Source organism: Microbacterium sp. Root553, from assembly GCF_001426995.1.
GTDB lineage: Bacteria > Actinomycetota > Actinomycetes > Actinomycetales > Microbacteriaceae > Microbacterium.
In genome coordinates, this window is sequence record NZ_LMFY01000001.1 from 627,821 (window position 1) to 685,491 (window position 57,671).

34 protein-coding genes (2 of these 34 running past the window's edge) are annotated in these 57,671 nt (G+C 70.7%); 3 read left to right on the plus strand and 31 right to left on the minus strand.

Features of this window, described 5'->3' with window-relative positions; all coding sequences use genetic code 11:
* The 23 genes from ASD43_RS02865 to ASD43_RS02975 all read right to left on the minus strand — a co-directional run.
* Positions 1-621 carry the 5' portion of a hypothetical protein gene (locus ASD43_RS02865; protein ID WP_149423970.1) on the minus strand. The gene continues 123 nt to the left of window position 1, outside the view, so the window shows 621 of its 744 coding nt (coding positions 1-621); the start codon lies at positions 619-621; the stop codon falls past the left edge of the window.
* Positions 622-719: 98 nt separating this feature from the next.
* Positions 720-2,009, minus strand: coding sequence for a S8 family serine peptidase (locus ASD43_RS02870; RefSeq protein WP_056413307.1), 1,290 nt, complete (start codon positions 2,007-2,009; stop codon positions 720-722).
* On the minus strand, positions 2,009-3,325 hold the full coding sequence (eccB, locus tag ASD43_RS02875) for a type VII secretion protein EccB (RefSeq protein WP_056413310.1): 1,317 nt from the start codon (positions 3,323-3,325) through the stop codon (positions 2,009-2,011). The genes ASD43_RS02870 and eccB overlap by 1 nt, the downstream gene beginning before the upstream one ends.
* Positions 3,326-3,328: 3 nt before the next feature.
* Positions 3,329-4,681, minus strand: coding sequence for a type VII secretion integral membrane protein EccD (gene eccD, locus ASD43_RS02880; protein ID WP_056413312.1), 1,353 nt, complete (start codon positions 4,679-4,681; stop codon positions 3,329-3,331).
* Between the two features lie 76 nt (positions 4,682-4,757).
* Positions 4,758-5,474: a hypothetical protein gene (locus ASD43_RS02885; RefSeq protein WP_045255008.1), complete on the minus strand. Its 717-nt coding sequence runs from the start codon at positions 5,472-5,474 to the stop codon at positions 4,758-4,760.
* Positions 5,471-7,207, minus strand: coding sequence for a serine/threonine-protein kinase (locus ASD43_RS02890; protein ID WP_056413315.1), 1,737 nt, complete (start codon positions 7,205-7,207; stop codon positions 5,471-5,473). The genes ASD43_RS02885 and ASD43_RS02890 overlap by 4 nt, the downstream gene beginning before the upstream one ends.
* Positions 7,204-8,838, minus strand: coding sequence for an FHA domain-containing protein (locus ASD43_RS16890; RefSeq protein ID WP_056413319.1), 1,635 nt, complete (start codon positions 8,836-8,838; stop codon positions 7,204-7,206). Before ASD43_RS16890 ends, ASD43_RS02890 begins: the two co-directional genes overlap by 4 nt.
* Before the next feature lies 1 nt (position 8,839).
* Positions 8,840-9,652: a PP2C family protein-serine/threonine phosphatase gene (locus tag ASD43_RS02900; RefSeq protein WP_056413321.1), complete on the minus strand. Its 813-nt coding sequence runs from the start codon at positions 9,650-9,652 to the stop codon at positions 8,840-8,842.
* Positions 9,649-11,139, minus strand: a complete 1,491-nt coding sequence (locus ASD43_RS02905) for an RDD family protein (protein ID WP_056413324.1) — start codon at positions 11,137-11,139, stop codon at positions 9,649-9,651. Before ASD43_RS02905 ends, ASD43_RS02900 begins: the two co-directional genes overlap by 4 nt.
* Entirely contained in the window at positions 11,136-13,529 is a 2,394-nt protein-coding gene (locus ASD43_RS02910) for a transglutaminase domain-containing protein (protein ID WP_056413326.1), read from the minus strand. The genes ASD43_RS02905 and ASD43_RS02910 overlap by 4 nt, the downstream gene beginning before the upstream one ends.
* Complete coding sequence (locus ASD43_RS02915) at positions 13,526-14,788, minus strand: DUF58 domain-containing protein (protein ID WP_056413329.1); 1,263 nt, start codon at positions 14,786-14,788, stop codon at positions 13,526-13,528. The genes ASD43_RS02910 and ASD43_RS02915 overlap by 4 nt, the downstream gene beginning before the upstream one ends.
* Positions 14,789-14,798: 10 nt before the next feature.
* The gene (locus ASD43_RS02920; RefSeq protein ID WP_056413332.1) at positions 14,799-15,761 is read right to left on the minus strand and encodes an AAA family ATPase; all 963 of its coding nucleotides are present in this window, start codon (positions 15,759-15,761) and stop codon (positions 14,799-14,801) included.
* Positions 15,762-15,812: 51 nt separating this feature from the next.
* Entirely contained in the window at positions 15,813-21,884 is a 6,072-nt protein-coding gene (locus tag ASD43_RS02925) for an Ig-like domain-containing protein (RefSeq protein ID WP_056413335.1), read from the minus strand.
* 151 nt (positions 21,885-22,035) lie between these two features.
* Positions 22,036-22,764: a hypothetical protein gene (locus ASD43_RS02930; protein ID WP_157550744.1), complete on the minus strand. Its 729-nt coding sequence runs from the start codon at positions 22,762-22,764 to the stop codon at positions 22,036-22,038.
* A 37-nt stretch (positions 22,765-22,801) separates the two neighbouring features.
* Positions 22,802-23,632, minus strand: coding sequence for a PP2C family protein-serine/threonine phosphatase (locus tag ASD43_RS02935; RefSeq protein ID WP_056413341.1), 831 nt, complete (start codon positions 23,630-23,632; stop codon positions 22,802-22,804).
* On the minus strand, positions 23,629-25,584 hold the full coding sequence (locus tag ASD43_RS02940) for a DUF5684 domain-containing protein (RefSeq protein WP_056413344.1): 1,956 nt from the start codon (positions 25,582-25,584) through the stop codon (positions 23,629-23,631). The genes ASD43_RS02935 and ASD43_RS02940 overlap by 4 nt, the downstream gene beginning before the upstream one ends.
* Complete coding sequence (locus ASD43_RS02945; protein ID WP_056413347.1) at positions 25,581-28,130, minus strand: transglutaminase domain-containing protein; 2,550 nt, start codon at positions 28,128-28,130, stop codon at positions 25,581-25,583. The genes ASD43_RS02940 and ASD43_RS02945 overlap by 4 nt, the downstream gene beginning before the upstream one ends.
* On the minus strand, positions 28,127-29,497 hold the full coding sequence (locus ASD43_RS02950; protein ID WP_056413350.1) for a DUF58 domain-containing protein: 1,371 nt from the start codon (positions 29,495-29,497) through the stop codon (positions 28,127-28,129). The genes ASD43_RS02945 and ASD43_RS02950 overlap by 4 nt, the downstream gene beginning before the upstream one ends.
* A complete protein-coding gene (locus ASD43_RS02955; protein ID WP_056413353.1) occupies positions 29,494-30,459 on the minus strand; it encodes an AAA family ATPase in 966 nt (321 codons plus the stop codon). Before ASD43_RS02955 ends, ASD43_RS02950 begins: the two co-directional genes overlap by 4 nt.
* Positions 30,460-30,576: 117 nt before the next feature.
* Complete coding sequence (locus ASD43_RS17135) at positions 30,577-36,492, minus strand: Ig-like domain-containing protein (protein WP_056413358.1); 5,916 nt, start codon at positions 36,490-36,492, stop codon at positions 30,577-30,579.
* The gene (locus ASD43_RS02965) at positions 36,492-37,619 is read right to left on the minus strand and encodes a serine/threonine-protein kinase (RefSeq protein WP_056413361.1); all 1,128 of its coding nucleotides are present in this window, start codon (positions 37,617-37,619) and stop codon (positions 36,492-36,494) included. Before ASD43_RS02965 ends, ASD43_RS17135 begins: the two co-directional genes overlap by 1 nt.
* Positions 37,620-37,764: 145 nt before the next feature.
* A complete protein-coding gene (locus tag ASD43_RS02970) occupies positions 37,765-38,334 on the minus strand; it encodes a DNA-3-methyladenine glycosylase I (RefSeq protein WP_056413364.1) in 570 nt (189 codons plus the stop codon).
* 180 nt (positions 38,335-38,514) lie between these two features.
* Positions 38,515-39,561: an NAD(P)-dependent alcohol dehydrogenase gene (locus ASD43_RS02975; RefSeq protein ID WP_045255011.1), complete on the minus strand. Its 1,047-nt coding sequence runs from the start codon at positions 39,559-39,561 to the stop codon at positions 38,515-38,517.
* A gap of 113 nt (positions 39,562-39,674) precedes the next feature.
* Between ASD43_RS02975 and ASD43_RS02980 the strand changes: the two genes are divergently transcribed.
* Positions 39,675-40,577, plus strand: a complete 903-nt coding sequence (locus ASD43_RS02980; protein WP_056413368.1) for a hypothetical protein — start codon at positions 39,675-39,677, stop codon at positions 40,575-40,577.
* 160 nt (positions 40,578-40,737) lie between these two features.
* On the opposite strand, the gene ASD43_RS02985 is transcribed toward ASD43_RS02980, so the two are convergent.
* The 7 genes from ASD43_RS02985 to ASD43_RS03015 form a co-directional block, all read right to left on the minus strand.
* Positions 40,738-42,807 (minus strand): acyl-CoA dehydrogenase family protein, encoded by a 2,070-nt coding sequence (locus ASD43_RS02985; protein ID WP_056413372.1) that lies wholly within the window; start codon positions 42,805-42,807, stop codon positions 40,738-40,740.
* A 120-nt stretch (positions 42,808-42,927) separates the two neighbouring features.
* Entirely contained in the window at positions 42,928-44,196 is a 1,269-nt protein-coding gene (locus tag ASD43_RS02990; protein WP_056413376.1) for an HTTM domain-containing protein, read from the minus strand.
* On the minus strand, positions 44,193-45,005 hold the full coding sequence (locus tag ASD43_RS02995) for a DUF5819 family protein (protein ID WP_082539219.1): 813 nt from the start codon (positions 45,003-45,005) through the stop codon (positions 44,193-44,195). The genes ASD43_RS02990 and ASD43_RS02995 overlap by 4 nt, the downstream gene beginning before the upstream one ends.
* Positions 45,006-45,088: 83 nt before the next feature.
* On the minus strand, positions 45,089-45,877 hold the full coding sequence (locus tag ASD43_RS17290) for a hypothetical protein (protein WP_056413379.1): 789 nt from the start codon (positions 45,875-45,877) through the stop codon (positions 45,089-45,091).
* A 205-nt stretch (positions 45,878-46,082) separates the two neighbouring features.
* Complete coding sequence (locus ASD43_RS03005; protein ID WP_157550747.1) at positions 46,083-50,426, minus strand: choice-of-anchor G family protein; 4,344 nt, start codon at positions 50,424-50,426, stop codon at positions 46,083-46,085.
* Positions 50,427-50,759: 333 nt separating this feature from the next.
* Complete coding sequence (locus ASD43_RS03010) at positions 50,760-52,520, minus strand: glycoside hydrolase family 3 protein (RefSeq protein ID WP_200946599.1); 1,761 nt, start codon at positions 52,518-52,520, stop codon at positions 50,760-50,762.
* Positions 52,521-52,522: 2 nt separating this feature from the next.
* On the minus strand, positions 52,523-53,821 hold the full coding sequence (locus ASD43_RS03015) for an MFS transporter (protein WP_056413389.1): 1,299 nt from the start codon (positions 53,819-53,821) through the stop codon (positions 52,523-52,525).
* Between the two features lie 135 nt (positions 53,822-53,956).
* Between ASD43_RS03015 and ASD43_RS03020 the strand changes: the two genes are divergently transcribed.
* Entirely contained in the window at positions 53,957-55,246 is a 1,290-nt protein-coding gene (locus ASD43_RS03020; RefSeq protein WP_056413392.1) for a TetR/AcrR family transcriptional regulator, read from the plus strand.
* Between the two features lie 56 nt (positions 55,247-55,302).
* Here the strand turns inward: ASD43_RS03020 and recQ are convergent, their stop codons facing one another.
* On the minus strand, positions 55,303-57,366 hold the full coding sequence (recQ, locus tag ASD43_RS03025) for a DNA helicase RecQ (protein WP_056413396.1): 2,064 nt from the start codon (positions 57,364-57,366) through the stop codon (positions 55,303-55,305).
* 92 nt (positions 57,367-57,458) lie between these two features.
* On the opposite strand from recQ, the gene ASD43_RS03030 reads away from it, so the two are divergent.
* Positions 57,459-57,671, plus strand: the 5' portion of a protein-coding gene (locus ASD43_RS03030; RefSeq protein WP_045254946.1) for a GNAT family N-acetyltransferase. 105 nt of this gene lie beyond the right edge of the window; the window shows 213 of its 318 coding nt (coding positions 1-213); the start codon lies at positions 57,459-57,461; the stop codon falls past the right edge of the window.

Below are 57,671 nucleotides of genomic sequence, written 5' to 3' on the forward strand. Positions count from 1 at the left end.
GTTGTTCAGCGCGCGCACGACCTCTTTCTCGATCACCTCGTCGTTCGTGTTGCGCACCCAGCGCTCGTCGACCTTGACCGCGGTGATGGTGTCTCCCTCGCGGGTGACCATGATCGTCTTCGCGGCGTTGACGCCGTCTCGCTCCTGACGCGCGCGCTGTGCACGATGGGCCAGGAAGTCCTGCTGCTGCGCGTCGGCCGCGGCGTACATGTCGCGTAGCTGCTCCCGCGCATCGATGCCCCATGACACGCTCGGGTCGCCGAGCTGCACCGGGGCGGGTTCCGGCAGCGGAGCAGCCTCACCCTGATCGGCGGTCTCGGAATAGGCCTTCATCCACTGACCCGCCCGCTGTCCGATCGCGTCCTGGTAGCACGTGCTGATGACGAGTCCGAGTGCCTCCTCGCCGATGGTGTCGCGCCAGTCCTCATCGAGTGCGAGGGACTGCACCGCGCCGTTCGCCGCGAGTGTGAGTGTGACGGCGCCGGCATCATCCTTGACGGTGACCGGGGCCAGCTGCTCCGACGCCGACGCGAGCGAGCGCAGCTCGTGCTGCAGTTCACCCGCCGTCTGGCGCAGTTCCGCCATGAGGCGATTGGCATCCGCCATATCCATGCTGACCATGCGCTCCTCTTCCGTAGACCTTTGACCTTGACCTCATACTACGAAGCGAGGCGTCGCGACCATAGGGGGAGAAGTCCCCATAGCGTCGCGCTCGGCGCTCACATCGCGGTGCTGCGGGCCCGTCCTCGCGCCAGCAGAAGCATGATCGCCGAGATCGTCGCGGCCCCGCCGAGCGCCCATCCGACGATCGCCCGGGCGGGGTCGAGCGGATCGGCATCCGGCTCGATCGAGATCGTCCTGGTGACCTCGGGTTCCGGCTCCCCCGCCGGATGCGCCGGGGACGGCGGGCCGGGCAGCGTGCCGTCGTCGACCAGGGCCAGCGCCTCGGCCGGGCGCACCTCGCCCCACCCGACCGTGTCGGTGGGCTCGGTCGGCGCGACGCGCATCGCCGACTGCAGCAGACGGAACGCCCACTGATCGGGGGTCTCGTCGGGGTAGCGCGCGGCGACGAGAGCCGCAGCGCCCGAGATCACGGCCGTCGCGTAGCTCGACGATGCGGAGTCGCCGTTGAACACGCAGTCGCCGCCCGAGATGTACGCCGAGGGCATCGACTGCCCGGGAGCGGCGATGTCGACGTGGGAGCCGGAGTACGACGAGTCCGGATCCCACGTGCCGTCCTTCAGCACCGCCGAGACGGCGAGCGCTCCGGTCAGCTCCCCCGGGTAGAAGTGCTCCGGATCGGGACGGTTCGCGTTCGCGGTGTTGCGGTTTCCCGCGCTCGCGATCACCAGGGCCCCGCGCGCATGGGCGTAGGAGACGGCGCCCGCGTAGAGATCGGCGGATTGGTCGTCGGAGAGCGACACGTTGATGATCTGCGCACCGTGATCGGCGGCCCAGCGGATGCCGGCCGTCACGGACGCCGCCGACGGCCCGGCGATGTCCCGGGAAGACTGCCCGTCCTCCGGCGCGGCCTCGAACGCCCGGACGGGCATGATCCGCGCCTCGGGCGCGATGCCGACCACCCCCGATCCCTCCACCCGCCGCGCGGCGATGAGGCCGGCGATCGCCGTGCCGTGCCCGAACAGATCGTCATCGGCGGGAGCGGTGCCGTCGCCGAACGTGCTCGCGCCCGGCACGAGGGCTCCCGCGAGGTGTGCGTTGCCCCCCTCGACACCGGAGTCGACGACGGCGACCGTGACGCCCGCGCCGCGACTCAGCGTCCACGCGGCCTCGAGGCCCAGCCGGTCGACGAGATAGCTCGTTCCCGAGACGAGCACGCGGTCACCCGGGGTGCACTGCTCACCCGCATCGATCGACGGCGTCGAGGTCGATGCTGCGGCCGTCGGCATCGATGCCACGGCCGCACCGGGGGCAGCCAGCATCCCCGAGCCCAGCACTGCGGCCACGCCGAGCGCCGCCGCTGCCCTCCGCACGGTGCGCAGACCCATCAGCCGCCCTGCCCCGACGTCCTCTGCGCGATCGTACGGCTGAGGGTGGGGCCCTGCTCGAGCAGCTGCGTCCAGGCGGCGGGAACGGTGAGCGAGCTCTCGGTCGAATACCCGAGCAGAGCGAGATCCTCAGCGGTCTCCACGGGGAAGTACACGCCGGACTCGGCGACGAAGCCGTACGTGGCTCCCTCGCCGCTCGATCGCGCCGTGATCGCCGCACCCGCACCGGGGGTCACGCTCGTTCCGAGCTCGGCGTCGTCGGGAGTGGCCGTCACCGACACCACGGGGCCGTCGGCGCTCGGCGTCATCTGCAGGCAGGCCGTCTCTCCGCCGTCTGCCGACGACGACGAGACGGTCCGCGGCCAATCGGCCGGGATCGCGTCGGAGTTCACGTCGGCGAGGTCGGTCGCCTCGGCGACCGTCATCACGACCGGCTCCATGCCCACATAGGCGGTGAGGAGCTGCCGGGCGAACGGCGTCGCCGGAACGAGGCGACCGTCGCCGTCGGCGATGTACTCGTTGACGACGTCGCCGTCGGACTGCGTCTGCACGGCCTGGCCGACGACGAGACCGGCAGCGCCGGCATTCTCTCCGAGCTCCGCGCCGAGGTTCACCTCGAGCGGCGACCCCGGGGTGACCAGATTCAGCCACAGGGCCGAGACCGTCGGAACGGAGTCGACATCGTCGATCCCGAGGAACACGCTCGCCACGACCGCGACGTTGTCGTCGCTGACCGCATAGCGCTTATCCCCCTCGACGAACCAGTAGTCGTCGTCGTCGTCCTTCACGAGGGCCGCCTGGTCGGCCGCACCGACCGGATCGTCGAGCAGTCGCGTCGAGATCTCCAGCGGGCTGTCGCTCGCGACGCAGCTGAGCCACGCGCCCTCGTACTGACGGTCGGGAGCGGGCAGATAGTCGGGCGCCCCGTCGATGCCCACCGGCGAGGGGTCGCGGCTGATGCCGTCGAGCTTGTTAGCCGGCACCGAGGTGATCTTCGCCGAGCCCACGAGCAGTCGGGCGCTCGCCAGGTTCTTCACCGGGTAGAGCGTGCCGTCGAGAGCCACATAGCGAGATCCCTCGCCCTGCACGACGATGATCGCGCCCTTCTCCCAGTCCTTCGGCAGGCTTCCGGTGAAGGTGCCGATCAGCAGCGAGACGATGATGGTCAGGATTCCGAGGGCGACGCTGACCACGACACCGCGAAGCGGCTTGCCCGGGGCGAGCTCACGCCCGCCGGGCGCGCCGCTGACGAACGCGCGCTGGAGACGACGGCGATTGAAGGCCTGCGCCTGCAGCAGCTCTGACTTGGATGCCATGGATCAGAACCAGCCCCCGGTGATGATGGCGAGCGGGAGCAGCAGCGCGATCGTCCCCCACTCGGCGAAGTCCGCGAACCGGGTGAGGCGGATGCGCGTCTTCGGATTCAGCAGCACGACGACGATGATGCAGACGGCGATCGCGGCCAGCCCGATGACCAGGCCGCCGATCCAGTCGGGGTGACTGAGGATCGCCGTGGTCACGCCGAGCGCGACACCCGCGAGCACACCGGAGGACACCGCGACGATGTCGAAGCGCGAATAGACCTGGCGCGTGCCGAGGAACATCCCGATGAAGGTGACCGCGCACAGCAGGAGACCCCAGAAGCCCGAGGCGACGACGGGAGCGGTCGCGACGAGCACGATCACGCACAGCGAGATGCGCAACGAGACCTGGTAGCGATGGGCGCGGGCGTACAGCCGCGCGACCTCTTCCGGCGAGATGTGCGACGGGGCGTCATAGACCTCGGCCTCGTCTCGCGCCGACGCGACGCGCAGCGGCACGGAGGCGAGAGCCACCCACGGAGCGCCGAGTCCCGCGATGCCGGCGACCGCCATGGCCGCGGCGAGCGTGGCGGCGACCGGGGCGGCGAACCAGGAGATGACGGCGCCGATGACGAGCAGCATGCCCCCCACCGCGACCGGGATGAGGCTGTACTCGCGCTGACGCTTCAGCGCGAGCAGCGCGACGGCACCGAACGCCAGCATCGCGCCGCCGCCGATCACGAGCGCGAGACCCCAGCCGTCGGCGTCGGGAAGCAGGGTGTATCCGGCGGCGCCCGCGTAGACCGACGAGACGAGCGCGAGCGACATGGTCGCCTGCTGCGGGGCTGCGGTGCGATCCATCACGAGCGCGCAGATCAAAAGCACGATCGCGGCGGCGCCCGCTCCGGCCGCGGTGACGATCGTGCCGGAGTCGACCCAGGCCCAGACGGCGGGCACCAGGCCGAGCAGCAGCAGCACGGAGGCGACGACGGTGGCCGTGGTCACCGAGTTCTGCGTCGACCACGACGGCGCGTTGGTCTCGACGGCATCCGCGACGGCCTCGACGAGGTCGTCGTAGCGTTTGGCGAGCGCGGCCGCCGTGCCCTGCTCGAGCACGAGGAAGTCGCCGTCCTGAACCCCCTGGGCCGCCAGCGTGCGGTCGGCCTCCAGCGGCGTGCCGTCGGCGTGGACGAGACGGAACCCCGCGGACGCAGATGCGCCGTCGAGCATGCGCAGACGGCGGGTCAGCGAGGGGAGCACCTCGGCGACCGGGACTCCGCCCGGCACACCGACGTCGATCCGCTCGGACTCCCACTGCACCGAGAGGCGCACGAGCTGCGAGGAAGCGACAGCCGTCGACTGGGGCGACATCAGATCCTGCTTTCGTCAGACACGCGGATTCACACTATCGTGCGTGTGGTCGGCTTGCGGAGGCGGCGCGACCCGCTCACGACTCCTCGTCGTCCTCGAGGTCGTCGATCGGGGCATCGAGCTGCGCCAGGTCGTCGCGGGTGACGAGACGGCTCGAGACCGCGTACTCGACCAAACGCGCCTTGCGGTTCATCGCGAGCTTGCCCTGCCCGCCCCGCATGCCCTGCAGGCCGATGCGGTCGAACTTGTCGCACACGTTGTCGAGTTTGCGGTTGAACTGCGTGCTCGTCCATCCCAGACGCGCGGCGGCCTGTGCCGAACTGGGGATCTCGCTCGCCCCGGTGCCGTCGCGCTTCAGCGCGGGCTCGGCGAGCGCGAGGATCAGCAGTCGCTGTCGCGCGGTCAGCGGCACGTGCCCGATCGTCGACTGCCCGTCCTCCGCATTCTCGCGGGGGTCGAGGTGGAACGTGGGGCCCTTGGAGTGGATCGTGAGCTCGTAGGTCACCGGTCCTGCGGTGAAGACGACGGTGGTCTGCTCGAACACCACGGGGAGTCGGGCACCGGGGGCGAGCCAGGCGTTGACCCCGCCCGACGAGTCCGTCACCGTCGCGGTCAGACGGGACCCGACGTTCGACAGCCACCACAGGCCGTCCTTGTCGGCGATCTCGAGGAAGTGACGATGAAGGAAGAGATTGTCGTCGAGTTCGAGATCACCCTGTCGGCCGACGTAGAACGGCTCTCCCGGTGTCAACTCGAAATACTCTCCGGCGAATTCGACAGTGATCTCCATCAGCCCACACACCCCCTGATCGGCTCGGGCGAAGATCGCCCGTCAGCCCGTTTGATGAGCACCTCGATGCAGGTGCGCCCCGAACGATCCCCCTCCAGAGTGACGTCGGTCTGTTCAACGATATGCGCTTCCTGCGGTCCGTCCAGCGTCACCTCGTACCAGATGTACGCATCGTCGGGCTGCGGGTCGGGATTCGTCCAGGTGAACGAGACGACTCCGGCGGTGTTCGTCCCCGTGAGATCCTCTGCCTCGGGCACCGGGCCGGAGACGAGCGGATCCTGCGGCTCCGGCGCCTGCGCCGTCTGCTCGGGAGCAGGCATCAGGGAGCCGGCGAGACTGCTCACGAGCACGATGCCCCCCACCACCGTCGCCGCGGCGACGACTCCGAGGAGCCAGACCCACCAGGGCATTCCGGAGCGGCGTGCCGTCGAGGCGTCCTCCGCCGTCGACGGCGCCGCAGGAGCGAACTGCGGCGCGCCCAACTGCGGCGCGCCCGGATGCGGGGCGCCGAGCGACGGCGGGGCGCCGGCCGGCGCGGTCTGCGGTTGAGACGACCACGGCACGTCAGGGGTGACGACGGTCGGGCCGCGCACGGCCGTGACGTCGTCGTCGAACGACGGCGGGTGCGGCGCGGCGGGCGGAGGGGCGGCCGACGAGGCCGACGTCGCCGGCGTGCGGTGCTGGGTCTCGGCGAGCGCGTCCGACGCGGGCGGCCGCTCGAACCTCGGCACATCGACGGCACCCACCGGATGCTTGCGCTGCGTCGTCGCCGACGGACGGGTGGCGGTCGGGCTCTCGGGGCTGATCGAGTGCACGTCGCGGACCCGCGTGAGTCCGTCTCCGTCGTCGCCCGGCGTCTCATCGAGCGGATGCTCGTCGACGATGTCGATGGTCGTCACCGAGTGCGAGAGCTCGATCTGCACCTTCTGGAGTGCGCGGGCGAACGCGACGGCACTGGGATACCGGTCATCCGGATTCTTCGCCATCGCCCGTTCGAGGACTCGCTGCAGGCTCTCCGGCGAATCCGGTCTGCCGAGCTGCGGCACGGCCGCCCGCTCGATCCGTTCGATGAGATCGGCTCCGGTGTTCCGCTCGCCCGGGCGCTCGAACGGCGAGCGTCCGGCGAGCAGGGTGAAGAGCGTCGCGCCCAGCGCCCAGACATCGGTGCGCGGGCCGCTCTGCGGCGGGTCGGCGAACGACTCGGGCGGCGACCAGGGAATCGACATCCCCGACGACTCGGTGGCCGCGGCCGTGGTCGACGCGATGCCGAAGTCGGTGAGAGCGGGCCGGTTGTATTCGGTGACGAGGATGTTGGCGGGCTTGATGTCGCGGTGCAGAACACCGGCCCGGTGCGCGGTCTCGACGGCACCGGCGACCTGGATGCCCACCCGCAGCGTCTCCGCGACCGAGAACTGCTCGCGTCTGGCACGCACCTGCAGATTCGGTCGGGGGCAGAACTCCATGACCAGGTACGGTCTGCCGTCGGCGGCGACCCCCGCCTGGTAGATCGTCACGATCGCCGGATGGGTCGACAGCATCGCCATGACGTTCGCCTCGTCGGTGAACTCCTGCGCTGCACCGGTCTCGAGGCGGTCGGCCAGCAGGACCTTCACCGCCACGCGGCGGCGGGGCATCTGCTGTTCGTAGAGGAACACGTCGGCGAAGCCACCGGTTCCGAGGTGCTCGAGGTAGCGGAATCCGGGAAGCTGCGGCGGCGGAGACGGCCGGCGGCTCACGGGATGTCCTCGAAGAGGACCGTCACCCCGTCTCCCAGGTCGACCACATCGCCCGACAGCACGAGGGTCTGCTCACCCGGGTGCAGGCGCATCGGCTCGGCTCCCGGCCGCACGAGGGTGGAGCCGTTCGTCGTGCGCAGGTCGATGACGACGACCGTGCCGGCGTCGGGTCGGATCTCCAGATGGTTGCGCGAGATGTCCTGCTGCGGGCTGTCGACCGCGACGAGGTGCGGCAGGTCGTGTCCGCTCGCCCTGGTCGATCGCGGTCGGCGTCCGATGATGACGGTGCGGTCGAGCTCGACGACCTGACCCGAGGACACCCGGATGCGTCCGTGACCGGCGGGCACCGCGTCGAGGACCTGCGTGGCGACGTCGTCGGAGACGGACTGGCGTCGACGGAGGTCATCGAGCTCGGCCGAGGTGATCGTGGCGCCGTCGTGGTCTCCCAGAGCGGGTGCCGGTGCCACCGTCGAGGCGGGCGGCACCTCGGAGCCCTCGGGCCCGTCCGATCCGCCCTGCAGAGTCTCATCGAAGAGCTGCTCGATCTCGTCGAGGTCGTTCTGCGGGGCGGAGCTGCGCTGCGGCGGCTCCCAGGTGTGTTCGTCGAGGCCGTTCTCGCCCGCGATCGTCTCGTCGGCGCGTGCGTCGTCGGGAAGCGGGGGCAGGAGGGGTGCGCCCGGAAGATCGGGGATCGCGGGCGGCGGGGGAATGGCGCCTACCGCGGCCACAGGCGCGGCCGGTGCCGAGACGATGGTCTCCTCGGGAAGATCGAAGGCCTCGTCAGCCGCGGCCTCGTCACCGGCGGGCTCGTCACCGGCGGGCTCGTCAGCCGCGGGCTCGTCAGCCGCGGGCTCGGCCGTCTCGGTCGGTTCGTCCGGCTCGACCGGCGCGAGCTCCTCGACGGCCGGCTCCTCGACGGCCGGCTCCTCGACGGCCGGCTCCTCCGGTCCGGTCGGCTCCTCCGGCTCGGTCTGTTCTTCCGCCACCGGCTCCGCCGGCTCCGCCACTGCTGCAGATGTCGCCGCGCCGGGGAGATCGGGGGTTCCGTCGACACTCGGCGACGACGGACCGCCGAAGAGCGCCAGCGCAGGCGCCGCACCTCCGGCGAGAGCCGCGGCGGAGGCACCCGACTCGACCGGGTCGATCCGGGGGGTCGACCCGAGCGCAGCGGCGATCGGCGCGGCGTCGTCGACCTCGAGCTCGGCGCTCGCGGCGGCCGCACGCACGATGCCGCTCTGCACCGGCAGCACGGCCGCGGCATCCGTCTCCTCCACGGTGATCTCGATGCGCGTGGCATCACCCACGAAGTGCTCGCTCCAGGTCGTCACCTCGGCGCCGGACAGCTCGTACGCCGCACCGGTCTCGGAGCTGACGCGGGCCACGACTCCGCCGCGCAGAGCGATGCGCACCGCCGAACCCTCGACGACCGCCGCGGCGAACGGCGGCAGGGCGACGAAGGATCCGCCCGCGGCCGTCGTGAGCACGTCCATGACGCTCGCGAGCGTCTTCTCGACGGGGAGGCGCTCCCACAGCCGCGAGACCAGGTCGTTGTGTACGTCGGGCGGCAGTGCGACGAGAGCACCCGGAATCACGATGAGGTACCACTGCCCCGGTCGGTAGATCGTCTGCATGTCAGCGAACCCCTCCTGCTGCGCGTGGCAGCGTGTCGACATCGATGTCGAACTCGTCGGACTCGAGTCCCGCACCCGGCCGGGAGGAGACTCGGACCGCGTCGACGATCACGACCGTGATGTTATCGTGCCCGCCCGACTGCAGGGCTTCGGCGATCAGGGCATTGGCGGCGAGCTGCGGATCCGAGACGTGGGAGAGGATCTCGCCGATCCGCTGATCCGGGAGCTCGGAGGTGATGCCGTCGGAGCACACGAGGATGCGATCCCCCTCTTCGGCGGGGAACAGCCAGTAATCGGCATCCCCGGTGCTGCTCCCCCCGATCGCACGGGTGATGATGTTGCGCCGCCGGTCGGTCGCGGCTTCGGCGGGAGTGAGCTCTCCCGACTCGACGAGCTCCTGCACCACGGAGTGGTCGACACTGATCTGCTCGAGCTCGCCGCCGGCGAGCCGATAGGTGCGCGAGTCGCCGATGTTGACCGCCAGCCAGTACCCCGTGCCGTCGACGGAGGCCACCATGACGCCGCTCAGTGTCGTACCGGCTCTGCCGTTGCCACCCGTCGAGAGATCCTCCACCCCGGCCCTCGCGCGGTCGAGCGCGCCGCGGACCTCGCCGAGCGTCAGCGAACTGCGCCCGATGAACGGGGAGAACTCCTCGATGACCCTGGCGCTGGCGTGCTCTCCGGCCTCATGACCGCCCATCCCGTCGGCGACGATGAAGACGGGCGCCTCGGCGAGGAGGGAGTCCTCGTTGAGCGCACGCCGCAGCCCGATGTGCGTCGCGGATCCCGATGTGACCACCAGAGCGGACCTCATACGTACCCGCCGATCGTGAGGATCCGGTCGCCGATCTCGATCGCATCGCCCAGGCGCACGGGCACCCGCTGCCCGGGCGGGCAGTCGATGCGCTCGCCGTCGCGCACGATGGTCATGCCGTTGGTCGAGTGCCGGTCGAGCACCCAGCCGCCGGAGACCTCCGCCGCGGCCTCGAAATGGGTCTTCGAGAGCGACAGCGTCTCGTCACGCACGGTCACCCGCTCCGTGCCGTCCTCATGCGCGGGGTTGCGCCCGAAGAGCGTCCGGCGCGAGACGGTCACGCGCGTGCCGTCGTCCCAGGTGAACAGCAGACGATGACCCGGGATGCTGATGCGCGTCGACTCGAGCTCGTCCTCGAGCTGCTCCGGCGTCGATCGCGGCTGCACGATCGTCTCCTCGAAGAGCTCGACGGCGACCGGCCCCGAGTCGACGGAGTCGTGCGCCGCCGACGCACCGGGCACGGAACCCGCGGGGTCGATGACGGGGATCACCGGTGCCGCGGGTGCCGCGGATGCCGCCGGCGTGACACCGGGGACGAAAGCGATCAGCGCGTCGCCTCCGGGCGCGGGAGCGACGGGCTGACCGGAGGGGGACGCGGGAGCGACGGGCGGACCGGAGGGGGACGCATCGGGGTGCGCCGGCTCGGGGGCGGACGACCTCGGCGGCAGCGACGGCACCGCGAACGGAGTGCCGCCGGACGGCACGGAGAACGCCGGCGCGGCGCCCGGCGTCGACGGCGCCGGCGCCGGCGCATCACCGATGAAGGGCGGCGAGGACACCGCGGGAGGAGCGGACACTGCAGGAGGAGCGGAGAACGCGGGGTCGGCGGCCGGAACCGACGCTGCCGAGGCCGGGTATCCGGGAGGAGCGGAGACCGTCGCGGCGTATCCGCCGGCCAGCGGAGCCGGAGGGAGAAGCGGCACGGGGGGCGGGCCGACGGTCGTCGGCTGCGCAGGCACGCCGATGCCCCTGCCGGGCGTGGCGGTGCTCTGCGGGGCCCCGACGCTCGCCTGCGCACGACCGGACGGCGCTGCCGACGTGCGCGCGTCGAGGACGACCGCCTTGGACACCTTGTCGTGCCATCCCTGGAAGCGACCGGATCCGTCGAACAGCGGTGTGAAGTACCCGACGACGATGCCGGCCGCCGCCCCGAACACCACATTGCGCAGCAGTGCCCGGCCGAAGCCGAGCGGCGTCCCGTCGGCGGCGGACGCGAGCCGCACGCCCTGCGCGCGCATGCCGATCGAGCCGCCGCGCGTCTGCATGAGCGTGTAGACGACGAACCACGCCAGCAGCACCAGCAGCACCGCGCCGTAGGCGAGGGGCGCCACGAGGAGGAGCTCTTCGACGGGCCTCGGTGCGAACGTGATCAGGGCGGCGATCACGACGCCCACCGTGCCGATGGCTCCGGCGATGAGGGCGTCGATCAGGTAGGCGATGGCGCGCCTCGAGACCGGCGCGCTGCTGTCGATCGCGGGCTGGGTCATGATCTCTCGCTCTCGAGTGGGGAGGTGGACGGCTGTCGAGTGCGGCGTCCGATCGTCTCAGGTCGGCTGCCGCGGCGCGCGATCGCAGCGTCCCGCCACTCCGCGAGGCGGGCGCCGACGGCGGTCCCGCCGAGCAGCGAGCGCAGGCTCAGCCGCGCCCGGAGCCGCCGGAAGAACCCGGCGTCCGCGCCGAGTCCGCCGACGATGACGTCGACCTCGGCCCAGAACGCCTCGACGTCTTCGGGGGTGGGATCGTCGGGGCCGAAGATCACGGCGTCCGCGCGTTCGGCGAGGCGCGCCGCCCGTGGCAGCTCGAGCGTCGCCGCGAGCGTCGCCCCCTCTTCGATCCGCGTGCCGCCCGTGTCGAGCCGCGCGCCGTAGTCGACGGCGCGGTCGGTGACCTCGTCCCAGCCGCCGCTGATGCGATCCGTGGGTTCGGCCGCGTTCCGGCGGGCTCGGCGCGTGGCCGCCTTCCAGGCGCCGACGACGATGAAGGGCGCGGCGACGAGCAGCAGAATCCCGAGCACGATGCCACCGACGGCGAGGATGATCCCGATGAGGCCCAGAACGTCGAAGGTCTCCTCCTCGCCCTTGCGGTCGTCCGGAAGGGTCGGCGGCAGATCGACCGGCTCCTGCGGAGGCGGAGGCGGCTGCAGCACCTGAGGCTTGGGATCGGCCTTGGGCTTGGTGTTCTGATCGTTGGGGACCTTGTCCTCGGGCGGCGTCGGGTCGAAGCTCATCCAGCCGATGCCGGCGAAGTTGACCTCGACCCACGCGTGCACGTCGTCGCCGGTGGCGTCGAACGTGGCGTCGCCCGCCCTCTCCTCGTCGGGGTAGTACCCCATGACGACGCGAGCGGGGATGTCGACCTCTCGGGCGAGCAGGGCCATCGCGACCGCGTACTGCTCGTCGTCGCCGATCATCTGGTCGCCGCCGACGAGCGTCGAGATGCGCTCGGCCGTGTGGCCGGCCCGGGAGAGCACCTCGCCCTCGAGACCGTGGCTGAAGAATCCGCCCTCCGCCAGGAACGTCTCGAGAGCGCGCACCTGCTCGATCGGCGTCTCGGCCCCCGACACGGTCTCGGCCGCGAGCGAGGTGAGCTCCTCCGGCACGTTGCTCTGCGTCGGCAGCGGCACCTTGCCGAAGTCGACGTCTGCGAGCTGCCGGTCCTCGACCGACGCGGGCATGATCGTGTCGACCGTGTAGGTGTCGCCCGTGGCGAGCTTCGAGGTGACCACAGCGGTTCCCGTCGCGGGGTTGTAGAACGCCGACCGGCGCAGCTCGTCCGCGCGATCACCGGTGAACACGATGTCCGACACCGCACCGACATCCGGCAGCCAGACACCGGAGTACTCGCCGATCTCGACCTTGAGCGTCACCGGCAGGCCCTTCGCATCCGGCGACATGTTCGAGCGCAGCGGAGTGAAGGCGCTCGACGAATCGGGGCCGCCGTCGGTGACGTTGTAGACCATGCCGTCGAACTGATCCATGACCCCGATGCGGATCCGCGCGCCCTTGGGCAGCCCCTGCACCGTGAACAGCGTCTTCGCGGACTGATCGCGCACGTTCTTGCGGAACGACTGCAGCGGGCTCGGGTAGTCCCGCACATCGAACGGCGGGATCACCACGTCACGGAACACATGACGGGGCTGCACCGGCTGCGCGACCGCACTCGTCGCGACTCCGGCACCGGCGGCGATCGCGAGCACCGCCGCTCCGGCGAGCAGCCGACGCATCCTCATGCGGGCCGCACGTGCGGGGTTGATCTCACTCACCGACACGGCGGCGTTGTGCGGATCCCAGAGCTGACGCAGGGCGAGCCAGGCGATCGCGAGCACCGCGAAGACGAGACCCTGGGCGAGCGGGAACGCCGGCTCCGGCGTTCCGAGGAGGATCGCGAGCATCAGCATCACCCCGGCGGGCAGCAGGGCCCAGGCCACGTTCCGCAGACGCAGGGCGAGGGATGCCGTGAGCACGGTTCCGAAAAGACCGACCAGGAAGGGCACGAGCAGGTGACCGTCCGACGCGGACACCGGCGCGACCGTCGTGAGCATCTGCTTCCACGACGTCACCGTGCCCAGTGCGAGGCGCTGCCACGTGTCGAGCGTCGGGATCACCCCGAACAGTGCGGTGTGCGGCAGCGCGAGCGCACCCCCGAGCAGGAAGTACACCGCGACCGTGACTCCGGCCGTGATGAGCATGCCCCAGCCGCGCCAGGCGCACACGGCCGCGATCGCGAGTCCGAGCACGATGCCGCCGATCGCCGCGGGCAGGTAGCTGCCGCCGGCGAACGTCGGCCACATCCCGGCGAGCGCGACGCCGCCGAGCACGGCGGTCGCCGCGAGGTCGAGGATCCATCGCCGCAGTGGCAGCACGACGGCGGCGCTCATGCGAGCACCCGCTGCAGGGCGAGCGGCACCTGCTCGAGCGCGCCGACGGTGACGACGTCGGCATCGCCGATGCGCCGCAGCGAGGGGGCGGTCGCCGCACGATCGGCGACGACGGCGAGAACACGCGCTCCGAACGGCAGCCGCGCGCATGCCGAGCGCAGATCCTCTCCGCGCACCTTCGATCCGCAGACGAGCACCACGATGCTGGCGAGCGGCATGTTGCGGGCGATGACCGCCGAGAGCGCGTCCAGGCCGCCGTATCGGGGGCGGGAGTGCGTCACCGCCGCGAGGGAGTCGAGAAGCTGCTTGCCGGATCCTGCGGCGAGATCCCGACCCTGGACCCGCACCTCCACCCGCTGCGAATCGCGGATGGCCCGCAGCCCGATCGAGCCCGCGGCGGAGATCGCCAGCTCGAACTCCTCGTCGTCGGCGTAGTCGGACGCGGCCCGAGAGAGGGCGATGACGAAGTGCGAGCGCCGCGTCTCCTCGTACTGCCGCATCATCAGCGTGCCGGTGCGCGCGGTCGAGCGCCAGTGCACGTGACGCAGGTCATCGCCCGGCTGATACTCGACGAGGGCGTGGAACGAGACGTCGTCGCGCGAGAGGTCCGCCGCAGGCATCCCCTCGAGGTCGCGCAGGAATCCGAGCGACTGCCCTTCGAACGCGATGGTCCGGGGGTGCACGTACAGGTCGACGGGGTCGTCTCGGCGATGCGCGCGCTCGAACAGGCCGAGGGGATCGCCGCGGACCACGCTCACCGGTCCGACCTTCACGACGCCGCGGCGCTGCGTGGGGATGGCGAACAGCTCTTCGGCCTCCTCACCCGGGGCGAGCCGCTGGATGCCGAACTCGCCGCGACCCGCGCCCACCGGCAGCACGACGCGGGAGGGCAGGATCGCCCGGGGCCCGTTGTTGGCGAGGGTGAGGCCGCCGATCGCCCGCTCACCCACGACCACCCGCGTGCGCGCGAGATCGAGCGCGACGTCGTAGGCGGTGCGACCGATGAGGAACAGCGCGCACAGCGCGACGGTGAGGGCGATGACGGCGGCGGCGATCGCGAACTCCGCCCACCCGGCGGATTGTCCGAGAATCCACAGTCCGACCGCCAGCGCCATGAGCACCCACGCGAGCGGACGGATCGCGTCGGTGACCCTCCGCAGGCGTGCGAGCAGGCGCGCGCCGACGACCGCCACGACGTCACGCCATCGCGCGTCGGCCGTGGGCGGTGCGGGCACCTGATCGGGAGCCTGGGTGGTCATTCCCGCTGTCCTATCGGGCCTGCGGTGCGGCGATGCGGTCGAGCACGCGGGCGATCACCGTCTCACCGCTCGTGCCCGAGAACTCCGCCTCGGCATCGAGCAGCAGCCGGTGCAGCCAGACGGGGCGTGCGAGCGTCTTGACGTCGTCGGGCAGCACGTAGTGACGTCCCTGCGAAGAAGCCCACACCTTGGCGATGCGCACCATGGCGAGAGCGCCGCGCACGGAGACTCCGAGTCGGGTCGCCGGATCCGTTCTCGTCGCCTCGGCGAGCTCGGCGATGTAGCGGAGCACGGCGGGCTCGACGTGCACGGTCGAGGCCAGGTCGGCCATGTCCGCGACGGCGCCGGTGGTGATGACGGGGGTGAGGGCCGCCGACGGGTTGCGCTGGGCGGCGCCGGCGAGGATGCTCTCGGTCACCGCCAGGTCGGGGTAGCCGATCGACGACTTGATGAGGAACCGGTCGAGCTGCGCCTCGGGCAGCTTGTACGTGCCCGCCTGCTCGATCGGGTTCTGCGTCGCGATCACGAGGAACGGTCGACCGGTCTCGTGAGCGGCGCCGTCGACGGTGACACGGGACTCCTCCATCACCTCGAGCAGCGCGGACTGCGTCTTCGGCGAGGCGCGGTTGATCTCGTCGGCGAGCACGATCGACGCGAAGATCGGGCCCCGATGGAACTCGAACCTGTGGTTCTGCTGGTCGTAGATCGTCACACCGGTCACGTCGGACGGCAGCAGATCGGGCGTGAACTGGATGCGCGAGCTCGTGCCCTGCACGGTGGCGGCCAGTGCCTTGGCGAGGCTGGTCTTGCCGGTGCCCGGGGCGTCTTCGAGCAGCACGTGCCCTTCGGCGAGCATCGCTGCCAGCACGAGCGAGACGATCTCGCGCTTGCCCTGCACGGCCCGGTCGACGTTGTCGACCAGGCGGGTGAAGGTGCCGTGGAACCACGCGGCCTGTTCGGAGGTCATTGTCATGCGATGGGGCTTCCTGTGTCTCGTCGGTGCAGGGCTGCGGGCGGAGCGGGGTCAGTACCAGGTCAAGGCGCTCGCGTGTCTGTCGAGCTCCTTGATGTAGACACGGATGGAGCTGCCCGGGTATCCGTAGTAGCAGTTGAGATCGACACTGCCGTTCTCGGGGACGTACAGCTTGGAGCTGCCGCCGTACTTGTTGCCGTCGTCGCACTGCAGCGAGTAGTTGCCGGGGCTGCGGAAGTTCTCGACCGTGAGGCGCACCTTCGCGCACGACGAGGTGTTGCAGTCGGGCCAGGAGCCCGATGCTCCCTTCTCGGTGCGCAGCATCTCGGCGGGAGGATCGCTCGTGCGCGCCGCATCGGATGCCTCGGGTGACCACTGACCGGCGGTGTCCTGCGCCCTCACCTTGATGTCGTGGTTCTGCTGGTATCCGTCGCCGACCGTGCGGGAACCCGAGATGCCGACGTTCTGCCAGCCGCCACTGTCGACGCTGATCTGCACGACCGCGATGTCGCGCCCGTTGGGCGAGCGCGTCGCATCCCAGGTGAGCTCCACCTGCGTGCCGAGGTTCCTGGCCGTGGCGCGGGGCGCCGACGGCACACCGAACGGCACCGCGGATGCCGCGTTCGACACCGCTCCCGCGTAGGTGGATCCGTCGACCGACGCGACCGCACGCACCTCGACGCTGTAGTTCGTGCCGTTGGAGAGGCCCGAGAGACGGGTTCCGGGGAGCCCCTGCCATCCGCCGCCGTTGAGACGGAACTCGTACGAGATCTCGTCGGCCCTGGCGCCGTTGCGGGAGCCTGCCGTGTACGCGATGTCGATGAAGCCGTCGCCGGGGGCCGCCGTGAGACCGCTCGGGGCGCCGGGTGCGGTGACACCGCGACGCGGCGGGGAGGACGCGCTGAACTCGCCCCAGCCCGCCTTGTTGTGCGCGCGGATGCGGTACGTGTACGCCGTCTCCGAGGTCGGCACCGTCACGGCCTGACTGGTCGCGGCGGCACCGGGGGTGATCGTGCGCACGAGCGTCGCACCCTCGTACACCTCGAGCTGGTAGCTGTCGATCGCGTCGCCGTTGTTGTTCGGCGTCGCCCAGTTCACCTGCATCTGCGCCTGGTTGCCGACCGGCGCGAGCTCCTGCGTGGTCGGGGCCGCTGCTGCTAGCGGCGGGCCCGCCGGGATCTCGGATGCCGACCAGGTGCTCCAGCTCGACGGCTCGGGCGCCTTGTTGTGGGCCTGGACGCGCACCTGGTAGTTCGAGCCGTTCTCGAGACCGTCCCAGACGATCGAGTTGCCCGTGACCTCCTTCTGCGAGATGCCGGACGGCGGGGCGGGCGAGATCTCGAGCGTGTAGCGCTCGACCGGCGACCCCGGGGTCGTCGGGGTGGTCCAGGCGACGGCGAGCGACTTGTCGCCGAACTTCAGCGTCGGGGGGTTCGGTGTGTCGGGCCTGGCGTCGGGACGGGCGACCTGCGAGGCCCCCGACTTCTCGCCTTCGCCGACGCGGTTGGTCGCCGTGACCTGGAAGGTGTACTCGACGTTGTTGGTGAGCCCGTCGAGGGTGCACGTCGTCGACTGGCATTCCTTGCGGTACGCGCTGCCCTGCACCGATGTGACCGTGTACTTCGTGATCTCGGCGCCGTTGTTCGACGGAGCGCCGTACGAGATCACGACCTTGCGGTCCTGCACGCTCGTGACGGTCGGCGTCCCCGGTGCCGCGGGCACGCCCTGCACCGTCACGACGACCTGACCGTTGACCTCGCGATCCGCGTCCTCCGTAGCGTCCTGGATGCGGTAGCGCACCACCAGGGATCCGACGTAGTCCGCGGCCGGGGTGACCACGAGCCGGTCGCCGTCGAGAGCCACGTCGCCGCCGCCGGACTCGACCACCTGGGAGACGATCTTGAGCGGCGTCTCCGGGAACGGGTTGAAGTCGTTCGCGAGCACGGGCACCGTGACAGGCTTGCCCTGATCGGCCTGCGGAACCGTGTCGGTGTTGGCCACCGGCATGGCCCTCGTCGAGGCGGAGACCACCACCGAGACGGTGCCCTCGACGGGTTCCGTCTCACCGTCGCTCACCCGCAGCTGCAGGGTGAGCGCTGTGCCCTTCTTCGCGTTCGACGACGCCTCGACGAACAGCGTGCTGCCCTCGGTGCGCGCGCTCACGCCGTTGCCCGTGCCGCCGAGGAGCGTGTACGTATGCTCGTCCTCGGGGTCGGGGTCGGTGGTGAGCGCCGCGAGGTCGAGCGTGCTCGCGTCCTCCCCCGGTGCCACCTGCACCTCGCCGGTGACGAACGTCGGCTGCTGGTTGTCGGGCGGCAGCACGGTGATCGGGATCGTGAGGGTCGCCTTGCGCCCCTCGGGATCGTCGGGTGCCGTGCCGTCGGTGACTTCGAAGGTCAGCGCGTCCTCCCCGAAGTAGCCGGGTGCGGAGGTGTAGGCGAGGGTCGTCTCATCCGTCACGAGGTCGGCGCCGTCCGCATGGATCGCGCTGACCTTCGCGTGCTCGGTGATGCGGGCGGTGCCGCCGCCCGCGACCATGACGTAGTCCGACAGCGGCAGCGAGATCGTCTCACCGCTCATGACCTCGACAGGCTTGGTGCCGTCCTTCAGCGCCGGACGGAGGCCGGCGACGGCGGGGACGAAGATGAACGCCGAGGCCTCGAGGCCGTCGATGTCGGTGAGCGTGTAGCGGATGAGCTGCTGCTCCTCGCCGACGGTGACCCGCACCTTGCCGCCCTCGACCGCCTCGGCGCCGTCGCCGAGCACGACCTCGAGGGACTCCCTCGTGCCGTCCGGGTCCTCGTCGTTCTTGAGGATGTCGATGTCGGCCGTGAGCTCGCCGTCGTTCAGATCTTCGGGGCGCACCCTGTCGTCGCGCGCCACGGGAGCCTGCAGCGGGACGTTCTCGTCGACGGTGATCGCCAGCACGGCGGATGCGGTCGCACCTCGCGAATCGCGGATCGTGTACTGCAGTGAGGTCTCGAGCGCACGGTCCGGCGCCTCCACGAGCACGCGATCGCCCGAGACGCGGGCGGAGAGGCCGTCGACGTCGGGCACTTCGAGTCCGTCGTTCTTCTCGCTGACGAGGATGATGTCCTCGCCCTCGGGGTCGGAGTCGTTGTCGAGCACCGGCACGGCGATCTCACGCCCCGGACGCACCACGACGGCATCCTTCACCGCATACGGCGCCTGGTTGACCTGCTCCGGGGGTGCGATCCCGACCCGGATCGTGGCCTCTCCCTCAGTTCCGAGGCGGTCGCGCACGCGGTATTTGAACGTGTCGACGCCTGCCGAGCCTTCGAAGGCCTCGTAGCGGAAGTAGTTCGCTCCCGTCTCGGTGATCCGCCCCTTGGTGGGGTTGGACGCGATGTCGAGCAGCTCGACCGAATCCCCGTCGGAGTCGATCCCGTCGAGCGGCACGGGGATGCTGACGGTCGTGCCGGCGAGCGCTCGCGAGACGATGTCCTGCGGGCGCGGCGCCGCATTCGTCTCCGGGTCGGCCGGCATGATCTGGATGGTGACGAAGCCCGCGGACTTCTGCTGGTGCTCGTCGACGGCCTCGTAGGTGAGGTAGACCGTCTTCGCCTCCGGCCCGGCCCTGAAGCGCACCGTGTCCTGCGAGACGAACGCCTCACCGTCATCCGGGTCGACGAAGGGCTCGATGAGCTCGGGGGCGACGTGCAGCACGTCATCGTTCGGGTGGGTGTCGTTGTCGAGCACCGGGATCGTCACCACGTCTCCCGCCCGCACGTAGGCGGTGTCGGGGCTGGCGGCCGGTTGCAGGATCTCCTCGGGCGCGGGGATCGGGATGATCACCACCTCGCCCTGTGCCGACTTGGTGCCGTTGGAGATCGTGTACGTCGCCCGCACCGGCTCGGTGAGCGCACCCTGATCGGTGATGCGCAGCGTCTCATGGTTGATCACCGAGACGGAGACCCCGGAGCTCGGCTCGAGGGAGACGGACTGCACGACCAGAATGCCGCCGCCCGGATCCGAGTCGTTCGCGAGGACACCCACGAGCACGTCGCCGCCGGAGCGGAGCAGCGCGACGTCGCGCACCGCGACGGGGGGCAGATCGCTCTCGGCCGCATCGAGGACATCGACGCGCACCAGGCCCTCGCCGTTCTTGGGTCCGGCCGTCGCCAGATACTGCACGTAGTACGTGTCGGGCGTCGCCGCCGAGAACGTGAACGTCTTGTTCGTGAAGTCGGGGACGACCGAGGCCCCCGGCACCTGCTCGTCGACCCTGCCGAGGCGCAGCGGTTCACGACCGGAGCTGGTGTCGTTCGCGAGCGGGGCGATCGTGACCTGCTCGCCGACGCGCGTGACCACGTGATCCGCGTTGGTCTTCGGGTCGGTGCTGCCGGGCGGACGCACATCGAGCGTGAGTGTGGTCGTGCCGATCTCGCCGAACGCGTCGGCGACCGTGACGTCGACGGACTTCTGCCCCTGCAGGCTCGCCGTCGCCTTGTAGGTGAGCTGACCGTCGGTGCTGAAGTCGACCTCGTCGCCCGGTGCGGCGATCACGGACTTCAGGTAGATGTCGTCGCCGTCGGGATCGATCCAGTCGGGGAGGATGTTGTACGAGATCGTGCCGCCGCTCTCGACCGTGAGGCTGGTCTTGCGCTTGGGCGTCGGTGCGCCGTTCGTCTCGGGGTCGCGCACCAGCAGAGTCACGACCGCGGTGTCGGTGCCCCCACGTCCGTCGCTCGCCTCGTAGGTGAAGGAGGACGCGCCGGACGCGTTCTCGTCGACGGCGATCTGCAGGGCACCGCCGTTCTGGATCGGCTGCACGGTGCCGATCGACGGCTGCGCGTCGACCAGCTCGGCCACGAGCACGTCGCCGTCGGTGTCGTTGTCGTTGTCGAGCACCGGCAGGAGCGTGGTGGCGCCGGGACGCACGCCGAAGGAGTCGTCCTCCGCGACCGGCGGCGTGTTCTCCTCCTTGCGATCGGGGAGTGTCGTCTCCACCGTCTCCTGGGTGGTGTCCTCCTCGTTCTCGGTCTCGCCCTCGGGCGGAGTGAGGTCGTTCCAGTTGTCGACCTGCTGCAGGCTCTCGTCCGCGAGCCACGCGGAGCCGTCGACGAGGTCGTTGAGGATGATGACGTCGCGATTGACGCGGAAGGTCAGAGCGGTCGAGTCCTCCGCGCCGTCGATGGTGTCGTTGACATCGCTCGCGTCTCCCGGGCAGTCCCGGATGAACGCCGCGGACCCCGCCCAGGCGCCGTAGAAGCAGCCGCGCAGCGAGACGGGGGTCGCCGGTGCGCCCTCGGATCCGGTGTCGACGGAGACCGGCTCGTCGCCGTCGAGGGGCACGCTCACGAGCGCTGCCCGGGTGGCGAAGACGACGTCGTCGTTCGCGGCCGAGGGCTGCTGGAGCACGGCGTCGGCGGCGTTGGAGACGGGGGTGCGGAAGCCTCCGGGGGTCGTGACGACGCCCGCAGCGGCGTCGAGGACGATCGGCGTGCGGCCGACGGCCGTGATGCTGGGCGCCTCCGTGCTGTCGATCTCGCCGACGGATTCCGTCGAGGGGTCGAGCGGCTGGCCCTCGTTGTCGACGGGGATGGTGACGACCTCGCCTCGCGACGGGGCGAGGCCGAACACGGTGCCGTCCTCGGCGACCGCGACGTCGGCGTCGTCGCCGAGCTCGACCGTGGGCGTCGCACCCTCGATCTTGAAGGCCGCGAGGCTCTTCACCGCCACGACCCACAGGTTGCCCGACGCGGGATCGAGGATCGCCGTGGTCTTGTCGCCGAGCGCGACCTTCGCGGATGCGGGGATCGCGGTCGAATCGCCCAGAGCGACGCGAGCGGGGTCGACCGCGGTCAGCGTCGCCGCACTGCGGTCGACCACGAGGACGTTCTTCTCGTCCTGCAGGATGTCGTAGTCGTCGCTGGCCGTGCGGAGGCCGCCGTCGATCAGCGTCGACTCGTGGTTGAAGTGCCCGACGAGGAGGTTCGAGCTCTTCGTCAGCCAGACGCCGCCGTCATTGAGATCGACCTGCGTGGTGGGGTTGCCCTCATAGGCGAAGGCCATGGTCGTGAGCGCCACCGCGCCGACGGACAGCACGGCGGCGGACGCCAGCATCTTCGGCCGCGCTCGCATCCACGACAGCACCCTCATGCCGGCTCTCTCCCCCGCGCGCTCTCTCATCCGTCCGTCCCGATCGACGGGCAGGGCAGCGCATCACATGAGTCTAACCGGCGCCCGCGTCAGCACCGATGGGCAGTTCTGCCCACGACGACGGCGAGGACTCCGGCGACGGAAGACGGCGTCAGGTGAAGACGACGAAGGCCAGAGCGACCAGGCCGCACACCGACACCGCGCAAGCCGCGGCGACCGCGGCCAGCACCCGGACGCTGGTGCGTCGAGCCGCTCGCGAGACCGAGACCGAGGCCGCACCGTCGTCGACCACCCGCGTGGGGGCGACCCCGCCCTCCACCGTCGGTGGATGCGACGGGCGCAGAGGCGCAGGCCGCGGTTTGTAGATGGCGGGCAGCGGCTCCATCTCGACCCGTCGAGCGGGTGCGGCGGGAATCGTCGCGTCGAGGTCTTCGGCGTCGTCCGTGGGCGAATCGGGTGCCGGCGGCCGCACCGTGCGGCCGACCACGACCGTGTGGTCCTCCGCATCCTCGACGGGCTCGCGGGTCGGGGCAGCCGCGTCCTCATCCGCCGCCCGATCGACGACCACCGTGCGGTCCTCCAGGTCGTCCTGCGCCGGGGGGAGAACGGGACGATCGCCCGCGGAGCGTCGTCTCGCGACGACGACCGTGTGATCCTCCACAGACTGCGCGGGCTCGCGCGGCACCGCGATCGTGCGGTCGTCGACCCCGTCGTCTGGCTCGCGCGGCACCGCGATCGTGCGGTCGTCGACCCCGTCGTCTGCGGCATCCGCGTACCCGTCCGCCTGCGCCTCCGACGCCTGAGCCGGGGTCCCGATGACCGGCGGATCGGTCGGCGCGGCATCCGACTGACGCGATCGGCGCGCGCGTCGGGTGGGCATCACGGTCTCCTCGACCGGGTCCTCGTGATCGACCATGTCAGCGACGCCCCCTCGCCGGAACCGTCGTGCCTTCGAGCATCGTCTCGGTGTGGATCGACATCGATCGACGACTGTCGGTCGAGTCGAGGGATCCCCCGCGCAGCCCGCCGGAGACGACGTCGATGACGATCACGGTGATGTTGTCGCGTCCACCGGACTGCTTCGCCCGGCGCACGAGCGCCGCGGCGGCCGTCTCGGGGCGCCCCGCCATCGTCAGGGTCGCGCGGATGCTCTCGTCGCCCACCTCGCCGCTCAACCCGTCGGAGCACAGCAGCAGCCGTTCGCCGTCGATCACCGGGACCAGCCAGCTGTCGGCGATGTTGTCGGAGGCTCCGATGGCCCGGGTGATGACGTTGCGCTGCGCGAAGCCGGCGAGGTCTTCGCGGCGCATCTCCCCGGCGTCGACGAGCTCCTGTCCCAGCGAGTGGTCGACGGTGAGCTGATCGAGCTCGTTGGCGAAGAGCCGGTACACGCGCGAGTCGCCCACGTTGAACACGAGCCAGTGCGGCGTGCCGTCGTGCTCGACCAGCGCCACGGCGGCGAGGGTGCTCCCCGCGCCGCGCGAGTGCTGGGAGGCGATCGCCTCGACGGTCTCGTTCGCACGCGCGAGAGCCGCGCCGATCTCGGCGGTGGTCACCTCGGTGCCGACCAGCGGCGCGAACGCCGCGACCACCGCAGCACTCGCCTTGTCACCCGCGTCGTGGCCGCCCATCCCGTCGGCCACCAGGAACACGGGCGATGCCGCGAGCACGGAGTCCTCGTTCATCGCACGCGTCAGACCGATGTCGGTGAGGGCGGCGACGTTGAGGACGACAGCGGAGGTGGTCACGAATCGGTCCCCACCTCGACGTGCATGCCGACCTCGCCGAGGACGAACCGTCCGGCGCCGATCACGCTCTCACCGGGGTCGAGCAGCGTCTCGGCGCCGTCATCCGCGACGACCACCACTCCGTTCGTGGAGTGCAGGTCGGTGAGGCGCCACTCGTCTGCCTGCACGATGAGGCGCGCGTGCGTCTTCGAGAGGGTGCGTGTGCTGTCGGCGATCGCCAGGCGCTGCTCCCCCGGCTCGCCGGTCGGATTGCGCCCGATCACGACGCTCGTCGCCGACAGGGCGAACGAGCGGCCGTCGTCGAGCACGAGAACCCGGCGCACGCCGCGTCGACGCGACACGACGACGGTCGCCTCGACGTCGTCGTCATCCTCACCGGCGTCGGCGGCCGGCGCGGCGAGATCGATCGGCGGCGAAGGCTGCGTCAGCGGGGGCGCGGACATCATCGGCGCGGGCCGGATGCCGGCTGCGGGGGCCGGTACGGGCGGATCGACCGTGTCCGCGACCGGAGCCGGCGGATCGACCGTGTCCACGACCGGAACGGGCGGATCGACCGTGTCCGCGAGCAGAGCCGGCGGATCGACCGTGTCCACGACCGGAGCCGGCGGATCGGCCGTGTCCGCGAGCGGAGCGGCCCAGAGCGGGGCGGCGCCGGACAGGGTCTGATCGATGTCGACCTCCGCATCGGTGTGCGGGCTCGCCTCGGCGGGCTGCGGTGCCGCGCGCGGAGGCTCCGGTACCGGCAGGACGACCGGAACGGGTGCCGGTGCGGTGAATCGCGGCGCGCGGGCATCGGGCGCGGGAGCCGCTCCCAGCCGATCGGGAAGCGAACCGACCCTCACCTGCGGGCCGTCGGAGGATTCGGCCTGCCCGGTCGATGCCGACGACTGCTCGGACGCGCCGACTGCTCGCGCGGGTGGCTGGGGAAGCGTCTCCAGAACGGGGTCCGAGGCCCCCTCTACCGGCGCGCTGACGTCATCGGTCGGCGGGCGGACGCCGTCGACATCGTGGGCCGCGGCCGACGGGATCGACGGAGGCACGAACGGCAGAGCCGACTCGGTGCGTGCGGGGCGCTCGACACCGGGGACCCCGACGATCAGGGATTCCGGTGCAGACGGTGCCGACGGTGCGGCCGCGTCGACGGAGGGGGGAGCCGGCGCGTCCGGGCGCGTCGGCGCAGGCGCGGCATCCACGGGTGGGAACCCGGGAGCCGCCGGAGCGAAGGTCGGTGCAGGCGGCACGAACGTCGGTGCCGCCGGCGGGAACGCGGGTGCCGGCCGCTCGAACGTCGGTGCCGCCGGCGGGAACGCGGGCGCCGGCCGCTCGAAGTTCGGCGTCGCCGGGGGTGGCGAGACGAAGGCGGGCGGAGCCGGTGCCGCCGGAGCATCCGGGGCGAACGATGCCGGCTCTCCGTGCGCGCTCTCGCCCCCCGGCGGAAGGATCGGAGGGGCGAGGTATCCCCTCGACGAATCGTGCGGAGGTGCGTCCTGCGGCGGCCCCTGACGGCGGGGGCCGGGCTGCAGCGCGGCGAGCCTGTCGCCCTCGGGATACGGCGGAACACCCCAGGCCAGGATCGATGCCCACACCGGCGGCAGCAACACGGCGAGCACGGTCGATCCGGCGCCTCGGCCGAAGCGACCGTTGATGCTGTGGACGGCCTGGATCTTCACGATGAGGCCGTAGATCTGCACGATCGGGATGAAGTAGAACACGACGTTCCACGCGGGCTTGCCGCCGAGCGTGAGGATCGTCGCCTCGTTGAGGATCGGGACCCAGCCCTTCCACCCCTCGACTCCGAGGCGCGTGAAGAGCTTCGACAGCGCGAGCGCGTACCAGACGTAGAGCGCGAGGCCGAGGACTGCGCCCACGCCCAGCGCGGCCACGAGCGTCGTCAGGACAGCGGGCCCTGCGCCGTCCACCGCCAGGTGCACCCGGTCTGCGACCTCGTTCATGCGTCTTCCTCCTGCCTGCCTGCGCCTGCGCCGGCCACTGCGAGCGTACCGACTGCGAGCCGATGGTCCGAGGACGCACGCGCGCGTCGGGGCGCCACCCTGGCCAGGAACGAGCGCAGACGCAGGTGCGAGCGCACGTTCTGCCAGCGGGTTCGACGCTCGGCGATCGCCGCGCGCTCCTCGTCGACGATCGTCCAGGCGGCTTCCGCGTCGGCCTCGGTAGGCGGATGCGCGGCGAACACGCCCTGATCGACGAGCTCTGCCAGTCGCGTGGCCGCCTCACGGTCGACGGCGACCGCCGCCTGCACGCGGGTTCCGAACCAGGGCGTCGGGCGCTCGTCGTCGGCGTACACGTCGACGAGCTCCTCCCACGCACCCACGAGTCGCGATTCCGGATCGCCCGCGAGACGGCGCGTGCGCTGCCGGATGTTCTTGGCGACCACCACCACCAGCAGCGGCAGCACGAGGAGCAGCAGCGCGAGAAGGCTGAGCCCGACGACGCGCGCGACGGCGAGCAGCGACGCCAAGGTGTCGGAGCCGCCTTCCTCGGGCGGCGCATCCGTGTTGCGCGAATCGCTCTGCGCCTGGGGCGGATCGAGCGCCTCGGAGCGCAGCTGCTCGGGAACGGTCGGATGCTCGGGGAGCTGCTCGCCCTCGGTGATCGTGCTCGGCAGCATCGCGGACTGAGGCGTGACGTCGACGGCCGTCCAGTCACCGCCCGACGACCGCACCTCCACCCACGCGGTCATGTTCGCGCCCGTGCACGCGGTGTCGCAGGCGGGTATGCCGGGGACCTCCTCGGCAGCGGGAAGACGCGCTCCGAGAACGACCCGGGACTCCAGGCCCCAGAGCTCGGCGAGCAGCGCCGCCGCGACGGCGAACTGCTCGTCATCGCCGACCGCGGCGACAAGCATCTTGGGATCGGCATCCGCCCCGGCCCGACGTTCCTGATCGACGAGCGACGTGAAGAGCTCCTCGATCCGCGCCGCGGAGTGCCCCGCGTAGGTCGGGGCGAAGGAGTATCCCCCTGCGCTCTTGAGCGCCGAGATCCATCCCGTGGCCTGCTCGTCCTCGAGCAGGGCGTGCGAGAGGTAGCCGCGGGCCCTGAGCCGGTCGATGACCTCGAGATAGCCGGCGCCGGTGCGCGGCTGCTCCTGCATGGTCGCCCACTCGGCGAGCGCCGGATACGCCTCGCTGTCGAGAAGCGAATCGCCACCGCGCACATCGGTCAGTGTGGGCGTCTCGTCGGGTGCATCCACGAGCACCCCGTAGCGGTCTCCCGGCTCGAGACCCTCACGCTCGTCGGATGTCTCGGCGATGGTGATCGCGGTATCGCCCTCGTCATCGACGTGGAAGCCGTCGGCGAGCTTCTCGGCGCGCGCGCCCTCGAAGGTCGGGGCCTGCGCGAGCCCTGCGGGTGCCGGCACCCAGATGCCGCGGTAGGCCTCGCCGACCGTGAACTCGAGCGAGAGCCGCCCTGCGTCGGGGGCCGCCGTGCGCGGCAGGCGGCTGAATCGGTCGTCGGGCGAGATGTGGAAGTCTTCTCCGTCGTACGCGTCGAGCGTGGCGATGCGGATGCGCTCGAGATCGCCCGTGTCACCCGAGATCGAGACGACCGGCTCGTCGAGCATCGACGTCGTGAACCAGGAGCGATACGTGCTGAGCGGGCTGATCTGCCGCTGCACGACCACCATCGGCTCGACGTCGTCGCGCAGGACCGTTCGGTCGGACCACTGGGCCGCGGCCGGGACCACGGCGACGCCGGCGACGAGCGCGACGATCAGCAGGACGCCGGAGAGCAGATGACGACGGATGCCGAGCCACACCGGCGCCGCACTGCGCGTGACGTTCTGCGCGGCGACGATGCGCAGCGCCTGCGCGCGCCGCAGCCGCGCGCGACCGATGAGCCAGACCAGTCCGGCGAGGAAGACGGAGATGCCGAGCAGCCATTCACGCGGAGCCGGCAGGGCGATGCCCCAGAGCGTGATCGCCGAGCTGGTTCCGATGAGCCCGAAGGCGATGCCGAACACGCTCATGGTCGACACGACGGCCACCGCCCATGCCGCGCGTCGACCGCCCTCGAGCACGAGCAGGGTGGCGGCGAAGGATCCGAACAGCATGACGACCATCAGCGGCACCAGGACCGCCTGGTACTCGCCGAGCGGCGGATTCAGGGTGAGGATCTGCTTCCATCCGAGCGCGACGCCGAGCACCGCGTCGCGGACACCGAGGAAGAAGGCGGGGATCGACGTCAGGGAGGAGGGCACGGCGAGCGGAGCGGCCGCGACCACGTAGACGCCGGCAGCGACGAGCGCCGACATCAGCAGATTCCAGCGGAGCACGCGCGCGACGACGGCGACGAGCATCCCGAGCAGGCCGCCCACGATGCCGACGATCAGCGCGCGCGGTGCGGCGTACAGCGGCCAGGCCGCGACGGTCGCCAGGCCGATGCCGAGCAGCACGTAGCCCAGTCCCCAGATGTTGAGGGCGGAGAGGAGCTCGCGAAGACGCCGGAGCGCGTCCCGCGCGCTCGCCGCAGCGCTCACCGCAGCGCTCCTCTGGCGAGCATCTGCGGCAGGTCTCCCAGCGCTCCGAGCGTCATCACCGACAGCTCCCGAGCCGTGCGCATGGTCGGCTCCTGGCCGAGTTCGGTGCGGACGGCCACGGCCTCGACCGCGGCGGGGAGAGCGATCGCCGAGCGGCGGAGTCGGTCCACCGGCATCCGGGATCCCGTCACGAGGAACGCGATCGACAGGTCGGGGTAGGACTGCACGGTCAGGGCGGTGACCGCCTCGATGCGCATCACGCTGTCTGCGGCATCGACGGTCGACGTCGCGTCGAGCATCGACTTCGGAGTGAGGGTCGGCAGCGTGCGGATCGCGAGCACCTCGTTGCGCGAGTGCTCGGGGATCTCGTCGCTGACGACGAAGAGCACGTCCCGCCCCTCGGTGACGCCCTGGAGCGCGAGGGATGCGGCGGCGCTCACCGCGGTCTCGAACTCGTCGTCGCTCTCGTAGGAGTCGGCCGCGAGGTCGAGGATGATCGCGATGCGGGCGTGCCGCGACTCCTCGTACTGGCGCACCATGAGCGTGCCGGTCTTCGCGGTGGATTTCCAGTGCACGTGCCGCTGCGAATCGCCGACGACGTACTCGCGCACGGCATGGAACGACAGGTCGGCGTCGACCAGTCTCGTGCTGGGGGTGCCGTCGAGATCGCGGATCAGGCCGGCGCTCGTGCTGGGGATGCGTACGGTGACGGGGTGCACGTGGATGCGCTGCACCTCGGGCCACCGCTGCTCGCGGCGCAGCAGGCCGATCGGGTCGCCGCGCGTGATCGTCATCGGGCCGACGTCGATGATGCCGCGGCGATGCGCGGCGATCGTCAGCTGCTCGGTGTGATGCCCGTCGGGACGCAGCAGCGGCACGTGCGCCTCGACCAGGCCCTCGCCGACGGGCACGTCGACGACGCCGGGGAGGGCGAGTCTCGTGCCGGTGTTGCGCACATCGAGAACCGCGCCGATGTCGGAGCCGGCGACGACGCGGTCGCGCCCGAGCTCCAGCCGGATGCTGTAGTCATGGGCGCCCAGGATGAAGGGCACGCACGCGATCAGCAGCACCGCCGCGATCGTCCCGACCGCCCACGCCTCGACCCAGCCCAGCAGCAGACCGCCGACGATCCCCAGCACGAGGGCCACGGCGACGAGCAGACCCGCGGTGGTCACGGTGTCGTTCAGCCACGACAGCGTGCCCTTCGCCGTGCGCGCGATTCCGCGCAGCATCCGACGCGCGCCGAACACCGCTCCCCGCACGGGCCCCCGGTGCGTGCGTTCGAAACGCGTCACCGTCGAGGTGCGGGTGGATGTGCTCGTGCGCGCGGCGGTGCGCGTCAGGCGCGATTCGGTGTTGAAGCTCACGCAGAGCCGTTCTCGCGCGGAGGTTCGACGTCGAGGAGGATCTGGCCGATCACCGCGACGGCGGTGACCCCGTCGAACTCGGCCTCCGGCTCGAGCACGAGGCGGTGGGCGAAGGCGACGACGGCGAGGTCGCGCACGTCGTCGGGTGTCACGAAGGTCCGTCCCGACTTCGCCGCCCACGCCGTCACGAGGCGCGAGAGTGCGAGGGCTCCGCGCACGCTGACGCCCAGTCGCACTTCGGAGGCGCGGCGCGTCGCGTCGACGATGCGCATGATGTAGTCGGAGATCAGCGGGTTGACGTACACCCCGCGCGCCATCTCCGCCATGGTGAGGATCGTGTCCGTGCCGACGATGCCGTTCAGCGGGGGCTTCGGGGCTGCCGCCCCCTGCAGGATGCGCATGGTGGCCGCGCCGTCGGGGTAGCCGATCGACGACTTGATCATGAAGCGGTCGAGCTGAGCCTCGGGCAGCCGATAGGTGCCCCCCTGCTCGATCGGGTTCTGCGTCGCCATGACGAGGAACGGCGAACCGACGGGCCGCGAGACGCCGTCGACCGTGACCGTTCCCTCTTCCATGACCTCGAGCAGAGCCGACTGCGTCTTCGGGCTCGCGCGGTTGATCTCGTCGGCGAGCACGATGTTGGCGAAGATGGGGCCCGCGTGGAACTCGAACGTGCCCTGCTTCTGGTCGTACACGGTGATTCCCGTGACGTCGCCGGGGAGCAGGTCGGGGGTGAACTGGATGCGCGAGCTCGTGCCGGTGATGGTCTGCCCGATCGCGCGCGCCAGCGCCGTCTTGCCCGTGCCCGGGAAGTCCTCGAGCAGCACGTGTCCGCCGCTGACGGCGGCGGCGAGCACGAGCTCGACCACATGGCGCTTGCCGAGGATCGCCTGCTCGACGTTCCCCGCGAGGATCGAGAAGGTCTCGGCGAACCAGGATGCCTGTTCGGGTGCGATGGTCATGGGAGCGGCGGCAGAAGCGGGCATACGGCAACAGTATTGGGCGTGAGGCCCTGGGTTCGAACCGGCGGGGTCATCGTCGTCCTTCTTCGTGGGGCGGGCAGGGGTTTCGCACGCGCATCAGAGCACCGGGCAGCCGTCCATCGTGCGCGTGATGGGCTGCAGCATGGAGAACGCGCCCTTCCACGAGATCGTGACCTCGTAGCGCCGGGGCTGGAGGGGGTCGGTCTGGATCGGCTTCGCGGTGATGTTCGCCGAACCGTTCGCCGCCGTCGAGATCGTCGCCGCGTTCTGCGGCTGTGCGGGTACGCACGGCGCGAAGTCGACGGAGACCGTCGTCGGGGCACTGCCTGACGCGGGGGTGAGTGCCACCTCCGGCGAGCAGGCCCAGGTGAAGGTCTGATGACACGTCCGCGCCTTGGCATTGGACGGCGCGGAATTAGGGGACAGCGAGAAGCTGCCCTCCCAGCTGCCGTACACCCGGAACTGCGGGGCGAAGTTGGGCTGTGCCTCGACCGTCGGGGACTTGGCGAGCACGTAGGAGTACCGGTTGCCGATCTGCGTGTACGTGTTGGAGACGGCCCAGGTCAGATCTCCCCCCGGGCCCCCGATCGACTGGAAGACGAAGACCGACGTCGGCGACGACTCGGCGACGCCGTAGCCGTTCGACGCGCACACCTTGACGTTGTAGGTGCTGTACGCCTCGAGATCGGAGAGGGTGGGCGTGTCCGAGACGCGCTCCGCGTTCGCGGCGAGCGTGCCGTCGGGGTTCGCCGTGCACGTAGCGGTGCCCGAACGCCACGCGAGGTACTTCGTGGTGATCGGGCGCGCGCTGCCGTTGCCGTTCGCCGACGTCGGGCCGCTCACCGCGATCGACGAGTTCGAGGACGCGGCCGCCGCCGTGCCCGAGCCGATGATCGGCGCTCCGGCGACGGTCACCGACGCCTGGAACGCCCCGCCCTCGTTGCCGCCGCCTGTCGGAGGCTGGAACTGGCTGATCGGGACGATCGTGATGGTCTGAGCACCAGGGGGGAGCGTGACATCGACCGTGGTGGTGGCTCCGGATCGCGGGATGACCTGCCCCGAGCCCTCGATGCGGAACGATGCCGCGTCGTCGCCGGCGGTGATCGACAGCGAGGCGACGCCCTGCGACGTCGTCGTGACACCGGCTCGGTACACGGGCGCGGCGGCCGCACCCGAGATCTCCGGTGCCGCATAGGCCCACGTCGTGTGGGCAGAGGTCGGGGTCGACGATCCGACCGCGTTCACCGCGACCGCCGTGTAGGCGTGGGGCTCGCCGTTCACGAGACCGCTCACCGTGCAGCGGTAGAACCCGGCGTTCGGCGTGCACGACGCATTCGCCGGTGCGCCGTCGCGGAGGATCGTCACGCCGGTGACCGCGGGATGCGCGCGAGCGGCCTCGCCGAGAGGCACGTCGAGTGTGACGGTGGTGCGGGTGTACGCCGCGGTGGTGACGCTCGCGGGCGGCTGCGAGATGCCCTGCAGGTCGAGCGTCATGGTGCCCGTGCCGGTGCGCCCCTGCGCGTCGCTGACGACGAACGGGATGATGCACTGACCGCCGGGGGCGTTTCCGCCGCCGGGCCAGCTCACGGCCAGGGAGTTGCCGGCGACGGTGACGCTGGCGACATCGCATCGTGCTCCGGCGCCGATCGAGGTGAGGGTGAGACCGGCGCCCACCTTGCCCTGGAACGGGTCATACTCACCGGCGATGCCGACGGCCTCGACCGAGCATCCGGGGGTGGTGACGATGCACTGCTGGGTGAAGGTCGCGCCCCGCGGGGCGTCGGGCGGGGCGATGCCGACGACGAGACGGATCGCCGACGATGCGCCGCCGTACTCCGCCACGCTCACCGCGATCTCCTCGCGCGTGCCGGGCTGCGCGTCGGCTCGCGCCTCGACTGTCAGAGTGGCGCCGTCGCGGGTGACCGTGAACGCGGATCCCGAGTAGTCGATGCCGTACTGGAGCGTCGAGGCGTCGCCCGACCGGCCGCCCTCCCAGGAGACCATGCCCGAGTAGATGTCGATCGTCGCGGCGGCGCCGGGCGCGATGGTCTGCGCGATCGGCGCGAGGTTCACCTGGGGCGCCGCGGGGCGGATGCTGATCGGCACCTCGATGTACGACCAGCTCTGCTGACCCTTGAGCCGGACCGGAACGAGACAGGTGTCGGACCACGGGGCGCCGGTGCCGGACTGGTAGGTGCCCGTCTTGCCGGTCGCCGAGCAGATCGCCGAGGCCCGCTGCGCGCTCAGGTCGGTGCCGACGTCGAAGGGATCGGAGCTCGAGAGGTCGACGTAGTCGCCGACGTCGAACTGCACCGTGGACTCCTCGTCGACCACGACGGGCTCGGCACCGGGGCGGGTCTGCACCCGGAGGTCGTCGAACGCCGGGATGTGCAGGAAGCCGTGCCCCACGATGTCGCGCCCGCCGACGGTGCCGCTGAGCGTGAACGGGACGAGGGCGCCCTCGGGGGGAGCCTGACCCGTGATCCGGTCGCCGGACACGGAGAATCCCGGCTGGTCGCCCCAGAGGCTGAGCGTGAGCTCGCCGACGTCGCCCGAGGTCCACCGGACCCGATCGGTCACGACGTCGATCCCGCCGCTGGAGAGCTCTGCCCTGTCGCGGGCGGTGAGCACCGTGTCGGTGACCGTCGGCTGGTCGGCGACGTCGTCTTCTGTGACGGTGACGACGATGAGGCCCTGCGAGGTGCTTCCGGTGCGTGTGGACTGCACGGTGTAGATGTACGAGTTCGTGCCGGCGGTGTCTCCGGCCTGCAGCACGACGCGGCCGTCGTCCAGCGACGTCTGATCGTCGATCAGCCGGTCGAGGCGCTCGTAGAGGGGATTGCCCGGCGCCGTCGGCGCATTCGGGATGAGCTCGACGAGCTCGAGTTCGCCCTGGGCGGGATCGATGTCGTTGGCACGCGGATCGAGCACGATCGGCGTGGACGAGTCGACGCGCACGCGCACGTAGTCGCTGAACGTGACAGGGGCCGTGTCGTCGATCGCGGCGTCGAGGACGCCGATCCGCACGGTGCCGGTTCCCTGATCTCCCTGCGTGTCTCTGACCGTGTAGTCGAAGCTGACCTGGCCGTCGCCGACTCCGCCCGCCGGGGCGCGGTACACGATCGCGTCGCCCGAGGGCGAGATGGTCACGGTGCCCTTGCCCGAGCCCGGCTGCGCGACACCGGCGAGGGAGACCCTGTCGCCGTCGGCGTCCATCCCCGTCGGCGGAACCTTGAGCGAGACCGTCTGGCCGCTGAGCACTCGCCCCTCGAGCGTGATCGGCGTCGGGGCGCGGTTGGTGCCCGACGGGACGACGGTCACGAGCACCGTGCCGTTGTCGGACAGCGAGGGGTTGCGCTCGAGCGCGACGGAGTAGGTGAGCCGGTACGTGCCGGGGGTCTTCGGGGCGAGGTAGCGCAGCGCGTTGCCGTCGGCGAAGACGAGCTCGTCGGGCTGGTCCGATCCGGTCACCTCCGGCAGCACGAGAAGAGGCTCGCCGCGGGGCGCGACGTCGTTGGCCGTGACCGGGATACGCGAGAGGGACCCCGCGCGCACCGTGATGGCGTCGGCGAACACGATGGGCCTGGTGACGGTCGACGGCGAGGTGAGGAACACCGTGACCGTGCCCTTCACGGCGCCTCCCGCGCCGTCGGCGATCGTGACGGATGCCGAGCCGATGACGCCTGGCTCTCCGTCGGCGGTCGTGCCGCTGACGCGGATGCTCTCGTTGCCCACGACTCCCACGTTGAGCAGGGAGGTCGAGCTCTCGACGCCGGAGACCAGCAGCACGCGACCGGTGTTGTTCTGCACCCCGCGGAGCACGTCCACCGTGGTGTCCTGGCCCTCGCGGACGAAGGCGGTGAGGGGCGCCATCGCGAGAGCGGTGGATCCGTCGACGGCGGTGACGCGGATCACGGCGGAGCGCTCGGCCTGAGTCACCGCGTCCTGCGCGGTGTAGGTGACGACGTACTGACCCGGCTGGGCGACCGTGAGCTCGACCGTGCCTGCTGCCGTGTTCGGTGCCACCTCGAGGCCGTCGGCGGAGGCCGACGTCTGCACGGCATCGAGCAGCCGGTAGGAGCCGGATCCGCCGGAGAGGTGATCCGCGACCTCGATCGACTGCGGCTCGCCCACGAGCGCGTTCAGCGCCACGGGGGCCGCGACGAGTGCGGGGTTGGCGGTCACCTGCACGTCGAGGACCTTCTCGGCCGTGGCGCCCTGCGCGTCCTGGACGACGACCGTCACGGAGATCACGGCGTCGGAGGCATTCGGGTCGGTGTGGCGGATCGCGACGCGGCCGTCGTCCATGGGCACGACCATGACGGGCGCCGCCGCGTCGGTCTCGTAGGCGTCGCTGAGCACGAACGGGTCGCCCTCGGGGTCGACCCAGCCCGACAGCGCCGCGACGATCGTGCTGCCTCCCGGCAGCAGCTGCGGGGTCGGCCATTCCTGCTGACACGCCTCGACACCGCACCAGACGGGAGCGGAGTTCGACGCGGGATCGACGACCGTGAGCGTCACGGTCGCAGGTTCCGATACGGCGGATCCGTCGGTGACCGCGTAGCTGAAGCTGGCCTGCCCCGACGCCGCGCGCACGGTGACGACGAGGGACTGCCCGTCCGCGACGAGCGAGACATCACCGAAGTCGGGATTCGAGAGGCCGCTGAGCGATGCCGCGTCGACCGACAGCACGTCTTTGCGGTTCGGGTCGTGGTCGTTGTAGAGCACGGGCAGGATGACCTGCTGGCCGCTGCGCACGCCGAACGCGTCATCGACGGCGACCGGTGGCATCTGCTCGGCGATGTCCTCGACGACGACCGTGCCCTCCTCCTGCTCGGTCTCCTTCTCGACCGCCCACTGGTCCAGCGGGATGAGGCGACCTTCCGGAGCCGTCCAGATCAGCCCTGTCCCCACCTCGGAGAGCACCGCGCGATCGCCGTTGCTGCGGAACACCGGCCGGATCGACCCGGACTCCAGAGCCTTGTCCGGCACGGTGAGATCGACGGTGTCGCCGTCGGCCCAGAGGGTTCCGGAGCCCGTGTCGAGCCAGGCCGCATAGGCCTGCCCGCCGGCGAAGGTGGGAACGGCGGGAACGCCGGATGCCTCCACCGTGCGTGTCGCCTCGCCGCCTCCGAGCGGCACCGAGACCAGGCCGTCGGAATCGGCGATGAGCAGGTTCTCCGCGTCGGCGGAGCCCGCCTGGAGGATGGCGTCGTCGGCGATGTCGAGACTCTGCGGCTCTCCCCCGCCCGTCCACAGCTGTCCGTCGCCCGGTTGCAGCAGCGCCCAGCGGTCGCCCACGACGGTCATGGTGACGTCGGTTCCGGCCTCGGGCGCCGAGTCGATCGCCTGCGCGTCGCCGATGAACGCGTACTCGTCGATGTCGAAGCGGCGCACCGCGCCCTCGTCACCGGAGTACAGCGCGAGGATGCCGTCCGGCGACAGGCCGATCGCATCCGCGGTGTAGGTGGGCCTGTCTTCGCCCTCTTCGACCTCGACCTCGGCGAAGGGGTCGACGAGTGCCGTCGACGCGCCTGCGCTGAGGGTGGAGACGGAGACCTGCCCGGTGTCGGAGCGGTACGCGACGTAGGGGCCGGCCGAGACGATCTCTCTGGTGCCGGCGGGGGTCGGCTCCGAGGCCGACGCGGTGCCCTCCTCGCCGGCGTCGGCGAGGAGGTTCTGAGGTGCCGCGGCGTCGAGATCCCACCGCTGACGGGAGCCCTGGCTGTAGAGCACCGCCTCCGCGCCGCTCTGCCAAACGGCGTCGGGCGCGTCGACGTTGCGCACGGTGTCGATCTCGGCGAGCTCGGTGTTGACGCGCGCGTACTGGCCCGAATCCCGGAGCACCCAGACCGACGACTCGAGGCGGGGCACCTCCTGCGATTCGTAGCCCTGGGCGGTGACGGCCACGGCCACCACGGTCGCGAGGGCGGCGACACCGGCGATCGATGCGATCAGCCGTCGACGGGAGGGCGGCGGCGTCGCGGTTCTGCTGCGGTCACCGATCGCCATCAGATCACTCCGGTCAGCATCAGCACGGTGACCCCGACGGCGCCGAGCGCGACCATGCCGATGGCGGCACCGATGAGTCCTGAGACGAGAGGTGAGCGCTCCCGCTTCGGGGCCGGCTGCGCGTCGACCTCACGCGGACCTGTTCCCTTCGCGGCCGCGCGTGCGGCGCGGCGCGAGGCGGGGTCGACGGTGGTGACGACGGGGCCGCGGGAGGCGGCGTCGGAGAAGTCGACGGGCGAGGCCGCCGCCCAGTCGGCGGACGCCGCTTCGAAGGCGGTGGGGGCGATGCGCAGCTCGTACTGCGCCCAGCGCAGACGCTCGGCGAATTCGGTCATCGACGCGAACCGCCGCTCGGGGTCGCGCTGCATCGCGGTGGAGAGGATCTCGTCGACTCCGCGGGGGAACCCGGCGACGGGGACGGGCGTGTACTGCGCCTTCACGATGCGGCGGGTCAGCCGGTCGCGGGAGTTCTGCGACCGGTCGTCGACCTCGAACGGCGTACGGCCGGCGAACAGCGTGTAGAGGGTGGCTGCGAGGCTCCAGATCTCGCTGGCCACGGATCCCGACACCTTCTCCTGCAGCACCTCGGGGGCGCTCCACGGCACAGACATCGCGATGGTGTCGGACTCGCCCTCGTCGAGCACGGCCGCGGCGATGCCGAAGTCGGCGAGCACCGGGCTGCCGAGCGAGCTGACGAGGATGTTGGAGGGTTTGATGTCGCGATGCAGGAGTCCTGCACGGTGCACGGTCTCGAGCGCACCGGCGATGCGCACGCCCGTGTCGAGGACGTCGGCGACCGGCAGCGGGCCCCGCTTGTACCGGGCGCTCATGTTGTCGGGGCAGTACTCCATGGCGATGTAAGGACGGCCGTCGGACGAGATCGAGGCCTGGTAGATCGTCACGATCGCGGGGTGCGCGCTGAGACGGGCGGAGATGTCCGCCTCCGCATTGAAGGTGCGGAGGATCTCAGGGTTCACGGCGTCGGCGAGAAGCACCTTGACGGCCGAGACACGTCGAGGGAGATCCTGTTCGTAGAGGAAGACGTCGGCGAAACCGCCCGAGCCCAGCGGCCGGACGTAGCTGTAACCGGAGAGCACCGGTGGCGCAGACATGGTGCGCTTGGCCATGCGCTTCCCTCCCGAAGTGAACAGACAGCGAGAGAACGCCGTGCCGCGTCAGCAGAGTGCGCGCATCCCCCCATCGGATCATAGTCGAGGGGTCGCCCGCACCGCCTCTGTCACCTTCCCGCGGGCGGCGTGCGGGGAGCGCTGATCATGCCCGCCAGCATCCCTCCACATGATCGTCGACCATTCCGCTCGACTGCATGAGGGCGTACATCGTGGTGGGTCCGACGAACCGGAAGCCGCGGCGACGCAGCTCCTTGCTCATCGCGGTGGATTCAGGGGTGACGGGCGGAACGTCCGACAGGGTCTTCGGCCGGGCGCCCGAGGGGTGCGGCGCGAACGACCACATGAGTCGGTCGAGTTCTCCTTCGGCCATGGTGCGCACGATCTGGGCATTGCCGATGGTCGCCAGCACCTTGGCCCGGTTGCGGATGATGCCGGCATCGCCCATCAGCCGTTCGACATCGGAGTCGTCGAACTCCGCCACCGTATCGATGTCGAAGCCCGCGAAGACCTCGCGGAAGCGAGGACGCTTGCGCAGGATGGTGATCCACGAGAGGCCCGCCTGAAAGCCTTCGAGCGACATCTTCTCGAACAGCGGACGGTCGCCGTGCAGTGGCCTGCCCCACTCTTCGTCGTGGTAGCGGACGTACTCGGGGTCGTCTCCCACCCAGGCACAGCGAGCGCGGCCATCGGGTGCGGTGATCAGGGAGGTCATGCGCTCACGCTATCGGCGACGGCGGACATGCTGCGGGTCGGCTCCGGCCTGCCGACCCGCTCCTTCATCGAACCGGATGGCTGAAGAAGTCACGGGTGGCGGGCCGGATGCCGTCATCCCGTCCGCCGACCGGGGAACAGTCAGCCAGAACGCGGCGGGCGCCGAGAAGGGCGCTTACGATCAGTCCGCGAACGTCGAGGCGTCGATCACGAAGCGGTAGCGCACGTCGGACGCGAGCACGCGGTCGTACGCCTCGTTGATCTGCGCGGCGGTGATGACCTCGATCTCCGAGGCGATGCCGTGCTCGGCACAGAAGTCGAGCATCTCCTGCGTCTCGCGGATGCCGCCGATGTTGGAGCCGGCGAGCGAACGGCGACCGCCGATCAGCGACATCACCTGCACGGGCAGCGGTTCGGCGGGCGCCCCCACGCAGACCATCGAGCCGCCCACATCGAGCAGCCCGAGGTAGGCGCGCAGGTCGACGACCGCGCTCACGGTGTTGAGGATCACGTCGAACGAGCCGCCCAGTGACGCGAAGGTCTCGGGGTCGCTCGTCGCGTAGTAGTGGTCGGCGCCGAGGCGCAGTCCGTCATCCTTCTTGTTCAGGGTCTGCGACAGCACGGTCACCTCGGCGCCCAGGGCATGGGCGATCTGCACGGCCATGTGGCCGAGACCGCCGAGACCGACGACGGCGACGCGCGAGCCGGGTCCGACGTTCCAGTGACGAAGCGGCGAGTAGGTCGTGATGCCCGCGCAGAGCAGCGGAGCGGCGACATCGAGCGCGAGAGCGTCGGGGATGCGGACGGCGAACGACTCGGTCACGACGACCTGCTCCGAGTAGCCGCCCTGCGTGATCGAGCCGTCACGATCGGTGCTGCCGTATGTGAAGACGGCGCCGCGGGAGCAGAACTGCTCGTCGCCGCGCTCGCAGTTGCGGCACTCGCCGCAGGAGTTGACGAGGCATCCCACGCCGACGCGGTCGCCGACGGAGTGCCTGGTGACGTCGGAGCCGACGGCGGCGACGGTTCCCGCGATCTCGTGACCAGGTGCGAGCGGATAGCTCTGCGGACCCCAGTCGCCGCGGACCGTATGGATGTCGGAGTGGCAGATGCCGGCGAAGGCGATGTCGATCAGGATGTCGTGGGCACCGAGCTCCCTCCTCTCGATGACGGTCTTCTCGAGCGGTGCGGCTTCGCTGGGTGCGGCGTAAGCGTGGACACGGGTCATCACGGGCTCCTCGGGTGGATTCGGGTAGAACCCATCGACCTTACGGGCCGAACCTGTGTCGATCCCGACGTGGGTATCGGTACCGTGGTGCTACGGCTCCGGAGGGGAAGTCCATGCGCACATCATCGTCGACCGCACGCCTGCTCACGATCGTGGTGGCTGTCGTGCTCACTCCGATCGCCCTGATCCTGCTCTCCGTCGGCGGGCAGACGATGAATCTCACGCTCCTCGCCTACGGCTTCGACGGCGACGTGACGCCGCTCATCGGCCCCGTGCTGCTGCAGGCGCTCGGGCTCGCGCTGCTCGTGCTGGTCGCGCTCACCGGCATCCGGAGTTCCGCCGGCCTGATCGTCGTCGGCCTGTCGAGCATCGGCCCTCTCGTCGTCGCGGTCCTCCCCGTGACGCTGTCATGGCTCTATCGGGTGACTCCACGGGAGTGGGGCGACGGCCTTCTGTACGGGGTGCCCCTCATCGTGCTCGCCTCCCTCGGCGCCATGGGGCTGGTGCTGGCGCTGGTGCGCCGGGACCCGCGCCCGAAGAGCGGAGTCCTCTGGGCGATCGGCCTCATCGCCTCACCGCTGCTGCTGGTCGCCGGCGCGGGGGCGATCGCCTGGGGCATCGCCGACGGCACGCTCTTCGCCCTGCAGCGGTTCCAGTTCGACATCCGTCCGGGGGCCGCGGGAGCGGTCGTCGCCGGCACGGTGCTCGTCGTGGCGGGCGTCCTTCTGACCCGCTGGTCGCCGTTCGCGCTGATCCTGCCAGCGGTGGCGCTGCTGGCCGTCGGCGTCGCTCTCATCGCCGCTCCCGATGCCACGGTGCCGATGCTCTTCCAGCTGCCCCGCCCGCTGAACACCGTCGTACCGAGCATGCTGCTCTACGCAGGCGGGGCCGCGGCGGGTGTGCTGTATCTCGCATTCACCGCCGTGCTCCTGCGGGTGCGCGCGCAGTCGCGGCGATCGGAACAGGCCCCCTCCGCACCCGCGACGTACCCACCTGCGACGTACCCACCGGCCTGACACGGACATCAGGGCAGGAAGCTCGGATCCGGCCCCTCTGCTCGGCCACCGGTCGGCGTGCGCGATTCCGCACGAACATCGGCCCCGGCTGCAGGAACGGCCCCGCACACGCGGTGCGGGGCCGTTCCTGCTGAATTGTGAACGCGCTCTTGGCCCGAGGTCAGCGCCTGGCGTTCTTCTTCAGCGTCTTCTCCAGCACCGGAGCCTCGCCGGATGCCGCGAGCGCGGCGTAGTACTCACGCGCCTCGTCCTGACGCCGGCGCTCGGCACCCGAGGCGATCGGTGCGCGCACGTGCTCCGGCTCGTAACCGAACGCGGCGACGAGGTCGAGAGCGTGCGGACGCAGGCGCGTGCACAGGCGGTCGATGTAGCGGGAGACCGCGGCGGCACGCTGCGTCGACAGCCGACCGTTGATGAGGTGCCAGGCGAGGTGCTTCTCGATGAGCTGCAGCCCGAACAGATCGCGCAGCCAGGTGAGCACCTTCTTGGTGTCGGCATCCTCGATGCGCCGAAGGGCGTCGGTGAACGCCTCCCACTGCAGCAGCTCACCGTGGGCCCGCGCCGCCTCGATCAGCTCGGCCTGGTTCTCGTTGAACAGCCGCTCACCCAGCGCCTTGTCCTTGCCCGCAGGGCGCAGCCGGCCGGCGATGTCGGCCACCATCTGCTGCACGCGCTCGGCGAGCAGCTGATGCTGCTGCTCCTCGCGCAGCCCGTTCTCGACCGACCGCGAGACCTGCCCGAGGTCGACGACCGACTGCCCGAACTGGCGGAGGCCGGCGCCGTGGAACAGCTTGCCCGCGGTCATCCCGACGGCGAACTTGGCCAGGGCGGCGGCATCCTTGCCGGTGAACTGCCGGGCGTAGTCGGTCAGCAGACGCTTGCCGACCAGCTGCAGGAGCACGTTGTTGTCACCCTCGAACGTCACGTAGATGTCGAGGTCGGCGCGGAGTCCGACGAGGCGGTTCTCGAACATGAAGCCGGCACCGCCGCAGGCCTCGCGCGCCTCCTGCAGCGTGTCGAGGGCATGCCACGTCGACAGCGGCTTGAGGGCTGCGGCGAGCGTCTCGAGATCCTCGCGGTCCTCGGGGGTGTCGATGCGGCCCGAGAACACGCCGTCGAACTTCTGCAGGAACTCGTCGTGCGCGAAGATCTGCGCGTAGGTCGTCGCCAGACGCGGGAACAGGCGGCGCTGGTGCTTGCCGTAGTCGAGCAGCACGACCTCCTGCCCGTCGGCGCCGTCGAACTGACGACGCTGGGTGGCGTAGGTGATCGCGATGTCCAGTCCGAGAGCAGAGGCCCAGCAGGCCGCACCGTCGAGCGACACCCGTCCCTGCACCAGCGTGCCCAGCATCGTGAAGAAGCGGCGACCTGGACTGTCGATCGCGCTCGAGTACGTGCCGTCGGCAGCCACGTCACCGTACTTGTTCAGCAGGTTCGTGCGGGGGATGCGGATGTGGTCGAAGCTCAGGCGTCCGTTGTCGATGCCGTTGAGGCCGCCCTTGAGGCCGTCGTCCTCGCGCCCGATACCGGGGAGGTCGTTGCCGTCGTCACCGCGAAGCGGCACGTAGAAGCAGTGCACGCCGTGATTGACGCCGTTCGTGATCAGCTGCGCGAACACGGTCGCGGCGATGCCGTGCAGCGCCGCGTTGCCGAGGTACTCCTTCGTGGCACCCCGGAAGGGGGTGTTGATCACGAACTCCTCGGTCGCGGGGTCGTACGTCGCGGTCGTCCCCACCGCGGCGACATCGGACCCGTGGCCGATCTCGGTCATCGCGAAGGCGCCGGGAATCGAGAGATCCATGACGCCGGGCAGCCACTTCGCGTGGTGCTCGGCCGTGCCGAGCTGCAGGATGGCCGAGCCGAAGAGCCCCCACTGCACGCCCGACTTGATCTGCAGGCTGGGGTCGGCGACGACGAGCTCCTCGAAGCCCGCGATGTTGCCGCCGTTGTTCTCCTCGCCGCCCAGCGCCTTGGGGAACGCCCGGTGCACGGCCTTCTTCTCCACCAGGAGGTGCAGCTGGCCGAGCACGCGCTCGCGGTGATCGTCCTTGCCCAGTGCGTCGTCGCGCCAGAACGCCGAGTCCTTGATCATCTCTCGCGCCTCGCGGCGGGTGTCCGCCCAGGTGCCCATCAGCAGATCGGTGACGCGGGCGACGTCGATGCGCAGATTCGCGTCGCTGGTGCGGGAATGAGGGCGGGTCGTCTTCGGACGGACGGCGGCGTCGACCATGAGCGTTCCTCTCAGAGGGAAGTAGGGGTGCCTTCATGGTAGGTCTGCGACAACATCCGAAGAACTCGCCTGTACCCATCCTCCAAGCCGTACCGATCCTGTGGACCGACACGATTGTGGTCAGCCCACAGATGCTCCGGGTGGAGGCGAGGTCCTCGTCTGCTCCCATCGCCGCCGGGTGCCCGAGCTCAGGCGCGCCCAGGTGCGGTCGCGGATGAAGATCGAGTCGATCGCGATCATCGTCAGCGAGAACCACGGCAGCCCCATGAGCACGCCGATGCCGATGTGGAAGGAGAGGATGCCGACGAGCCCGATCAGACGCGTCGGTCGGGTCAGCAGCATGAGCGGGAAGGCCACCTGCAGGATGATCGACCCCCAGGTCGCCGCGACGACCATCGGTCCCCACGACGTCACGAGATCGCTGAGCACCGGCCAGGTGCCGAACCGCGCGGTCTGCAGCGGGTTGTAGACCGCGTACCCCTCTTCCCACGGAGCGCCGCCGGCCTTGTACAGCGCGCCCGAGGCGTACACGAAGCACACCTGCGCCGTGAGGGCGACGAGGGCGAGGTTGTGGAACACCGTGCCCAGCAGCGCCGGCTGACTGTTCGGCCTGAACCACTCGCCGCTCTTCGCCCGGCGCTTCGCATCCAGCGACCACCGCGCGGCGGGATCGGCGAAGAACAGCAGCAGCAGCGCGATGCGGAACATGTTGTCGCCCTGGTCGCCGACCATGTCGTTGGCCTCGACGAAGCCGATCCACAGGCAGAAGAAGATCGGCAGCACGATGCGGAACCGCCAGCCCAGCACGAACAGCACCGCGAGCACGCCGAGCAGCAGATACAGCGCGGTATAGAGGACGTCGTTGCCCATCGCCGCGTGGAACGCGCTGAACACCCAGATCTTCGGGAACTCGCTCACGGGGTCGGCGAGCTCGCCGTTCCAGGCCGATCCCGATCCGAACGTGTAGAGACGCGTGCCGAAGTTCGCGGCGAGCAGGCCGAGCGCGGTGACGCCGAACAGGATGCGGGTGACGGCGAGCCCGTACAGGGCCTTCTTGCCGGAGAAGAGCCAGTCGCCGACGAAGGCCGAGATGCGATCGATGGCCGAGAGCACCATCGCCCAGAGTCCGGCGATCATCGACGAGGCGAAGCTCAGCAGGCGGGTGAGGAAGGACCGGGGCGGCGTTCCGTCCGGAGCGCCGGACGGCGACGGGGCCGTCGGCTCGGGAGCCCTCGGAGCGGGAGCGACGGGGGCGGGAGCGACGGGCGCAGGCGCAGGCGCGGGCGCGGGCGCGGTGATCGTGGCCCGCGTCGATGCCGCCCCCTTCGTCGCCGGCGCCTTCTTCTTCGTCTTCGCCGTGGAGGACGCGGTCCTGGTCGGTGCGCTCACGGCTGGGTCCTCTCGAACTGGCTGCGGAAGGTGTTCGCGAAGTTCTCGCGGCTCTGCCCTTCCTCTTCTATAGGGAGTCGCCACCCGGTGGTCGAGAACGTCGGATCCGGTCGCTGGGCGCCCGGGTCGTTGCGATCCGCGTACGGGACGACGTTCTGGCGGCTCACCCGGTACTGCACCTTGATCACGGCATCCGCGCCCCAGATCGCGTAGGCGACCTGGGTGGCGTAGGCGGTGGCGAGGTGCTCCTCGGCCATGTACGCCTCGGTCGACGGGTTGTCGCCCTCGAGCTCGTCGAAGGAGCGGACCATCCACTCCTCCCCGTCGCCCTCCGCGAAGTCCAGCGCGACGACGGCCTTCTGATCGGCGTTCAGCTTGTTGAAGGCGTTCATCTGACCGCTGGCGACCTCGCTCGACTGGATGCCGGCGCGGGGCGGGAAGAGGTTGTACCGGATCATCGAGAGCTCGACGTCGGTCGCACTCACCCAGCCGGTCTCGACCTGCTCGCCGTCCTTCTCGATGACGGCTCGGACGTTGAAGTGGTAGTCGCCGTTGATCGGCTCGGGGGCGAAGACGCTCCACGACTGACCGAACATCGGCAGCATGTACCCGGACAGCACCTGCTGCGTCGGGATCTCCCGCAGTGCCGAGTACGGCGCGATCCACAGGAACGACGCTCCCACGTGCCACAGCGTCAGCAGACAGGCCGCGAAGGCTATGAGCTTGACCCACCAGGTCGGCCGCGGTCGCGCGGCGACCTGGTCGATCCGATCCGCCGCCTCGTGTTCCATCGATGAGATACCCGACATCGTGCCATCCACATCTCTCTCGTCACCGAGGGTCGGGGTCGTCGCTCCGACGACCCCGACCTCTCGGTGCTCCGCGCTGCGATCTACTCCGTCTGGACCATCGGCCTGCGGGAGCGCGCGATGCGCGTCGCCCCCAGGCCGAGCATCAGCAGCAGCGCCGCCAGTGCGATCCATCCGCCCTGGATCTCGCCACCCGTGGTGGCCAGGCCCGAGGCGACGACCCGGAAGTCGGCCGAGACGCTGCCGGAGCTCGCTCCGGTCAGGGTCACGACGTGCGTCCCGAGGTCCGTCGAGGACGGGACCTTCCAGGTGAAGGTGACCGTGCCCTGCGCATCGGCGACCTGGGTCCCCAGTGCGATCGGGTCGGACGTCATCACACCGGTGACGGTCTCGCCGGGCTGGAACCCGGTGCCCACCGCGGTCTGCAGCGCTCCGCGCTCCAGCACCGGGACCTTGATCGTGATGGCGATCCGTCCGGTCGGATCCGCTGCCGCATCCGCCGAGGCGGACGCCGCTGCCGTGGCGTCCGCAGAAGCGGATGCCGTGGCCGAGGCGGACGCATCGGCCGCCGCGGAGGCGGAGGCCGTCGCGGACGACGAGGCGTTGGCCGCTGCGGCCGCCGACGCGTTCGGGTCGGCATCGGCCGAAGCCGAGGCGTTCGCCGCGCTCGTGGAGGTCGCATCGGTCTGCGCCGCCGCCTGGGCTGCGGCCGCCGACGAGGCGTTCGCATCCGTGGTGGCCGTGGTCGAGGCATCGGTCGATGCATCGTCCGTCGCCGCGGCAGCCGCCGAGGCGTCCGCCGTCACGTCGGCCGCCGCCGACGCTGTGCTGGTCGCGTCGGCGAGTGCCGCAGCGACCGCCGCCGCCTCCACCGAGGCGTTACTGTCGTCGTCGGCCTGCGCCGATGCCGATGCGGATGCCGAGGCGTTGGTGTTGACCTCGGCAGACGGGTCGGCCGCCGCAGAGGCGTCCGCCGAGGCGACCGCATCCGAGGAGGCATCGGTGGACGCGTTGGCGATCGCCGCCGCGCTCGCGTTCGATGCCGCACTCGTGCTCGCGTCCGACGCCGCCGAGGCCTCAGCCGCGGTGTCCGTCGACGCATCCGCCAGGGCAGCCGCCTGCGCCGCGATCGCCGCACCGGCGTTCGCCTCGGAGGTGGCGTCCGCGGTGGCAGCCGTCGACGACGTCGCCGTCGCCGCCGACTCCGCCGCGGCCTGCGCTGCCGGGTCGGCCGCTGCCGAACCCTCGGCCGTGGCGTCCGCGAAGGCCGCAGCCTGGGCCGCCGACTCTGCGATCGCATCGGGCGGATGCCGAAGCCGCCGCGTTGGTGTTGGCCGAGGCCTCGGAAGAGGCGTTGGTCGACGAATCCGCCGTCGCCGCCGACTCCGACGATGCCGCCGAGTTCGCATCCGCCGCCGTGGAGGCATCCGCGTTCACGTCGTCCGACGCATCCGCCTGGGCCGCCGCCTGCGCCGCGACCGCCGCCGAAGCGTTGGCCGTGGAGGTGGAGGTCGTCGATGCATCCGTCGAGGCCGCCGTGAGTGCCGCGGCCTCTGCCGCCGACTCTGCACTGGCATCCGCCGCCGCAGAGGAATCCGCCGTCGCCGCCGACTCCGACGATGCCGCCGAGTTCGCATCCGCCGCCGTGGAGGCATCCGCGTTCACGTCGTCCGACGCATCCGCCTGCGCCGCCGCCTGCGCCGCGACCGCCGCCGAAGCGTTGGCCGTGGATGTGACGTCGGTGGATGCGGTGGTCGAGGCGTCCGTCGTCGCCGCGGCCTGAGCCGCGGACGTCGCATCGACCGTGGCCGCCGCGGAGGCGTCCGACGTCGCATCGGCCAGAGCGGCAGCCACTGCCGCCGCCTGCGCCGACGGGTCGCCGTCTGCGGTCGCGTCRGCCGAYGCGGATGCCGARGCCGCCGCGTTSGTGTTGACGTCGCCCGGGTCGCCCGCGGTCACCTCGGTGGTGTCCGTGGCGCTGAACGCACCCGACGTGGCCGTGAGCGTGTAGCCCGTGCCAGGAACCGTGTCGGCCGGAACGGGATAGTTCACCGTGAACGCACCGAACCCGTCGGTCGTCGCGGCCACCGGACCACCGACGTCCGCGCCACCGCCCGGTGCCGTGAGCTGCAGCGACACCGAGGAGTTCACGGGCCAGCCCGTGCCGGTCACGGCGAGGTTGGTGCCCGCAGGAACCGATGCGGCCGCATCCACGACGACAGGAGCCGCCGTGACCTCGGTCGTGTCGGTCGCCGTCTGCGCACCCACGCTCGCCGTCACGGTGTAGCCCGTGCCTGCGGGGGTGCCGGCCGGAACCGGGTACTGCAGCGCGAAGCCGCCGAGCCCGCCCGTCGTCACCACCTGCGGGGTGCCGATCACCGCGCCGCCCGGCGCGGTCAGCTGCACCGTGACATCGGTGTTCGCCGGCCAGGTGGTACCGGAGACCGCGAGATTCGTTCCCGCCTCGACCGTCGCCGCAGCATCGACCGTCGCCGCGGCCGTGACCTCGGTCGTGTCGGTCGCGGTCTGACCGCCGACGGTGGCCGTCACGGTGTATCCCGTGGCCGGCGGGGTATTCGCGGGAACCGGGTAGTCCGCCGTGAACCCTCCCGAGCCGTCGGTGGTCACCACCAGCGGACCGCCGACGTTCGCGCCCCCGCCGGGGGCGGTCAGCTGCACCGTCACATCGGTGTTCGCCGACCAGCCGGTTCCGGTGATGGGAAGGCTCGCACCCGCCTGCACCGTGTCGGCGGCGTCGACCGCAGCCGCGGCCGTCACCTCGGTCGTGTCGGTCGCCGTCTGGGTGCCGACGGTCGCCGTGACCGTGTATCCCGGGCCGGGGACTGCCCCACCGGGGACCGGGTAGTCCAGCGTGAAGCCGCCGGTTCCGTCCGTCGTCACCGTCTCCGGGCCGCCGACGTCGCCGCCGCCCGGTGCGGTCAGCTGCACCGCGACGTCGGTGTTCGCCGGCCAGCCGGTACCCGTGAGGGGAAGGCTGGTGCCTGCCTGCACGGTGGGCGCAGCATCCACTGCCGCGGCGGCCGTGACCTCCGTCGTGTCGATCGCCGTGACCGCACCTGCGGTCGCCGTGACCGTGTACGCGGTGCCGGGAACCGCCGAAGCGGGCACGGGGTAGGCCAGTGTGAACTCGCCGGCGCCGTTCGTGGTCGCCGTCTCAGGACCGCCGACGTTCGCGCCGCCACCGGGCGCGGTCAGCTGCACCGACACCAGGGTGTTCGCGGGCCAGGTCGTTCCCGAGACCGCGAGGTTCATTCCTGCCTGCACCGTCGCCGCGGCATCGATCGCCGCGACGGGAGCATCCGTCACCTCGGTCGTGTCGGTCGCCGTCTGGGTGCCGACGGTCGCGGTGACCGTGTAGCCGGCCGCCGCAGGAGTGCCTGCCGGTACGGGGTAGTCGAACGTGAACGAGCCGGAACCGTCGGTGGTGACCGATTCGGGACCGCCGATGTTCGCGCCCCCGCCTGGGGCCGCGAGCTGCACCGAGAGCTGCGTGTTCGCGGGCCAGTTCGTACCGGAGACGAGCAGGTCTGTGCCCGCCTGCACGGCGGGTGCCGCGTCGATCGCCGCGGCTGCGGTGACCTCGGTCGTGTCGGTCGCCGTGCTCGTGCCGTCCGTGGCGGTGACGGTGAAGCCGGCGCCGGGGGTCGTCCCCACGGGGATCGGGACGGATCCCGTGAAGCCCCCCGCTCCGTCGGTCGTCAGCGTGACCGGACCTGCGACCGCGCCGCCGCCCGGGGCGGTGACCGTGACGGCCACGTCGGTGTTCGCGGGCCAGCCGGAGCCGGTCACGGGAAGGGCGGTGCCCGCCTGCACGGCGGGCGCCGCGTCGACCGTCGGGACGACTGCCGCGAGGGCGTTGGGCCCCGCCTGCGCGTGTGCGAGGACGATGGTTCCGACGCCGCCGGTTCCGAGCACATCGCCCACGGTGAGGACGAACGCCTCCTGGCTGTAGATCGGACCGTTGTCCGGCTGCACGTTGCCGCGCAGCGAGACCACGCCGTTCAGAAGCCCGACCACCGGGTCGAGCGCCGTGACGATCGAGGTCACGGCGGTGGTCACCGTCGGGATGACCGTTGCGATCACGCCGGTCGGTCCGAACAGGGTGGTGTTGAGCGGCCCGGTCAGCGCACCGAGGAGCGTTCCGACGGGGACGGCGACCTGCGCGCCTGCGACCTTGAGCGCGACGGTCGCCGTCGCGGTGCCCGCGACGACGCTGCCCAGCGTCTGGTTGACGACCGAGACCTGCAGGCCGGTGCCGATGTCGACGACGGGCACCGTGCAGGTCGGGCCCGTGCCGACGACGCAGGCGGCGACGTTCACGTTCAGCGTCGCGGCGTTGAGCGTCGAGGTGAGCGCGGTCTGGACGAGCGTGGGAACCGTCTCGAGGACGTTGCCCACGCGGGTGATGAGGTTGTTCAGCACCGCGGTCGAGAGCACCTCCTCGTTGACTCCGAGCCCGTTGAGACCGTGGCCGGTCGTGTCGGCGAGCAGGGCGTCGAGGTCTGCCCCGACGGCGCCCGTGCGCAGATTGACTGTGACCACGCCGTCGCCGACGGGGGTGTCGAGCACGGTGTTCAGCGCGCCGGCGACATCGGTGGTGATGGCGATGTCGATACCGCTGCCTCCGAGGATCGGCGCGAGCACCGGATCCAGAGTCGCCAGGGCTCCGGCGAGCAGTCCGTCGGGGCCGGCCAGAGTCCCGACGGCGGTATCGACCGTCGAGGCCACGCCACCGGGACCGGTGAGCGTCGTCGCCAGACCGCCGACCGCGGGCAGCGTCAGCTGCAGGTCTCCGCCGGCGACGTTGTAGTCGCGTGCGACGACGCCGGCGCCGTCGAGGGACACCTCGGAGCTGATCGCCTCGAGCGAGATGTCGAGGTCGGCGACCGCTGCGGTGACGGTGGATCCGAGCAGGCCCTGGAGGTTCAGCGAGGCGTTCGCGGGATACGCCCCGCCGCCCGTGGTGTCGACGACACCGCTGTCGTTCACGGCACCGGTCGCGGCGCGGGAGACGCCCGCATCCGACGACTGCGAGTACTGGTTCACGGCACCGAGCTGGAGGAAGCCGCTGAGCGGCACGCTGAGGCCACCCGGGATCTCGAGGTTCAGAGCATTCAGCGCCGTCAGATCGAGCGAGCCCGTGTCGGTGTCGGACGTCGGAACGCCGTTGTTGCTCGTCTCCACACCGGCGAGTGAGACCACGTCGTCGAGCGGCACTCCCCCGAGCAGGAGGCTCCCGCTCAGGAATCGTGAGCTCGATGCGGACTCGTCGCCAGGAGCGGCATTCGCCGCTGTGGGTATCAGTGCACTCGCCAGGATCACGGCGCCGACGGTCACGCCGGCGATGCCTCCCCCGATGGCCCTGCGTCGCCGCAGAGCCTTCCCCTCAAGAATTTCCATTCGCCTCTCCCGTGATGCAGATGTTCCGCTTCACAAGGCCCTCCCCAGGCGTCGACAGGTGTCGACCGAGCGCATGTCCAGACAGTATTGCGGGAAGTCTCGGGTTAAGTCCAGGAATCGTCCAGTGAATATTCGGTTGGCGTCATATTGGGAGACGTTCATACGCGTCTTACGAGAACCGCTCCACAGGTTGTCCTCCAGGCGCGACGCTCGAAGACGAATCGCCACGGGCGAGAGAGACCCCGCCGGCATGCGAAACCGCCCCGCAGGTCGAACCTGCGGGGCGGTTGTCGGGTGTCGCCGGACGGTGCCGGCGACAGAGCGGAGCGCTCGTCAGAGGGTGAGACCGTGACCGAATCGGAAGAGCGGGTCGGCGGTGTCGAACGGCACATCGGGACGCGACTGCTCGACCGCCGACATCGAGCGCGGGAGGTCGAAGGGCAAGGCACCGCGCGCAGGCGCGACCCCGCTCAGGACATCGAGAAGCGCGGCTCCGGACGCCCCCCAGTTCACCGTGACCGCGGCCGCGGCGTCGACGATCGGCTGCAGGATCGGGGGACGATCCGCGAGCACGTCCACGACGGTCGGCACGGCGGTGGCGATCTCGACCACGTGAGCGACGACCTCCTCCGCGAACTCGAGAGACCCGGCGTGGAAGAAGTTCTCGAACGTGGTCGCTCGCTGCTCGAACGGGGCCTGCAGCCGGATGATCGCGAGATCCGCCTCCGCGGGACTCGCCACGACCTCGCCGTAGGCAGCCGCGACCTCGGCCTCGATGCCCTCGACGTACAGCCGCAGTCCGGCCGCGAACGGCAGAGCGCCCCGGTTCGTGAGCACTGTCACCGACGCCCGCTGGGCGGCCTCTCCTGCCGCTCGGAACTCGGCTCGCCCCACGACCTCGTCGGCCGCATCCTCATCGACGAACGGGTCCTCGAAGAGACCGAGCTCGAACTTCTCGCGGAGGATCCGTCGGGCCGAGACGTCCAGCCGCTCCTCGGTCACCGAACCGTCGGCGACGAGCTCGAGCAGCAGTTCAGGGCAGTCCTCGCCACCGAACTGGTCGACGCCCGCGTCGATCACCTTGCGCATCCGCTCCCGCGGCGTCAGGTCCTCGACCCCCCACGCCCTGGCAGGGAACGGCTGGCCGAAGATCTCCGCGTCGTTGATCAGCCCCCAGTCGGTGCACACCAGGCCGTCGAAGCCGAACCGCTCGCGGAGCAGTCCCGTGATCACCGACCTGTTGAAGCCGAATCCGACCTCCTCGAACTCGGTGCCGACGGGCATGCCGTAGTAGGGCATCATCTGCCGCGTACCGGCCGCGAGGGCATCCTCGAACGGCTTCAGGTGCAGCTCGAACCGACCACCCGGATAGACCTGCTCCCGGCCGTACGGGAAGTGCGGATCCTCCCCGTCCTTCTGCGGTCCCCCACCCGGGAAGTGCTTCGTCATGGTCGACACGGATCCCGGTCCGAAGGACTCGCCCTGGAAGCCTCGGATATATGCCGCCCCGAGAATACCGGCCAGCTCGGCGTCCTCTCCGAAGGTCGCGGTCTGCCGCGCCCAGCGCGGCTCGGTCGCGAGGTCCACCTGCGGGTGCAGGGCGACACGGAGTCCGACAGCCGTATATTCCTGTCGAGCGATATCAGCGAACCGCTGGACCAGATCGGGGTCTCTGGTCGCCGCGAGCCCGAGTGTCTCCGGCCACTGCGAGAAGGGACCGGCGAGGATCGAGGCACCGGGATTCTCGCTGAACGAGTGCCGAGGATCGGTCGACAGCGTCACCGGGATCCCGAGCCGGGTGCTCGCGGSGAGCCGCTGCAGGGCGTTCTGCCACGCGGCGATCTCCCGGCCGGTCGGTGCCGCACCCAGCAGGTTGAAGTGGGTCATGTTCTTGACGTGCACGAACTCGCGTGCGCTCGGGGTCGCGAAGACGGGGTTCGTCTCGTCGAGATCGCCGATGGCGATCATGGTGTGGAAGAAGAGGCCCGCCTTCTCCTCGACCGTCATCTCGTCGAGGAGGAGCTGCACCCGCTCGTCGACCGGGAGACTCGCGTCGAGCCAGGGGCGAGCGGTGATCGCATCGGCCGCGGTCATGGTCACTTGACTCCCTTGATGCGGTAGACGAGCACGGCGCCGGCCAGCGCGACGAGCGCGCCGAACAGGTACCAGGTGGTGTATCCGCCGAGCGGGGTGGCGGCCCCGAGCGCGATGATGCTCGGGGCGATCGCGGGTGCGATCGACTGGGGCAGGGCGTTGGCGATGTTGAGCACGCCGAGGTCCTTGGCCACGTCGTCGGGGTTGGGAAGCACCTCGGTCGCGAGAGCGAGGTCGACCGACAGGAACGAGCCTGCACCCAGGCCGATGATGGCCTGCGCGACGATCACCACGGCGATCGTGGGGGCGACGGCGAGGATCACGAGCCCGACGACCATGATCAGTCCGGCGACCGCGACGAAGGGGCGGCGCTTGCCGATCCTGTCGGAGAGGAAGCCACCGAGCGGCGCGGAGACGGCCATCGCCGCCATCGAGGCCAGATTGGCGATCAGGATCGTGCTCACGGCGCCCTGCTCGTCGAGGGCGAACTTGGTCACCAGGTAGAGCGGGAGGAAGGTCGCGATGCCGGCGTAGCCGAACATCACGAAGAACTTGGTCAGCCAGGTCCAGCCGAAGTCGGGGTGCTTGCGGGGGTTGAAGACGAAGGAGCCGAAGAACGTGCCGATCGTGAAGGGGGTCGCGGGCTTCTCGGTGAGGCGGCGGTCCTTGAGCGTGAGCACGAAGACGACGACGAGGATCAGCGCGATGACGGCGGGCACGACGAATCGCTCGAAGTCACCGGGGAGGAAGTTGACGATGAAGCTGCCGGCGAGGATGCCGATGGGCGTCGTGATGCCGACGATTCCCGAGACCTTGCCACGGCTGGAGACGGGGACCTGGTCGGGCAGGGTGGCGTTCGCGGCGGCGAGGACCGCGTTCATGGATGCCTGCACGAGGCACCACGCGAGCATGACGACGAGCACCGACGTCGCGGCGCCGATGATCACGAAGCCGCCGAGGCCCACGATCGCCCCGCCGAGGATCCACGGTCGCCGCATACCCCACCGGGAGGTGGTGCGATCCGACAGTCGGCCGACGAGCGGGTTCGCGATGAGGGCGAAGGCGGCGCCGACTCCCATCACGAGTCCGAGGCTGCCCTCGGTGTTCACCGGGTCGAGGCGCTGGATCTTGAAGGCCATCGACACCATGACGGGAGTGAGGAGCGCCAGGTACACGCCGAAGTTCACGGCGGCGAGTCCGGGGGTGTAGCCGCGCGGTGTCTTGCGCGGGGTGGTTCCGGGCAGTTTCACACCGGTGGTTCCGGCGGCAGCCGCGGTGGCGGCCGATGACAGCTCTGTCACGGGGGGTCCTTTCGGGCACGGGTTCGCCGGTCGTCCACGACTCGGCTCGAGCACGACGATACACGAATCTCGACCGATTGGTAAGTGAATGTCGACCGAGTGGTAATGAGAGAGAATGGTGGGAAGGGGGCGGCGATGACGACAGAAGCCATGACGGGCTCGCGCCAGGCGCGCACGGCTGCGACCCGGCAGCGGATCGTCGACGCGGCGCGCGCTCTCTTCGTCGCCCACGGGTATCGCTCGACCTCGCTGCGTGAGATCGCCGCGGCCGCCTCGGTCAGCCACCCCGGACTCCTCGGTCATTTCGCGTCGAAGGACGACCTGCTCGCCGAGGTCGTGGCCTGTTTCGAATCCGACAACGAAAGGTCCTTCGACCTCCTCGTCGCCGCCGCCGAGTCCGGCGAGCTGATCTTTGCCGACGTCGCGCGTCGCAACGCCGGCACACCCGGCTACCTCGAGCTCTTCGCCGCGCTCACCGGCGAAGCGTCAGCCCCCGAGCATCCCGCACACGAGCGGATGCGAGACCGCTACGAGAGGCTGCGCGGGCTCAGCACGGAGGTGATGTCCGACGCCGCCCTGCACGGGACGATCGACCCCGACCGCGCAGTGGCGGAGGAGACCACCCGGCACATGGCCGGATGGGACGGACTGCAGCTGGTCTCGCAGTATCTGCCCGCGCGCGTCGACGTCGTGCGAATGCTCGAGGAACGGGAGTCGCTGTGGGCGCTGCCCCCGGGCTGGCGCGAGCCCGGTCAGCCGGCGCCGACCACGATGCCGTCCGGGCCCCTGCCCTCGCTGCAGGTGCCGCTGGTCGACAGCGAGGCCGCCGGTGCACCCGGCTACGCGTCGGGACGGCGTCGCCGCACGCAGATCGTCGCCGACGCCATGCGGCTGTTCTCGCACGCCGGGTACGGCGACACCAGCCTCAGCGACATCGCGAAGGCGGTCGGGGTGTCGAAGTCCACGCTGCTGCACCACTACCCGAGCAAAGAGCTGCTGTTGAGGGCGGTGCTCGCGGAACGCGACCGTGCGATCCAGGACGGTGCCGACGGCGCACCGCCCGAGAGAGCGAGCGACGCGCTGCGGGTCCTGCCCGAGGGGGCGACCGTGAGCGCACTCGACGAGCCCGGCCTCATCGAGGTGTACGCGGTGCTGTCGTGCGAGGCGGTGCCGTCGGCGCACCCCGCCCATGACTACTTCGCCGAGCGCTTCGAGCGGGCCATCGACTACTTCGCCGAGCTCTTCCGTCTCGCCCAGCGCGACGGCGATCTGCCGGCACACCGCGACCCCGAGCACGAGGCCATCTGGCTGATCGCGATGTGGGACGGCCTGCAGTACCAGTGGCTGTACGACCGTGAGGCCGTGGATGTCGCGAGCCACCTTCGCGCGCATCTCGCCGATCTGCTCCCCTCCGCACGAGCGTAGGCGCAGGCGAGTCGGGCCCCACCGGAAAGTGGAGTCCGAGCCGGCGCCGGCCGCGCTCAGGCCGAGGCGATGACCGCGAGCACGCCTTCGCCGTAGCCGTCGCGCTTCTTCGCGCCGATGCCGGTGATGCCGTCGAGGTCGGCGAGCGAGGCGGGGCGATGCTCGGCGAGCGCGCGCAGCGTCGCGTCGCCGAAGACCATGTACGCCGGCTTCCCCTCTTCGCGAGCCGTCTCGGCCCGCCAGGCGCGGAGCGCTTCGAACAGACCGCGGTCGCCGGCATCGAGAGCATCCGCCGCACTCGCCTTGCGCGCCCGCGGGGATGACGTCGGACGCCCGATCGTGTCCTTGCGCAGCGGCACCGCGACCTCGCCCTTCAGAACGCCCGGGGCGAGCTCGCCGGGGGCGAGCGTGCCGTAATCGCCCTGCGCCGCGATGATGCCGCGTGCGAGCAGCTGACGCACCACACTGCGCCAGTCCTGATCGGAGAGGTCGGCGCCGATGCCGTAGGTGGCGATCTTCTCGTGCCCCTGCTGGCGGATGCGCTCGGTCGAGGCCCCGCGGAGGATGTCGATCAGGTGCCCGGCGCCGAAGGACTGATTGCGTTCGCGCTTGAGCCGCACGATCGTCGACAGGAGCTTCTGCGCAGGGACCAGCCCGTCGAACGTCTCGGTCTCGTCGAGACACGTGTCGCAGTTGCCGCACGGCTGCGACTCCTGCCCGAAATATCCGAGCAGGTTCTGCCGACGGCATTCCACCGTCTCGCAGAGCGCGAGCATCGCGTCGAGGTGCTGGCCGAGGCGCATCTTGAAGGTGCGGTCGCCGGGGCTCTGATCGATCATGCGGCGCTGCTGCACCACGTCGCCCAGTCCGTACGCCATCCACGCGATCGAGGGCTCTCCGTCGCGACCCGCGCGACCCGTCTCCTGGTAGTAGCCCTCGACGGACTTGGGCAGATCGATGTGGGCGACGAACCGTACGTCCGGCTTGTCGATGCCCATCCCGAAGGCGATCGTGGCGACCATCACGACGCCGTCTTCGCGCAGGAACCGCGACTGATTGGTCGCGCGCACCTCGGCGGGGAGCCCCGCGTGATACGGCAGTGCGTCGAATCCCTGCGCGGCGAGGTAGGTGGCCGTCTGCTCGACCGACTTGCGGCTCAGCGCGTAGACGATGCCGACCGACCCCTCGGGCTGCGCGCGGATGAACGAGACGAGCTGCTTGCGCGGATCGACCTTCGGCACGATCCGGTATTGGATGTTGGGTCGGTCGAAGCTCGCGACATAGTGCTTCGCCTCGTCGAGGTGCAGTCGCTCGGTGAGCTCCTTGTGCGTGGCCCGGGTGGCGGTCGCGGTGAGCGCCATGCGCGGCACGCCGGGGAACCGCTCGCCGAGATCGCCCAGCGCGAGGTAGTCGGGGCGGAAGTCGTGGCCCCACTGCGACACGCAGTGCGCCTCGTCGATGGCGATGACGCTGAGGGTTCCGCGCTGCAGGAGAGCGGTGGTCTGCGGAGACGACAGCCGCTCGGGAGCGACGTACAGGAGGTCGATCTCGCCCGCGACGTAGGCACGCTCGACATCGCGGCGCTCCTCGATCGACTGCGTCGAGTTGAGGTAGGCGGCGTTCACTCCGTTCGCGCGTAGAGCGTCGACCTGGTCGTGCATGAGGGCGATCAGCGGGCTGACCACGAGGCCCGTGCCCTCCCGCACCAGCGCGGGCACCTGGTAGGTGACGCTCTTGCCGCCGCCGGTGGGCATGAGCACGACCGCGTCGCCGCCGGCGATGACCTGCTCGACGATCGCCGCCTGATCGCCCCGGAACTCGTCGTAGCCGAAGACCGTGTGCAGCGCCTCGGCGGCGGTCGGGTACCGGCTCGGCGCCGCACGGCGTGCCGCGGGGGCGGATGCCGTGGAGGATACCGCCCGGCGGGTCGCCGACCGCCCGGCATTCGTGGTCACCGGCGTCACGGGACCGGGCCCCCAGTCGAGCGGAGGCTCGAACCCGGCGCCCTGCGGTTCCCAGTCCATCGGCTCGGGCGGCTCGGACGGTTCCCACCCCGCGGCGTCCCACGGCTCATCGGCGTAGGGCAGATCCTCGTACGGATCCCGGGGAGTCTGCGGCATCCCTCCAGCGTAACGATCCCCACCGACGCCGGGGCACCCCGACCGCATCCCGCCGGGCGTAGGTTGGATCCACACGCCTGAAGGAGCCTCCGATGACCGACATCACCGTCACCCGCGTCGACGACGAGTCCCGCTACGAGATCCGCACCGACGGCGCGCTCGCCGGCTACGCCGAGTTCCAGCTCCGGCCCGGCGCGATCCGCTTCACCCACACCGAACTGGACCCGGCCTTCCAAGGGCAGGGGCTCGCCGGCATCCTGGCGGAGAGGGCGCTGACGGATGCCGCCGCCTCCGGCGAGGCGATC

What these genes read in the sequence shown, in the direction of transcription:
- ASD43_RS02870 (WP_056413307.1), bottom strand. Translation starts at nt 2,009, where the DNA reads ATGGGTCTGCGCACCGTGCGGAGGGCAGCGGCGGCGCTCGGCGTGGCC.
- eccB (WP_056413310.1), bottom strand. Translation starts at nt 3,325, where the DNA reads ATGGCATCCAAGTCAGAGCTGCTGCAGGCGCAGGCCTTCAATCGCCGT.
- eccD (WP_056413312.1), bottom strand. Translation starts at nt 4,681, where the DNA reads ATGTCGCCCCAGTCGACGGCTGTCGCTTCCTCGCAGCTCGTGCGCCTC.
- ASD43_RS16890 (WP_056413319.1), bottom strand. Translation starts at nt 8,838, where the DNA reads ATGCAGACGATCTACCGACCGGGGCAGTGGTACCTCATCGTGATTCCG.
- ASD43_RS02900 (WP_056413321.1), bottom strand. Translation starts at nt 9,652, where the DNA reads ATGAGGTCCGCTCTGGTGGTCACATCGGGATCCGCGACGCACATCGGG.
- ASD43_RS02905 (WP_056413324.1), bottom strand. Translation starts at nt 11,139, where the DNA reads ATGACCCAGCCCGCGATCGACAGCAGCGCGCCGGTCTCGAGGCGCGCC.
- ASD43_RS02910 (WP_056413326.1), bottom strand. Translation starts at nt 13,529, where the DNA reads ATGAGCGCCGCCGTCGTGCTGCCACTGCGGCGATGGATCCTCGACCTC.
- ASD43_RS02915 (WP_056413329.1), bottom strand. Translation starts at nt 14,788, where the DNA reads ATGACCACCCAGGCTCCCGATCAGGTGCCCGCACCGCCCACGGCCGAC.
- ASD43_RS02920 (WP_056413332.1), bottom strand. Translation starts at nt 15,761, where the DNA reads ATGACAATGACCTCCGAACAGGCCGCGTGGTTCCACGGCACCTTCACC.
- ASD43_RS02925 (WP_056413335.1), bottom strand. Translation starts at nt 21,884, where the DNA reads ATGAGGGTGCTGTCGTGGATGCGAGCGCGGCCGAAGATGCTGGCGTCC.
- ASD43_RS02930 (WP_157550744.1), bottom strand. Translation starts at nt 22,764, where the DNA reads ATGCCCACCCGACGCGCGCGCCGATCGCGTCAGTCGGATGCCGCGCCG.
- ASD43_RS02940 (WP_056413344.1), bottom strand. Translation starts at nt 25,584, where the DNA reads ATGAACGAGGTCGCAGACCGGGTGCACCTGGCGGTGGACGGCGCAGGG.
- ASD43_RS02955 (WP_056413353.1), bottom strand. Translation starts at nt 30,459, where the DNA reads ATGACCATCGCACCCGAACAGGCATCCTGGTTCGCCGAGACCTTCTCG.
- ASD43_RS17135 (WP_056413358.1), bottom strand. Translation starts at nt 36,492, where the DNA reads ATGGCGATCGGTGACCGCAGCAGAACCGCGACGCCGCCGCCCTCCCGT.
- ASD43_RS02965 (WP_056413361.1), bottom strand. Translation starts at nt 37,619, where the DNA reads ATGGCCAAGCGCACCATGTCTGCGCCACCGGTGCTCTCCGGTTACAGC.
- ASD43_RS02970 (WP_056413364.1), bottom strand. Translation starts at nt 38,334, where the DNA reads ATGACCTCCCTGATCACCGCACCCGATGGCCGCGCTCGCTGTGCCTGG.
- ASD43_RS02975 (WP_045255011.1), bottom strand. Translation starts at nt 39,561, where the DNA reads ATGACCCGTGTCCACGCTTACGCCGCACCCAGCGAAGCCGCACCGCTC.
- ASD43_RS02980 (WP_056413368.1), top strand. Translation starts at nt 39,675, where the DNA reads ATGCGCACATCATCGTCGACCGCACGCCTGCTCACGATCGTGGTGGCT.
- ASD43_RS02985 (WP_056413372.1), bottom strand. Translation starts at nt 42,807, where the DNA reads ATGGTCGACGCCGCCGTCCGTCCGAAGACGACCCGCCCTCATTCCCGC.
- ASD43_RS02995 (WP_082539219.1), bottom strand. Translation starts at nt 45,005, where the DNA reads ATGTCGGGTATCTCATCGATGGAACACGAGGCGGCGGATCGGATCGAC.
- ASD43_RS03020 (WP_056413392.1), top strand. Translation starts at nt 53,957, where the DNA reads ATGACGACAGAAGCCATGACGGGCTCGCGCCAGGCGCGCACGGCTGCG.
- recQ (WP_056413396.1), bottom strand. Translation starts at nt 57,366, where the DNA reads ATGCCGCAGACTCCCCGGGATCCGTACGAGGATCTGCCCTACGCCGAT.